This is a genomic window from Streptomyces sp. AF1A (genome assembly GCF_047340315.1).
GTDB lineage: Bacteria > Actinomycetota > Actinomycetes > Streptomycetales > Streptomycetaceae > Streptomyces.
This window is the reverse complement of sequence record NZ_JBLEBI010000007.1, coordinates 1-56,190: the sequence shown is the minus strand read 5'-3', so window position 1 is coordinate 56,190 and position 56,190 is coordinate 1. Positions and strand designations below refer to the sequence as shown.

Here is a 56,190-nt window from a genome sequence, read left to right as displayed (position 1 = left end):
AGCACGAGGACCGGCGACTCCATGCCCCGCGCGCCCCGCAGATAGGACTGCACCACGGCGATGCCGTCGGCGCCGTCGCCGTCCACCAGGTACGCGGTGAAGCGCGGCGTCTCGTCGTACACCTGGATCTCGAAGGCGCCCGGGTCGCGCAGCCGGGACCGCACCCGGCGCATGTGGAGGATGTTCATCTCGACGGAGCGGCTCAGTTCGCCCCGTTTCATCCCGAGTTCGCGCTCGCGGCGCTTGACGGAGCTGGAGGCCGGGTTGAGGAAGAGCAGCCGCACCCGGCAGCCCGACTCGGCGAGCCGCACCAGGCGCCGGCCGGAGAAGTTCTGCACGAGCAGGTTGAGGCCGATGCCGACGGCGTCCAGGCGGCGCGCTCCACCGAAGATGTCCTCCGCCGGGAACTGGCGCAGCAGCCGCACCCGGTCGGGGTGGACGGCGACGACGTCGGCGTACCGGTCGCCGACCAGGCTCTCGACCGCGTCGACCGGCAGCCGGCGGGTGGAGGGCACGTCGCCGCCCGAGCCGAGCATCTCCAGCAGCCGGGCCGAGGCCCGCTCGGCCTGGCCCAGGACCGCCTCGGACAGCGCCCGGTTGCGCGAGACGACGTTGCGGGTCACCTCCAGCTCGTCCAGGGCGAGCTCCAGGTCGCGGCGCTCGTCGAAGTACGGCTCGAAGCACGGCCAGTGCTGCACCATCAGCTCGCGCAGCTGCGGCATGGTCAGGAAGCTGAGCACGTTGTCGTCGGCCGGGTCGAGCAAGTAGCCCTTGCGGCGGCTGACTTCGCGTACCGCCACCGCGCGCTGCACCCACTCCTGCCCGGCCGGGCCGGCCGCGGCGACCACCCAGTCGTCGCCATGGACGGGTTCGTAGACCGGCCGCAGGACCGCGGCCACGACCGCGCGCAGCCGCTGTTCGACGAGGTTCAGCCAGATGTAGGCCCGGCCCGCCCGCTGGGCGCGGGTGCGCACCTCGCGCCAGGCGTCTGCGTCCCAGTCCAGCTCCGGCCCGATGGAACCCGCGTTCATCGGCCGGACCAGGGACACCGCGCCGGGCGGGACGTCTGTGGAGTTCCCCTCATGACCCTCGTCACCAGGGGGCAGCTCCAGCCCTCCCGAGCCCACCCGTGCACCGCCTTCCGCTCCCGGGCCTCTCCCACTCTCAACGATCAAGGAAGGGTACTCCGGGAGCGCTGCGCGGTGCAGCCGGATGGACAGGTCGGTTTCTCAACTGCCTTGCTCAACTGCGCAGCTTCTCAGGGCCGTTCCGCCGCGGCCGGGCACCGGGAGTGAGCGGTTTCATAACCGCGGGCCCCTCGGCCGGAGCCGCCGGCCCCGGCCGAGGGGCCGTGACCTGGCCCTGCCGTTCGCCACCCGCCCGGAGCCCGCCGTCCGGCGCGGTGGGCTCCGGGCGGCAGGAGAGGTTGCCCGACTTTCGGGAAGACTCGACAGGGAACGCGGCCCCGGCCGGGCCGCACACCTGGGAGAGTCGTGTCCATGCAGGTCTGGCCTGGAGAGGCATATCCGCTCGGCGCCACCTACGACGGCGCCGGAACCAACTTCGCGGTCTTCACGGAGGCCGCGGACCGAGTAGAGCTGTGTCTGCTGCACGACGACGGCTCGGAGACGGCGGTGGAACTGCGCGAGACCGACGCGTTCGTGCGGCACGCGTACGTGCCGGGCGTGATGCCGGGGCAGCGGTACGGGTTCCGGGTGCACGGCCCGTACGACCCCGGGCGCGGGCTGCGCTGCAACTCCGCGAAGCTGCTGCTCGACCCGTACGCGAAGGCGGTCAGCGGCTCGGTCCGGTGGGGCGAGGAGGTGTACGGCTACCACTTCGGCGCCCCCGAGCAGCGCAACGACCTGGACTCGGCCCCGCACACCATGACCTCGGTGGTGATCAACCCGTACTTCGACTGGGGCGACGACCGTCCGCCGCGCACCGAGTACCACCACACGGTGATCTACGAGGCCCATGTGAAGGGCCTGACCATGCGCCATCCCGGGCTTCCGGAGGAGCTGCGCGGCACGTACGCCGCGCTCGCCCATCCGGTGATCATCGAACACCTGGCCAAGCTCGGCGTGACGGCCCTCGAACTGATGCCCGTTCACCAGTTCGTGGACGACCACCGGCTGACCGACATGGGCCTGAGCAACTACTGGGGCTACAACACCATCGGCTTCTTCGCCCCGCACAACGCGTACGCCTCCTGGGGCGACCGCGGCCAGCAGGTGCTGGAGTTCAAGTCGGCGGTCCGCGCACTGCACGAGGCCGGGATCGAGGTCATCCTGGACGTCGTCTACAACCACACAGCCGAGGGCAACCACCTCGGCCCGACCCTGTCCTTCAAGGGCATCGACAACCCGTCGTACTACCGGCTCGCCGACGATCCCCGCTACTACATGGACACCACAGGCACCGGCAACTCGCTGCTCATGCGGTCCCCGCACGTGCTGCAGCTGATCATGGACTCGCTGCGGTACTGGGTCACCGACATGCACGTCGACGGGTTCCGCTTCGACCTCGCGGCGACCCTGGCACGGCAGTTCCACGAGGTGGACCGGCTGTCGTCGTTCTTCGACCTGGTGCAGCAGGACCCGGTGGTCTCCCAGGTCAAGCTGATCGCGGAGCCGTGGGACGTGGGCGAGGGCGGCTACCAGGTGGGCAACTTCCCGCCGCTGTGGACCGAGTGGAACGGCAAGTACCGCGACACGGTGCGGGACCTGTGGCGCGGCGAGCCGCGCACCCTCGCGGAGTTCGCGGGCCGGCTGACCGGCTCCTCCGACCTCTACCAGGACGACGGGCGCCGCCCGCTGGCCTCGATCAACTTCGTCACCTGCCACGACGGGTTCACGCTGCACGACCTCGTGTCGTACAACGACAAGCACAACGAGGCCAACGGCGAGGACAACCGGGACGGCGAGGGCCACAACCGGTCCTGGAACTGCGGGGCCGAGGGCGAGACCGACGACCCGGAGGTGCTGCGGCTGCGCGCCCGCCAGATGCGGAACTTCATCGCCACGCTGATGCTGTCCCAGGGCGTGCCGATGATCAGCCACGGCGACGAGTTCGCCCGCACCCAGCGCGGCAACAACAACGCCTACTGCCAGGACAGCGAGCTGTCGTGGGTGCACTGGCCGGAGGACGGCGGCGACCTGCTGGAGTTCACGCGCGCGATGGTGTGGCTGCGCCGCGACCACCCGGTTCTGCGCCGACGCCGCTTCTTCCACGGCCGCCCCGTGGAGGGCACCCACGACGAGCTGTCCGACATCGCCTGGTTCACCCCCGACGGAACGGAGATGACCCAGCGGGACTGGCATTCGGCGCAGGCGTCGGCGCTGACGGTGTTCCTCAACGGCAACGCGATCTCCGAGCCCGGCCCGCGCGGGGAGCGCATCACCGACGACTCGTTCCTGCTGATGTTCAACGCCTCGCCGCAGCCGCTGGACTTCCTCGTGCCGGTCGACCACGGCCGCCAGTGGCAGGTGGTCGTCGACACGGCCCGCCCGGAGGGCGTCCCGCCGGGCACGGGCGCCAAGGTCGGCGCGGGCGACCGCCTCACCCTCCCGGACCGCAGCCTGACGGTGCTGCAGCGACCCGCGTAGGGCGACCGGCGGCCCCGTCCGTGTCTCTCCGCCACGTCCCGGCCGACGCGTAGTCCGGACGGGCGAGGCCGAACGGGCTGGGCCGGGGGCCGGACGGGCCCCGGGGCGGGGCCGGGCCGGGGTCGATGACACGAAAAGGGGCGGGCTGGGTACGTACGTTTCCATGACTCCTGCTCGACCCCGGCCCGAGGCGCCCACGGCCACCTACCGGCTGCAGCTCCAGCCCGCGTTCCCGTTCGCGGCCGCCGCGGCGGCCGTACCGTACCTGGCGTCGCTCGGCGTCTCACACCTGCACCTGTCCCCCGTCCTGGAGGCCGTCCCGGGCTCGCTGCACGGCTACGACGTCGTGGACCACGCGCGCGTGCGCGAAGAACTCGGCGGCGAGGAGGGGCTGCGGGCGCTCGCCCGGACCGCGCGGGAGCACGGCCTGGGCCTGGTGGTGGACATCGTGCCGAACCACATGGCCATGGCGCCCCGGCACAACCGCGCGCTGTGGGAGGTCCTGCGCGAGGGGCCGAAGTCGCCGTACGCGCGCTGGTTCGACATCGACTGGGAGGCGCAGGGTGGCCGAGTGCTGCTGCCGGTGCTGGGCGGCCCGGTCGGCACGCAGCTGGAGCACCTGGTCGTCGACGGGGACGTGCTGCGCTACCACGACCACGCCTTCCCGCTCCGCGCGGGCACGGAGGGCCTGCCGCTGCCGGCCGTGCTGGACGCGCAGTGGTACCGCCCGGTGTGGTGGCGGCTGGCCCGCACCGAGCTGAACTACCGCCGGTTCTTCAGCATCTCGGAGCTGATCGGGGTACGGGTCGAGGACCCCGAGGTGTTCGACGCCACCCACGCCAAGATCCTCCAGCTGCTGGAGGAGGGCGTGGTCGACGGGCTGCGCATCGACCATCCCGACGGGCTCGCCGACCCCGACGGCTACCTCGCGCGGCTGCACGGGGCGACCGGCGGGCGCTGGACGGTCGTGGAGAAGATCCTCGCCGACGGCGAGGCCCTGCCGGACTCCTGGCCGGTCGCGGGCACCACCGGATACGACGCCCTGCGCCACGTCGACGGCCTGTTCACGGACGCCGACGGGGCGGCCGAACTGCTCGCGGAGTACCGGCGGTTCGCGGCCCCGCAGACGGACCGGGGCGGCGTCTGGGACGCCACGGTGCGGCGGGCCGCCTACAAGGTGCTCACGCACGAACTGGCCACCGAGACCGACCGGCTCACCCGGGTCGCCGCCCGGCTGTGCGCGGCCTCCCCGGATCTCGCGCTGCGCGACCGGGCGCCGTGGGCGCTGCGCACGGCCCTGGAGGAGCTGCTGGTGCGGATGCGGGTGTACCGGCCCTACACCTCGTGCGACGCGGCCGCCGTCGTCACCGAGGGGGCCGCCGCGGAGGCCCGGCCGGCCTTCGTGGTGCCCGAGGAGGCCGCGGCGGTGGACGTCGTGCGCCGGCTGCTGGTCGAGGCGCCCGGCGACCCGTCCGCGCCGGACCACGCCGACCGGGTGGAGTTCCGCACCCGGTTCGCGCAGACGGCCTCGGCGCTGCGCGCCAAGTCGGTCGAGGACACGGCGTTCTACCGCTATGTGCCGCTGCTGTCGGCGGCCGAGGTCGGCGGTGATCCGGGCCGGCCCGGGGTGTCCCCGCGGGACTTCCACGCCTACTGCGCGCGCGTGCAGCGCGACTGGCCGCTCACCGGCACGGTCGTCTCCACGCACGACACCAAGCGCAGCGCCGACGTCCGCGCGGCGCTGGCGGTGCTCACCGAGTGCGCCGGCCGGTGGGCGGAGCTGCTGGCCGAGGTGACCCTGCCGGAGGAGGGCGCGCCGGACGGGCAGCTGGCCTGGGCGGCCTGGCAGACGGTGTTCGGGCTGGGGCCGGCCGAGGGGGACCGGATCCGGCAGGCCCTGCTCAAGCACGTGCGCGAGGCGGGCATGTACACCAGCTGGACGGAGCAGGAGCCGCCGTACGAGGAGGCCGTGACGGCCTTCGTCGCCGCCGGGCCGTGCGGGCCGCCCGGCGAGCGCGTGGCCGCCTTCCGCAAGGCCCTGGAGCCGCACATCCGGGCCAACGTCCTCGGCACGGCTCTGGTCCACCTGACGATGCCGGGGGTGCCGGACGTGTACCAGGGCACCGAGGGCGAGTACCGGGCCCTGGTGGACCCGGACAACCGGCGGCCGGTGCCGTTCCCGCCCGCGGCACCGGGCGAGAAGGACGCGCTGACGGCGGCGGCGCTGCGGCTGCGCGCCCGGCGGCCCGGCGCCTTCGGCGCGTCCGCGTCGTACGAGCCACTGGCCGCCGAGGGCCCGGCGGCGGAGCACTGTACGGCGTTCACCCGTTCCGGCGAGGTGGTCACGGCGGTGACCCGGCTGTCGCTGCGCCTCGCGGAGGCGGGCGGCTGGCGGGACACGCGCCTGCCGCTGCCGCCCGGCCGCTGGTCGGACGTGCTCGCACCGGACCGTGAGTTCACCGGCAACGCGCGCGTGGCAGACCTCTTCGCGCGCATGCCGGTGGCACTCCTGGAACGGATCGCGGACGCCTGAGCCACAGCGCGCCGTGCGGAAACGGACCACCGCCCGCCTGCGGCACGCCGCCGGGCTCCCAGGACGGCCGGACGGCCACGAGGCGGGCCACGAGAGCCCGGTGCCCCGCCGGGCACCACGCGCGTGGCAGACCTCTTCGCGCGCATGCCGGTGGCACTCCTTGAGCGGATCGCGGACGCCTGAGCCCCGGCGTGCCGTGGGGACGGGGCGGGCCGGCATCGGGGCATGCTGAGGCAGCGCGGCTCGCCCCGGGAGTCCGCGGGCCGAGCCGTACGAGGAGCAGCGGACGTGGACGCCGTCGCGGCGTCGTCCTGGGCCGCCGCGCCGCCCGGCAGCCGGCGGGACGCTGGGTGATCGCCGCCGAGGCGGCCGCGCCTGTCCGCCCCTGTCGGAGGCGGTGGGCGAGGTGTTCCTGACGCGCGCGGACGCGCCCCGCACCAGCAGTGAGCCCGCGCGGCGCACTGCTCGCGGCGCCGCCGGGAACTGCGTCCGGGCGCCCCCTGGAGGCTCCCTGCCGAATGCTTGACAGTTCACTCGTCCCGTGCGGGACTTGGAGAGCGAAGCCGGGCGGACTAGTCGGGGGTGAGTCTCCTGCCGGAGCTGCGCTACCCCAGCGTTCCCGAACTGGTCGCCTCCGCTCAGGCGTTGGCTGCTCAGGAGCCAGGGCTGTGCACGTTGCGGCAGGTGGGCGCCTCGCGGGCGGGAAGACCCCTGCACCTGCTGTCGGTGGGGCACGCACGGCGGGCGGTGCTGGTGGTCGCGGGGGCCCACGCCAACGAGCCGACGGGTGGCTCCACCCTGCGGGTGCTGGCCCAGCGCGTACTGGCGGAGCGTGAGTTGCGGACGGGCACGTCCTGGCACTTCCTGCTGTGCGCGGACCCCGACGGGGCGAGCCTGCACGTCACCCCGGCGCCGCGCAGCCTGCTCGACTACCACCTGGGCTTCTACCGGCCGACGGGCGCGGAGCAGCCGGAGTGGTCGCCGTCGGTGCTGCCGCCGGACCGGCTGCCGCCCGAGACGCGGGCGCTGACGGGAGTGATCGACGAGCTGCGCCCCTTTCTGCAGGTCACCCTGCACGGCACCGATCTCGGTGGCAGCTGGGTGCAGTTGACCAAGGACGTGCCGGGCCTGGCGGAGCCCTTCGCCAAGTCCGCGGCGGAGCTGCACATCCCGGTGGAGACGGGGGCCTCGGACGCCGCGGGCTGGCCGGCGTCCGGCCCCGGGGTGCATGTGATGCCCGGCCCGGAGTCGGGCGTGGCCTACCCGAGCATGCCGGACGACGCCCGGCACAGCACCTGGTACCACGTGCACCGGTACGGCGGCCTGACCGCCGTGGTGGAGGTGCCGATGTGGGCCAGCGACCTGGTCGACGACCCGGCACAGCACCCGGCGCCGGCGGCGGCCATACGGCGCCTCGCGCGGCGGCTGCAGCGGGACTCGCTGGAGGTCGAGGGGGTGCTCACCGAGGCGCTGCCCCGCCTCGACGGCGTGGACGGGCCGCTGCTGCGGGCCGCGCGCTGGGCGCTGGAGCTGATTCCGGGCCTGGCCGAGGACTGGATCCACACCCCGCCGGCCGCCACGACCATGGCCTACGTGGGCAGTGTGGACGCCTTCGGGCGGCGGCTGCCGCTGCGGGCGGCGGCCATGCTGCTCCGGGTGCTGCGGGAGGCGGACGACCGTGCGGCGCCCCGGCTGGAACAGCTGGTCGCCTCCTGGTGCGACGCCTTCGCGCAACGCTTCCGGGCCCGCTGGGTGCCGTTGGACCACCAGGTGGAGCACCAGTCCCGGACGGTGCTGATGGCCGCGCAGCAGGCCCGTGAGCAGGTGCTGTGAGCCGCGGCCCACGGCGCCTGCGCACGGGCCGGCGGGTCAGTCGTCCAGGGCGAAGACCGAGCCGGTCCGCGCGCGGAGCACGCACGCGCCGGAGTACGTCTTCAGGAAGTCGACCGGGCGTCCGTTCCACCGCCCGCGCGCGTGGGCGGTGACCGGGGCGTAGATCATCGGGCAGAACACGTGCTTGGCCGGGATGCGGTCGATGTCCCCGCCGGCGGCGGCCAGTTCGGCGCAGGCCTCGGCCGCGTGCGGGTGGCCCTGCGGCGGGTCGCACCGCAGCAGCGTGCCGCGCGCGCCGTCCTTCGCGGCCTCTCCCCTGGTGACCGTCAGGTACAGCCAGTCGCCGGGCGCGTGGCCGCGGTAGGCCGCCTGGGCCGGTCCCGCGGCGAGGAGACCGGCGGCCGTCAGCAGGAGGCCGGCCGCCGCTGTCGCTCTGGTGAGGTAGGTCATGCCCGTTGCATCGGCACAGTGACCCGCGTTCCCCAGCCCGGCTCACCCGATCGGGACGGCACGCGCACGCGTTCGGTCCGGACGCGGGAGTGCCGGTCAGCTCACGGCGAGCCGGAAGGCCATCCTGCCGAAGGCGACCTGGTCGCCCTCCCGCACGACGGCCGAGCCGAACACCCGCCGGCCGTTCACCGTGGTGCCGTTGGTGGAGCCGAGGTCCCTGAGGACCCACACGCCACCCTGCCGGCTGAGTTCGGCGTGGACGCGCGAGACCGTGTCGTGGTTCAGCCGCAGCCCGTTCGCCGGGTCGCGGCCGATGCGCAGCGGGTGGGTGTGCGCCGAGTGCGGCAGCAGCAGCTTCGGCAGCCGCTCGGCCTGCCAGGCGCGGCGCAACCGTACGCCGAAGCCGGAGACGGCCTCCACGGTGCCGAGGACCACGCGCGAGAAGCGGCTCTCGCGGGGCAGGTCGGCGACGAGGGCGGCGAGTTCGTCGGCGCGGCGGGCGGCGAGCGCCAGCTCCATGCGGCGCACGAACGTGTCGTGCGACAGCCGGCCCATGGCGACGCCGTCGCGCAGCACCTGCAGCGCCCTGTCACGCTCCGCGTCGGACAGCCGCGCGGGGTACGTGGAGAACTCGAAGGACGACGTCACGCTCGTGATTGTCGGCCAGCGGGACCCGGGTGTCCAGAAGACGGGGAATCGGCGCCCACGCGCGCGTGCTTCCACCCGGCCTGCCCGGGAACGCGGCACGACACCTGCCGGGAAAGGCCGCGTTCGGGAGCGGATTGATCGTCCGGGCGGGCACGATGGAGACGCGGGACATCACGGTGAGCAGACGAAGGGGAACCGTCCGTGCAGTTCGAGGTGTGGGCACCGCAGGCAGAACGAGTGACGCTCCATTGCGAGGGCACCGCGCGCGCGTTGGCGCGCGACCCCGGGCGGCGGGGCTGGTGGACGGGTGAGGCGGAGGCCGGCGACGGCGCCCGGTACGGGTTCGCGCTGGACGACGGTCCCGTGCTGCCCGACCCGCGCTCGCGCCGCCAGCCGGACGGACCCGACGGGCCGAGCGCGGTCGTGGACCACGGGCGGTACGCGTGGCGTGCGCCGTGGCCGGGGCGCGGGCTGCCGGGGGCGGTGCTGTACGAGCTGCACGTGGGCACGTACACCCGTGAGGGCACCCTGGACGCGGCCGCCGCCCGTCTGGACCACCTGGTGGAACTGGGCGTCACCCACGTGGAGTTGATGCCGGTGTGCCCGTTCCCGGGGCGGCACGGCTGGGGGTACGAGGGCGTGTCCCTGTGGGCGGTGCACGAGCCGTACGGCGGCCCGGAGGCGCTGAAGCGGTTCGTGGACCGGGCGCACGAGCTGGGCCTGGGCGTCGTCCTGGACGTCGTGCACAACCACCTGGGGCCGTCCGGCAATCACCTGCCGCGGTTCGGGCCGTACTTCACCGACACGCACACCACGCCGTGGGGGTCGGCCGTGAACCTGGACGCGCCCGGCTCGGACGAGGTGCGCGCCTTCCTCGTCGGCAGCTCGCTGGCCTGGCTGCGGGACTACCGGATCGACGGGCTGCGCCTGGACGCGGTGCACGCGTTGTACGACACGCGCGCGTGCCACTATCTGGAGGAGCTGTCGGCGGCCGTGGACCAGCTCGCTCAGGAGCTGGGCCGGCCGCTGTTCCTGATCGCCGAGTCCGACATGAACAACCCCCGGTTCATCACCCCGCGCGCCGAGCACGGGCTCGGGCTGCACGCGCAGTGGAACGACGACTTCCACCACGCGCTGCACGCCGCGCTGACCGGTGAGTCCCAGGGCTACTACGCGGACTTCGCGGACGATCCCCTCGCCGCGCTCGCCAAGACGCTCTCCGGCGGCTACTTCCACGACGGCACGTACTCCAGCTTCCGGGGCCGGCACCACGGCCGGCCGCTGGACCGCGCGCGCGTGGCCGGGCACCGGCTGCTCGGCTACAGCCAGACCCACGACCAGGTCGGCAACCGCGTCCAGGGCGACCGGCTTGCCGCCCGCCTCTCCCCCGGCCTGCTGGCCTGCGCGGCGACGCTCACACTGACCGCGCCGTTCACGCCGATGCTGTTCATGGGCGAGGAGTGGGCGGCCGGCACGCCGTGGCAGTTTTTCACCGACCACACCGACCCCGAGCTGGCCGAGGCGGTACGGCGGGGCCGACGGCGGGAGTTCGCGGCGCACGGCTGGGCCGAGGAGGACGTGCCCGACCCGCAGGACCCGGCGACCCGGGAGCGGTCCTGCCTGGACTGGTCGGAGCCGGAACGCGAGCCCCACGCGCGCGTGCTGGACTGGTACCGGCAGCTGATCGCGCTCCGGCACGCGCAGCCCGACCTCACCGATCCCGACCTCGCCGACACGAAGGTGGCCTACGACGGGGAGGTCCGCTGGCTGGCGTTCCGGCGCGGGGACGTGCGGGTCGCGGTGAACCTGGGCAAGGAGACGGCGGCGATCCCGCTGGGCACCGGCCGGGTGGAGGTGCTGGCGGCCTGGGACCCGGTCGAGGCGCCGGGGCCGGACGGGCTGCTCCAGCTGCCCGGGGAGTCCTGCGTGGTGCTGACGCAGCCCTGAGGGGGCCGCTGGACGGGGCCTACGGCTCCGTCTCCTCCTCCTTCAGGTCCGTCACCCGCTCCAGCAGGATCGGCTCCCAGGCCCGTCGCATTTGGGTGCGCAGCAGGGTCGGGGAGCCGCCGCGGCGGCCCTCGAGATGGTCGGTCAGGTGGATGACGGTGTCGCAGCGGGCGAGCCACAGGCCGCGCAGGCAGGGGCGGGCGCCGTAGCCGGCGAGGGTGGCGGCGCGGACGGCCGCCGGGGAGCCGACGGCGACGGCGAGTCCGGCGATGTCCTCGGCGGGGTCGCCGAGCGCCGCCTCCGTCCAGTCGAGCACGCCGCGGACCCGCCCGTCGGCGCTGACCACCACGTGCTCGCCCGTCAGGCCGTGGTGGGTGAGCACGGCGGTGCCGGGCTGCGCGGTGAGCTGGGCCGCGCCGGGCGGGGTGAGCTGGTGCAGCCGGGCGGCGTCGAACTCGTCGGCGGCGGCGAGCCGTTCGGCCGCGTGCACGGCCATGCGGCGCAGCGCCTCCAGGGAGCGCGGCGCGGTTCGGGGCACGCCGAGTGTCTCTGCGTGCCGTGCGGGCACCGCGCGCAGGCCGGTGAGCAGTCCGGCGAGGTCGTCCTCGCCGACGGCGGAGACGTCGTGCTCGTCGGCGGTGCCGCCGGGCAGCAGGGTGTCGAGGGTGTAGGCGAGGCCGGGCGCCCAGTCACCGTGCGCGACGCTCGTGGGGACGGCGACGGGGACGTGCCGGCGCAGCAGGTCGCGCAGGCGCAGTTCCCGGCGGCGGCGCAGGGACGACTCCCGGTCGGGGGCGAGGCGCAGCACATGGCGGGCGCCGACCCACCAGGTGTGCTCGTCGCCCTCCCGTACGGGCCGGACGTCGGGTCCTGCGGTGCCTTCGGTGCCCTCCTTGAGCAGCGAACGGACCAGTCGGCGGACGGTGTCCGCGGTGGGTGTCGGTGCCTGGGTCATGGGTCGCGCGATGCCGTTCCGGGTCGTGTCGGAAGTGTCTCCCTGGGCCTCTCAGTCCACTATGACCATCTCACGGGTGGTGTTGTTGAGGCGTCGGACACCGTCCTCGGTGACCGTGACGATGTCCTCGATGCGGACCCCGAAGCGGCCGGGCAGGTAGATGCCGGGCTCCACGGAGAAGCACATGCCGGGCACCAGGGGCTGTTCCTCGCCCTCGATCATGTACGGCGGTTCGTGCGTGGTGACGCCGATGCCGTGCCCGGTGCGGTGGATGAAGTACTCGCCGTACCCGGCTTCGGCGATCACCGCGCGTGCGGCGCGGTCGACCTCCTGGCAGGCCACGCCGGGCCGCACGGCCTGGCAGCCCGCCTCCTGGGCCTCGCGCACGATGTCGTGCACCCGGCGCTCCTCCTCGGTGGGCTCGCCGACGTGGACCGTGCGGGTGGTGTCGGAGCCGTAGCCGTCCTTCAGGCCGCCGAAGTCGAGGACGACCATGTCCCCGCGTCGGATGACGCGGTCGCCGACCTCGTGGTGCGGATTGGCGCCGTTGGGGCCGGAGCCGACGATGGTGAAGTCGACCTGGGAGTGGCCGAAGCGGCGGAGCAGGCCGGCGAGGTCGTGGCCGACGTCGGACTCGCGGCGGCCGGCGAACGGCACCTTCCGGATCTCCTCGAACGCCAGGTCCGCGGCCACGCCGGCGGCCGCCAGCAGCTCCAGCTCGGCGGCGTCCTTGACGGCGCGCAGCATGGGCAGGGCGTCGGTGAGGGAGGCGTAGGAGGTCTCGGGCAGGGCCCGCTGGAGGCCGAGCAGGTGCATCGCCCAGGTGTTGTCGCTGATGCCGAACCGGCCGCGGCCGTCGAGGAGGGAGGCGGTGACGGCGTAGGGGTCCTTGCCGTCGGTCCAGTCGCGCAGCGTCAGCGCCGCGGCCCCGGGCGCCTTCTCGGCGTCCGGCGCCTCCAGCGTGGGCACGACGAGCACGGGGTCGTGGCCCGCGGCGAGCACCAGCAGGGTGAGCCGTTCCGTGACGGCGGTGGGCGCGTACCCGGTCAGCCACACCATGTCCGGCCCCGGCGCCACGAGCAGCCCCGCGAGCCCGGCGTCCGCGGCGGAGCGCGCCGCGCGGTCCATGCGGGCCCGGTAGTCGGCGGTGGAGAAGGGCGCGGGCGTACTACCGGTCATCCGGACCTCCGGGCAGCGGTGGGCGAACAGGTCGACGGCATCCTGAGCAGCATCCTGCCCACCCGTCCGGCCGCTCGCGAGCCCATCGCGCACACTGACGCCCCGCGACACGTGCGAACCGGCTCCGCGGCGGCCGCGACCCACGGCTCGGCAAGTCGCTCGACATGGGGCCATGATGCCGCGCGGGGCGCCTGCCGACCAGCGGTTATCCCTGGCCCGACGGGTGGGCCCGGGTTCGGCGACGCGGCGGCCCGCGCGCCGTACGCCACGACACCCGGGCGGAAGCCGGGAGCCGACCCCGGCAGGCCGGGACCGCGCGGCGGTCCGCCGTCTTCGCGCCGCGCACGGTCGCGGCGGGCGGCATCCCCGGCGGCCCGCTCCGCCCCGGCCCCCGCACCGCAACCCCCGGGGCGCGCGAGCGAGCCACGGACCGAAGCGAGCCGGGACCTGCCGGCGGTCCGCGGACGCACCGGCCCCCGAGTCCGTCTCCGTGGTCGGCGGTCCGCGGCCGTCACGTCACCACCCCCGGTACCACCGTCAGCTGCTGGAGGGCCCCGCCGGCGTGGCGCACGGTGAGCAGGACCGCTGCGCCGGGGCCCGCGTGGGCGACGGCCCGGGCCAGGTCGGCGGCGGTGTCGATGCGGGTGGTGCCGAACCGGAGCAGGACGTCGCCGCGGACCAGGCCGGCCGTGTAGCCGGGGCCGGGCACGTGCACCCCCGTCACCAGTGCACCCGGTTTGTCGTCGTCGACGGCCTCCACGCCCAGGGTCACCCCGGGTGCGGCCGGGGTGGCGGTGGGGCCGGCCGGGGCCGACGGGGCGGCCGGCGGAGCCTGGCGGCGCAGCTCCGCGAGCCTGCTCATACCGATCACCGTGGCGCTGACGGTGCCGATGCCCACGCCGGACAGCACCAGCACCGTGCCGATGAACGCGCCGAACAGCAGGGTCCGCAACCGGCGTCCGCGCCGGCGCGCGGCGTGCGGGCGGTGGGTGGGGCCGGCCGGGTGGCCCGCACGCGGGTCCTGACCGGGCATCGGCTTGGGACGCAACGCAGTCTGTTCCATGGTTCGCTCGCCTCCGGCTGGTGCTCTACCCGCGGTGCCGCACGGCGACGAGACACGAACGAGTGAGACTGGCCGGAGGGTGGCGGAGGGTAGTCATGGACCTGGTGCGAGGCGTGGGCCGTGGAGCGGTGCGGGCCACGGCCCATGCGAATGGTCAGCCCAGGGCCGGCGCCGGCACCTCGGGTGCGCGGCCGGGCAGGAAGCCGTGGGCGCGGCGGGCCAGCCACTTGGCCTTGTAGCGGTCGACCGACCGGTGCCAGTTCAGGATGCCGGCGAGCCAGTTCTGCAGGTCGAGGACGTAGCCGTCCATCGCCGCACGGGCTTCGCCGGTCAACCCGAAGTCGTCGTACAACACGGGCAGTTCGTGTGTGACGACGTGTTCGAACTGCTGCATGCGCTGGGTCGTCAGGTCGTGGACGACGCCGAGCGCGGCCGGATAGTCGACGCCGAAGAAGTTCTGCACGACCAGGACGGAGTTGTGGATCTCACCCTCGTACTCGATCTCCTTCTGGTACGAGAAGACGTCGTTGAGGAGGCAGGCGTAGTCGACGGCGGCGTTCTCCAGCGAGCGCACCGGGCCGCTGCGGTAGACCTCGGGCGGGATCGCGGGGCCGTGGCCCGCCCGGCACAGGCTGAGGGTGAGGTCGGAGCCGAAGGTGGCGCGCCGCATCTCCAGGTAGTCGACGGGGTCCGGGATGCGGTTCTGCAGCTGGTTGGACAGCTCCCACACCCAGCTCTCGGTCATGCTGTCCACGGCGGCCCTGAGGCCGCGCCGCTGGTCGGCGGTCATCCCGGCGGTCGTGCGGACCCACAGGTCGACGAGGCCCCGCTCCATGGCGTTGCCGGGGACGAGGGGCGGTTCGCCCTCGACGGGCATGCAGCGGGAGAGCCGGGCCGTGGCGAGGCGGGCGGCGGCCAGGTCGCGGCGGTGGCCGTACACCAGGGGGTAGTAGTCGTCCCCGTACGTTCCCCAGGCGAGCCACTGGGCGCTGAGGTCGAGCGCCTCGGGCGTGGCGTCGGGGTCCAGGCCGGCCGAGCACAGCGCGAGGTCGTACGCGGCGAGCTTGTCCTCGTCCCAGACGCCCTCCCGGAGGATGCCGGTGCGGTGCGACCAGTCGAGGAGGTTGCGGCGGGCGAGGTCGAGATGGGGGCTCAGCTCCAGCCGGAACGGCATGCGGAAGTCGGGCAGCAGGGACGGGCCGACCTTCTGGTGGGGCAGGTGGGAGTAGGCGCGCAGGCGTTCCCGGGCCGCCGAGGCGAGCAGCGCGCCGATGTCGGCGGCGGACGTGCCCTGTGCGCCCGTGAGCTGCCACGGCGCGTCGGGGCGCGCACCCTTGTTCATGTAGCGGCTGGAGCGCAGGTGCCACTCGTGGCCGCCGGACTGCCAGTCCTGAAGTCCCTTGGTGTAGGCGGCGATCGCGGCGGCCTCGGCCGGCGTGAGGCGCTTCTCCAGGGCGAGAGCGGGGACTTCGGTGAGCGCGGTGTGCTCGAACTGGTGCAGGCGTGAGGTGAGAATGTCGTTGACGGTGTCGGCGGCCTCCTGCGTGGAGCAGCCGAAGAACGTCTCCAGCACGAGCACGCCGTTGCTGTTCTCGCCCTCGTCCTCGACCTCCCGCTGGTAGGAGAACAGGTCGTTGCGCAGGTGGACGGCGTCGGCGAAGGTCTCCATGAGCACGCGCAGCGGGCGGGTGCCGGCGACGGCGGCGGGCACCTCGGCGGTGGCGTACTCGACGAGTCCGGCGGACCACGGCGCCCCGCCCACCTTGCGGCGCATCTCGATGTACTCGACGGGGTTCGCGATCCGCCCCTCGTTGATGTTGGACAGCTCCCACATCGACTCGTTGAGCAGGTGTTCGGTGGCGACGGAGAACCGCCGCCGCCAGTCCACGGACATCGACGGCACGGTGCGCGCCCACAGGTCCTTCAGGCCCGCCTCGACCGGGTTCTCCGGCTCGGGTACGGGCGTTGCGAGGTCCGGCGGCATGAACAGCGGCAGGCGCTCCAGGTGGGCCTTGCCCGCGGCCCGGTCCTGGGTGCGCTTGTACCTGTCCAGGAAGTGGTCGTCGAAGAAGAACACCCACACGTACCAGTCGGTGACCAGCGAGAGCGCGGGTCCGTCGCAGTCGGGGTGGGTGTAGGCGCACAGGAGCCCGTAGTCGTGCGCCTCCAGGTCGGCCCGGTCCCAGATCCCGGAGCCCTCCAGCATGCCCATCTCGCGTGCCCACCGCGTCGAGTGGGCGCGGGCCGCGTCCAGGTGCGGGTTGAGGCGCGCGGGATACGGCATGTAGAAGTGCGGGAGTTCGAACGGCTGCGTCATGGCCGGGCCCTACCCGCGGCCCTGAACGGCCATCCGCCGCACCGTACTTGATCACACCATCGCGTGAACGGCCGCCGGAGCCGGCCTCGTCCGCGCCCTTGCCGTGCCTGTCCGCGCGGGTCACGGTAGGCGCATGGAATCCTTCGTGCTGCCTCATGAGGTGCACGGCGACGGCGCCCACAAGGTGTTCGCCGTGCACGGCTGGTTCGCCGACCGCTCCGCCTACGCAACCGTCCTGCCGGACCTGGACCGCACCGCCTTCACCTACGCGCCGGTCGACCTGCGCGGCTACGGCGAGGCCCGGGACGCCACCGGCTCGTACACGACGGCCGAGGCGGCCGCGGACCTGCTGGAGCTGGCCGACCGGCTCGGCTGGGCGCGGTTCTCGGTGATCGGGCATTCCATGGGCGGCGCGGTCGCCCAGCGGCTGCTGGCGCTCGCCCCGCACCGGCTGCGCCGGATCGTCGGCGTCTCCCCGGTGCCCGCCTCGGGCCTGCCGCTGGCGGGCGAGCAGGGCGCGCTGTTCACGGACGCGGCGCACAGGCCGGAGAACCGGCGCGCGATCATCGACTTCACCACCGGGGGCCGCCGCCCGGCCGCCTGGCTGGACCGGATGGTGGCCCGCTCCCTGGACCGCAGCGACGCGAAGGCGTTCCGCGTCTGGCTGGACTCGTGGGCGGGCGAGGACTTCCACGCCGAGGTGGCGGGCAGCGCGGTCCCCGCGCTGGCCGTGGCGGGCGAACTCGATCCGGCGCTGTCGCCCGCGGTCCTGCGGGAGACCTGGATGTCCTGGTATCCACGCGCGCACCTGGTCTCGCTGCCGGGTGCCGGGCACTACGCGATGGACGAGACCCCGCTGGAGCTGATCCGGGTGGTGGAGGACTTCCTGCGGACGGACGGGGGCGAGCCCGCGTGAGCGTGCCGGAGGCCGGGCCGGTGCCCGAGGTGTTCGACCCGCGCCGGTACGCCGCCGGGGTGCCCTACGACGACTACCGCGTGCTGCGCGACCACCATCCGGTGGCCTGGCAGGAGGAGCCGGAGGTGCTGGGGTGGCCGGCCGGCCCCGGGTTCTGGGCGGTGACGAGGCACGCGGACGTGGTGCGGGTCCTGAAGGACGCCACGACGTACTCCTCGTACCTCGGCGCCACGCAGATCCGGGACCCCGATCCGGAGGATCTGCCGTTCATCCGGCGCATGATGCTGAACCAGGATCCGCCGCAGCACGGACGGCTGCGCCGCCTGGTGAGCCGGGCGTTCACGCCGGGGCGTGTGGACCGGTTCGCCGCGCTCGCCCGCAAGCGGGCGCGCACGCTGCTCGCAAAGGCGCTGGACCAGGCGCGGGCCGGGGACGGCACGGTCGACCTGGTGACCGCCGTCACCGACGAGTACGCGCTGCTGAACCTGGCCGACCTGCTGGGCGTTCCGGAGCGCGACCGGGGGCTGCTGCTGGCCTGGACGCAGCGGGTCATCGGCTACCAGGATCCGGACGAGGCCGGTCCGCCGGTGCTGGACGAGGCGGGCAAGCCGGTCAACCCGCGGTCCCCGGCGATGCTGCGGGACATGTTCGCGTACGCCCGGCAGCTGGCCGGGTTCAAGCGTCGTCATCCCGCCGACGACATCATGACGACCCTCGCCAACGACGCCGAACTCGGCCGAGCCGAGCTGGAGATGTTCTTCTTCCTCCTGACCGTCGCGGGCAACGACACCGTGCGCAGCGCGGCACCCGGCGGACTGCTGGCCCTCGCGGAGCACCCGGAGGCGTACGAGCTGCTGCGCGCCGGAAAGGTGGAACTCGCCTCCGCGGTGGAGGAGTTGTTGCGCTGGCATCCGCCGGTGCTGACCTTCCGCCGTACCGCCGCGCGGGACACCGAGCTGGCGGGCCGGCGGATCCGGGCCGGCGACAAGGTCGTGGTGTTCCACGCCTCGGCCAACCGGGACGAGCGCGCCTTCCCCGATCCGGACCGGCTCGACCTCGGCCGCTCCCCCAACCCGCACGTCTCCTTCGGCGACGGACCGCACGTGTGCCTGGGTGCCCACTTCGCCCGGCTGCAACTGCGGATCCTCCACGAGGAGGTGCTGCGGGTCCTGCCCGGGTGGCAGCTCGCCGGCCCGGCCGGACGGCTGGTGTCCAACTTCATCAACGGCGTCAAGTCACTGCCGGTGCACGCCGTCTGAGGCGGCGGCCTGGATCAGCGCGTGCGTACCGCTGGTGCGCCAGCGCTGGCCCTCCGCCGCCACCAGGGTGGCCTCGGTGGCGGCGGACAGGCCGGTGATCACGTCCGACTTCAGGGTGCGCAGCGCGACGACCGGGCCGGGGAAGTAGGCGGTGGCCTGCTGGAAGGGCGTGGTCGGGGGCCACAGCCGGTCGCCCACCAGGCGGCGGTAGTTGAGGTCGCCCTTGAGGACGGTCACGGTTGCGGCGGCGAACTGCGCGCGCAGGTCGTCCGGCATGCGCTCGTACGGCAGCGGCGCACAGGAGAAGGGGTGGCCGCGCACGGTGAGCCGGCCGTCGGCCATCGCCGACCAGAGCACGCGCGCGTGGCCGGCGGCAGCGCCGGCCGCGGCGCGCAGCCGGTGCAGGGCGTCGACCACGTCGGCGGTCGTGGCGTCGGAGACGTAGTACGGGTACGGCTTGACGTGCAGAACCGCCCGCGCGACCCGGCCCTCGGCGAGGAGGTGGGCGAGCAGCAGCAGGTCGGGGACGAGTTCGCGGCCCGCGTTGTCCGCTACCAGGACGAGCGTGCCGGCGCCCCCGGGCGGCAGCAGCGCCCACAGGGTCTCGCTGTCGTCGGCGACCAGCGCGGGGGCCGGCTCGCCGGCCTCGGCGCCCGCGGCGGAGAGCCGGAAGCCCAGGTCGGCGCGGTTGCCCCACAGCGAGCCGTGCAGCAGGGCGCGCGCCCGCTCCGCCTCCGGCAGGTCCAGCAGGTCGTCCAGGGCGGCGAGCTCCTCACCGGTCTCCGGCGCGTCGAGTTCGGCCCGCTTGAAGGGGCCGAAGGGGTCGATGCCCTGCCAGGCGCCGGGACCGAACCAGCCGACCGCCTCCAGCAGCCGGCGGTAGAAGTAGCTCTCGGACCACAGCCACGGCACGTCGTACCAGGACCGTCCGGCGTGCTCGGCCAGGCCCCATTCCTCCCACCGGTCCCGGTCCGGGGCGCCCGCGGGAAGCGGTTCGATCGTGCCCTGCGTACAGCTCTTGAGGAGCTCGTCCAGCGCCTGGTGCTGCCCGGGCCCGTACGGGAAGGCGTCCCGGACCTGCCGGATGATCGCCGGGTGCCGCTCGGCCAGCACGCCGTGCGGGAAGGAACCGGGTTCGTTGGCGAGGATCACGGGTGCGAACGGGATGTCGGGCATGCCGTCACCGTATCGCGCGGGCCGGGACCGTACGGTGCACGTCAGGTCCCGTATCGGGCGCGTCACGCGACGGGGATCTCCCGTTCCAGATGCGTGGCGAGGCTGACGTAGCGGGGGCGGCGGTGCACCGGGACGAGGCCGCGGATCACGAGGTGCCACATCTCGGCCACCCGGCGCGGAAGCCGTCCGGCCGGTTCGAGTGAGCGGCCGGCGACCCGGGTGCCGACGAAGAAGCACACGAGCGAGTGGGCGGCGGCACCGACGTCCAGGTCGCCGTGCACGTCGGCCTCCCGGACGGCGCCGGTGAACTTGCGGGTGGCGAAGTCCAGCCATTCCGTGAAGGGGTGCCGCAGCGGCGGCCGTACGGCGATGTCCGCGGTGGCGAGGCGCAGTCCGGCACGCGGCACCGGGTCCTCGACCGCGAGCCGTGCGACGCCGAACGTGGTCCGCATCAGGGTTTCCAGCGAGGAGTAGCCCCGGCTCTCGACGTCGGCCACGAGCTGCTCGGCCGCCCGGGCCTGGAGCTCCAGGATGGCGTGGGCCAGGTCCTCCTTGGCGGCGAAGTGGAAGTACAGGGCGCCCTTGGTGACCTTCGCGTGTGCGACGATGTCGCTCAGGCTGGTGGACTCGTAGCCATGCCGGTCGAACAGGTCGGCGGCGGCCGTGATGATCGTCGCCCTGGTCTGTTCGGCCCGTAACTGCCTCGCCATCCCGGGACCCCTCCTCGCACTCGAACGAACGGGACATGCGGTTTGTTTTCGGCCCCTTGCATACGATAACCCACCGAACGGCAACGGGATTCCGCACCCGGCAGCACCGCTCGGCGCGTGTCGTCTCCGCTCCGGCAAGGCTTTCCGGCAGCAACGGGGACGACGGGCGCCACGCCATGATCGCCACCTTACGAGGCGACGGCCGGCTCCTCAACGGGGCCGGCCCTCCGGAATGCACGCGCCAACTTGCCTACAGGGCAGGGATGTTGGGCCGTAACGGACTATGTGCCCATACGACGGGCGGCGCCCCGCGGTGGTCGTGCTCACCGGAGGCGCCGCCTTCGTGCCATGGTTCGTGACGGCTCGGAAGCCGTCGTTCTCGCGGGTCAGTTGACGTAGACCTGTGCTCCCCCGTCGGTCACGGGCGCGTACTTGGCGCTGAAGAAGCCGCTGGCGAAGCACAGCGACGAACCGGAGACCTTGGTGAACTGCTGGTTGGTGAAGGTGATGCTGCCGTCGGCGTTGTCGGCCTTCCCGGTGAGGCCGGGGGCCTGGTAGACGCAGGTGATGCTGCCCAGCAGGGTGCGCAGCTTGACCGTGGTCTGGATGGTGGAGCCGGCGGCGGGCGAGACGGTGAGGGTGCCGTCGGAGGCGACCGTGGCGCTGTACGGCAGGTTGTCCACCGTGATGCTGCTGACGCCGAGCACGCCGATGACGTTGCTGGTGCAGGAGCTGCTGTCGAAGGTGTGCGCGGTGACGGACTCGGTGGCCGTGCCGGGCGCCGCCGGGTTGTCCGTGACGGTGGCGGTGAACTGGGAGGACGTGCACGTCACGCCGCTGGTGCCGGTCGCGCTGGAGTAGAGCGTGGCCGACGTGCCGGTGGCCAGGGGCGCGGTGAGGGTGTCGCCGACCGCGACGGCGGTGCCGCCGGTGCCGCCCGTGGTGAGCACGGCGTCGGCCGCGGTGGCGGGGCCGGCCGCGGCGAGGGCGAGCGCGGTGGCGGTGCCGGCGAGGGCGAGGAGGGATCGCGTACGCATGCGGGATGCCTCTTTCCGGAAGTGGGGGGTGAGTGGGGGTCGGATCGTGCGAGGTGGGGGGTGCGGGTGGTGCCACCGGCGCGGGTCCGTCGCGCCTTCTCCGAACGCGAGGGACCGGCGACGGCGGCGAGACGGGCACCGGCCGAAGGCCTCGGGGGAAGGCCTTCGGCCGGGCCGCAGGGGGCGGCCGGCACGGAACGGGGGCGCGAATCGTGCCCTGGCCGCGCAGAGGGGTGGAGCGGGTGCGCGTGCCGGTCTGGAGCGATGACGCGCACGTGCGTGGGTCGGTCGCCGTGCGCCGAGAGGTGGAGCGCTTGCCGTGAGAGGGCCGGGAACACGGCCGGCACCCCAAGGGGACGCGGCCGCCGCCGCTCGTCGGATCCGGCGCCACGGATCCGGGAAACAGGGGAAGTTGTAGACCCGCTCAACCATCAACGTCAAGCCACAGCAAGGGAGTTGGAGATCCAAGGTGCGAGTGGCGCACATCCGGCACCGTTTTTTCACATCTCCCTTGACCCCCCGAAGTAACCGGCAGTAACTTCGCCGAAGCTACCGCCGCGTAACGCGAAAGCCCTTGCACCCGCCGGGAGTGCGAGGAGGCGTCCGCGGCGGCCGCTGTCCGCGCCAGGACACCGCGCCACGGAAGCCCGACCAGCATTGATCCAGGCCCCTGGGAGCAGACATGGCCTCGTCCCCGGACGTCTCGTCCGCCGACAACATCCCCGAGAACCCGGGAAGCGGTTCACCCTCCGACCCATCGAGCAGCGCCGGTACCGCCGCGAGCGGCGAGAGACGGGGACGCGTCCGGGGCCGCCGGGCCGCGGTGATGGCGATCCCCGCCACCCTCGTGGCCGCCGGCCTCGCGATCCTCACCGCGCAGGGCGCCCTCGGTGTGCAGTTCGCGATCTCCGGCATGCCGTTCACGGTCACGGCGACGGAGCTCAACGGCACCGGCTTCGAGCAGTTCGGGGCCCTGGACAACATGGCGGACGGCAGTCCGAACGCCGGCGACACCGGCGGCCAGGAGCTCGTCGTCACCTCGGCCATCAAGAAGGCCACGCTCACCAAGCTGTGCCAGAGCGTCGACCTCGGCGGCACCAACCTGCTCATCACCGCGGGCGGCGGCGCCGACAAGGTGACCGCCAGCGATCTCACCACCGACTCGACCGTGCTGTCGGGTGACGCGGCGTTCAGGAACATCGAGATCGGCAACGACGCCAGCACGCTGACCAAGGCGGGCGTCAAGGGCCCGATCGGCGTCTTCAGCCAGCAGGCCGACACCGTGCACATCGGCAATCTGCGGCAGACCAACTATGCCACGACGGCTGGTGTGTTCAAGCTGCCCGGCCTCAAGCTCCGCTTCAGCGACTCGGGTTGCTGATCGCCGTGTCCGACCGTCCACGTCGGCAACCGAGGCAGGCCTTCCGCCGGTGGCGTGCCCGCCGGCCGTTCTGGGGCGGGCTGCTGCTCGCCCTGGGCGGCGGCGAGATCCTGCTTACCGAGAAGGCCTCGCTGAAGGTCGTCATGCACATCGGCATGCAGGGCCTGGCCGGCTATCTCCTGCCGGGCCTGATGGTGCTGCTGGGCCTGCTGGTCCTGTTCAACCCCGCCCAGCGGCTCTTCTACTCCCTCACCGGCATCCTGGTCTCCCTGGGCACCTGGCTCACCTCCAACCTGGGCGGCTTCCTCCTCGGCCTCCTCCTCGGCGCCGTCGGCAGCTGCCTCACCTTCGGCTGGCTGCCGGACCAGGAGCCGCGCCTCGGCCGCCGCGAGCGCCGTCGCCGGGCGAGGACGGCGGCGCAGGCCCGGCCCGAGGAGGTGGAGGGCACGGCGGTGTGAAGGGACGCGGGCGGACCCGGACGGAAAGACCGCGCTTCACATCCGTCCCGGCCGTCCGGAACTTTCCGTGCACGCCGTCAGTTTCCACGGTGCTGGAGCAGCAGGCGGTGTGCCGCGCGGGCACCCGGCCGCGGACACGAGGAGTGCGCATGGCCCTGTGGGATCGCTTCAAGGAGTCGGCATCGCAGATGCAGACCCAGTTGGTGGCGAAGAAGAACGACCTGAAGAGCGGCGCGTTCCGGGACGCGAGCATGGCGATGTGCGCGCTCGTGGCCGCGGCCGACGGCACCGTGGACCCGGCGGAGCGGCAGCGCGTGGCCCAGCTGATCGCCTCGAACGAGGTGCTGCAGAACTTCCCGGCGGACGACCTGCGCCGGCGCTTCGAGGAGAACCTGGGCAAGCTGACGGCCGACTTCGCCTTCGGCAAGGTGAGCGTGCTGCAGGAGATCGCCAAGGCGAAGAAGAAGCCGGCCGAGGCGCGGGCCGTCGTCCAGATCGGCATCGTGATCGGCGGCGCCGACGGCGACTTCGACAAGACCGAGCAGGCCGTGGTGCGCGAGGCCTGCTACACACTGGACCTGCCGCCGCACGAGTTCGACCTCTGACGACCCCCACTATGGGCGCGTACGGGAGCACGCTCGACGACCTCGACCGTGCCCTCGTCCATGCCCTGCACCTGGACGGCCGGGCGCCGTTCAGCCGGATCGCCGAGGTGCCCGGCGACTCTGCCCAGAAGGTGGCCCGCCGCTACCGACGGCTGCGGGCGGAGGCCGGGTTGCGCGACGCGGGCGTCCCCCGTCTCCGGGGGCGCCCGCGTCGTCGCGTCCGCGGTCGGGCCTGCGGGGCGGGCGTCAGCCGAGGCCGGCGGACTTCAGCCGAGGCCGGCGGACTTCAGCCAGGCCCTGGCGACGTCCAGCGGGTCCTTCTTCTCCGTCTGCACCTGCGTGTCCATGTCCAGCAGCGCCGCGGTGTCGAGCTTGGCGGAGACCGCGTTGAGGGCGTCCACGCCCTTCTGGGACACCGCGCTCTTGACGACGAGCGGCTGGACGTTCTCGAAGCCGAAGAGGTTCTTCGGGTCCTGCAGGACGACGAACTTCTCCTTGGAGATGGTCGGGTCCGTGGTGAAGATGTCCGCGACCTGCACGGCGTTCTTCTGCAGCGCCGCCTCGGTGAGCGGGCCGCCCGCGTCCAGCGCCTTGAAGGACTTGAACTGCAGGCCGTAGACGGACTTCAGGCCCACCAGGCCCTGCTGCCGCGTCTGGAACTCCGGCGAGGCCCCGATGACCAGGTCCTTCGCGATGTCCTTCAGGTCGGCGACGGAGGACGTGTCGGTGAGGTGGTACTTGCCCGCGGTGGCCGCGTTGACGGTCACCGAGTCCTTGTCCTGCGCCGCCGAGGGGTCGAGCAGGGTCAGCTTGGAGTCCAGCTTGGCCTCGATGGCGGACGTGGTCGCCTCGGTGGTCTTCGGCGTCGCCTTCGGGTCGAGGTAGGCCAGCAGCGCGCCGTTGTACTCGGGCAGGACGGAGATGGTGCCGTTCTTGAGCAGGCCGTAGGTGGTCTCACGGCTGCCGATGTTCGGCTTGTAGGTGACCTTGATGCCCTTGGCCTTGAGGGCCTCGCCGTAGATGTCGGCGAGCAGGGTGCTCTCGGGGAAGTTGTTGGAACCGACGACCACGCTGTCGCCGCTCGCCGAACCGCCCGACAGGGGGTCGGACTTGTCGTGGGAGGAGGAACAGCCCGCCAGCAGGGCCGTCGCCGCCGCGAGGGCGACTGCCGCCGCGCCTCGATTCCTCCGGGTGGACCTGCTGATGTGGGTCGTATGAGTCACCCACTGATCCAATCCAGCCACTTCTCGTTGCGTCAAGTGCGCACCCGTAACGGATTCTTGACAAGCTCGTGATGGCTGATCGTTCTGGGGCCGGGCCGGTTGGCGCCCGGCGGGTCAACTCGCGTCCCTCAGCCGCTCCTTCGGACGCCGGGTGAGACGGCGAGGCGGGACACCGCCCAGAACACCGCGAGAGTGACGAGCGCGAGACCCGCGACCAGGGTGGCGCCGCCCACGACCTTCTCGTAGTTGCGCTGGTAGAGGCCGTCCATGATGTAGCGGCCGAGGCCGCCGAGGCTGACGTACGCGGCGATGGTGGCGGTGGAGACGATCTGAATGGCGGCCGTGCGCAGCCCGCTCAGGATCAGCGGGAGCGCGACCGGCACCTCCACCTGGAACAGCACCCGCGCCTCGGACATCCCCATGCCCCGCGCCGCGTCCACCGGGGACGGGTCGACGGAGCGGATCGCCTCGTAGGTGGTGACCAGGATCGGCGGTACGGCGAGCAGGACCAGCGGGATCATCACCGGCAGCAGGCCGAGGCCGATCCAGATGAACATCAGCACCAGCAGGCCGAAGCTGGGCAGGGCCCGCCCGGCGGTGGCGATCAGCGCCAGCGCGTTGCCGCCCCGGCCGAAGTGCCCGGTGAGCAGGCCCACGGGCAGCGCGATGACGGCGGCGAACACGAGCGCCTCCAGCGAGTACCCGACGTGCTCGGCGAACCGGGTGGGGATGCCGTCGTAGCCGTGCCAGTGGGCGCCGTCGCTGAAGAAGGCCTGCACGAAGTTCAGTACGTTCACCGGGTGGCACCCTTCCTCGGCATCCAGGGGGTGAGGAGGAGGCGGACGAGGACCAGCACGGCGTCGGCGAGGATGCCGAGCACCGCCGTGGTCAGGACCGAGTTCACGGCGAGGACCGGCCGGTGGTAGGTGTTCGCGTCGTAGAGCATGTTGCCGAGCGCGCCCTGGTTGCCGATGAGCATGCCGACGCTGACCAGGGAGATGCTGGACACGGTCGCCACCCTCAGGCCCGCGATGATCGCGGGGACGGCGATGGGGAGTTGCACCTGGACATAGCGCCGCACCGGCCCGAAGCCCATGGCCTGGGCGGCGGCGAGGGTCTCCTGCGGGACCGAGCGGACCCCGTCCACGATGGCCGGGACCAGCACCACCAGGCTGTACACGGCGAGCGGGATCATCACCGTGGTCTCGCTCTGGCCGGTGTAGTCGATGAGCACGACGAAGAAGGCCAGCGACGGGATGGCGTACAGCACGGTGGTGACGCCGAGGACGGGCGGGTAGATCCAGCGGAAGCGCACGCACAGCTGGGCGACGGGCAGCGAGACGATCAGACCGGCCAGCACCGGCAGCAGGGCCTCGCGCAGGTGCAGGCCGATGAGCCCGAGGTAGCTGTGTTGGAGATCGCTCGGCAGGTCGAAGAAGCCGTTCATCGCGCGGCCTTCACGCCGGTGTCCTCGGCCACCCGGCTGTGGGCGGCCCGGATGGCCTCGCCGATGACCTGCTGGGAGACGACGCCGACAGTGCGGCCCGTGGCGTCGACGGCGACGGCCCAGCCGGTCGGCGAGAGCACGGCGCCGTCGAGCGCGGTGCGCAGCGAGTCGGTGCCTGGCACGAACGGCCGTCCGCAGGGCAGGAGTTGCTCCGGGTCGATGGCCCCGGCGGTGAGCCGGTCGGGCTCCGCCCAGCCGAGCGGTCTGCCGTCGGCGTCGGTGACGAGCAGATAGGGCGCGTCCGCCCGGGGGCCGGGCCGCTCGGCGCCCGCGTCGATCGCGACCACCGGCGTGGTCTGCAACTGCAGCCCCTCGGACGGGAAGAAGGACAGCCGGCGGATGCCCCGGTCGGCACCGAGGAAGTCCTCCACGAAGGCGTCGGCGGGCGCGCTGAGCAGCTCGGCGGGCGGGGCGAACTGGGCGAGCCGGCCGCCGGTGCGCAGCACCGCCACCATCGTGCCCAGCTTGATCGCCTCGTCGATGTCGTGCGTGACGAAGACGATGGTCTTGCCCAGCTCGTCCTGGATGCGCAGGAGTTCGTCCTGCAGTCCCTTGCGCACCACGGGGTCGACGGCGGAGAACGGCTCGTCCATCAACAGCACGGGCGGGTCGGCGGCGAGCGCGCGGGCCACGCCGACGCGCTGCTGCTGGCCGCCGGAGAGCTGGTAGGGGTAGCGCCTGGCCAGCGCGGCGTCGAGCCCGACCCGCTCCATCAGTTCCGCGGCCCGGCCGCGCGCCTTCTGCTTGCTCCAGCCGAGCAGGCGGGGCACGGTGGCGATGTTGTCGAGGATGGTGCGGTGCTGGAAGAGCCCGGCGTTCTGGATGACGTAACCCATCGACCGGCGCAGGGTGTTGACCGGTTGCTGCCGGATGTCGGTGCCGTCCAGCAGGATGCTGCCCTCGGTGGGCTCCACCATCCGGTTGACCATCCGCAGGGTCGTCGTCTTGCCGCAGCCGGAGGGCCCGACGAGGACGGTGATGGCGCGGTCCGGTATGTCCAGCGACAGCCGGTCGACCGCCACCGTGCCGTCCGGGTATCGCTTCGTGACTGTGTCTATCCGTATCAAAACGCCGAACGCCCTTCGGGTTTGGCGGAGGTCCGCCCGCTCCAGGCCACGCGCCGGGCTGCGCAGGCCGTTGCGGGGAGAGTCTAGACCGCGCGTGTTCCGGCGCCTGGGCGCCGGAGCGTGGCTTGGGTGCGGCGGGTATGCGGCGGGAGGGACGGCTGCGGCAACTCCCTGGCGCGCGGCGGGGGTCGGCGGCTTCGGCAAGGGCCCGGCGCAGGGCGGGGGTCGGTGGCTCGGGCAGCGGCCCCGTGCGCGGCAGCCGTCGACGGCTCCGATAGCGGCCCGGCGCGCGGCGGCCGTCGGCGGATGCGGCAACGGCCCGGCACGGCGGCCGTCGACGGCTCCGGCAACTGCCCCGTACGCGGCGGGGCCGCAGGCGGCGTCGTCGGGGCCGGCACCGGTGGTCGCGTGGGGCGCCGCCGGGCGGGTGAGGGAGCAGTCGATGTCCTCGGCCCGGTGCTCCCGAGCCCGTCCGTGAACAGCACGGGGTGTGGCCCGCTCCCGGAGTGCGGCCCGAGTCGTACCTGCCGAGGCCGATGGCCCCCGGGCGGTCCGACGGGACGGGCGGGACCCTGGATCGCGCCGTCCCGGGGTGATGAGCCTGGGACGGCGCTCCGAGCGCCCGGAGCGGGCCCGGCACCGGTGCCGCCGGGTCCGGCGGCCCCGCCGGACGGATGCCTCAGTCCTCGTCGGGTGCGAGGCGCAGGGAGATGGAGTTGATGCAGTACCGCTGGTCGGTGGGGGTGGGATACCCCTCACCCTCGAACACATGCCCGAGGTGGGAGCCGCAGCGTGCGCACCGCACCTCGGTCCGCACCATCCCGTGCGAGCGGTCCTCCACCAGCTCGACGGCGTCCGTGTCCTTCGGGTCGTAGAAGGACGGCCAGCCGCAGTGCGACGCGAACTTGGTGTCCGACCTGAACAGCTCGGCGCCACAGGCGCGGCACGAGTACACGCCCTTGGTCTCGGTGTCCGTGTACTCGCCGGTGAAGGCCGGCTCGGTCGCGGCCTGGCGCAGCACGGCGTACTCGGCCGGGGTCAGCTCCGCCCGCCACTGCTCGTCCGGCTTCTCGACGTCGTACGACATGAGCCTCAGCCCCTTCTCACTGCTGTGACAGGCGTTCCAGAATCAGCGGGCCCAGGTCGGTCACGTCGCCCGCGCCCATGGTGAGAACGAGATCACCGGGCTTCCCCATTCCCGCGATCACGGCCGGGATCTCCGCCTTGTCGTGCACGGCGGTGACGTCGGCGCCGGCGGCGCGCGCGGCCTCGATGATCAGCTCGCTGGTGACGCCCGGGATCGGGTCCTCGCGGGCCGGGTAGATGTCCAGGACCACCGAGGCGTCGGCGAGGGCCAGCGACTGGCCCATCTCCTTGCCCAGCTCCTGGGTGCGGGAGAACAGGTGCGGCTGGAAGACGACGAGGATGCGGGCGTCGCCGGCGGCGGCGCGCATGGCCTCCAGGTCGGCGGTCATCTCCGTGGGGTGGTGGGCGTAGGAGTCGATCACCTGCACCCCGGCGGCCTCGCCCTTGAGCTGCAGGCGCCGCTTGACGCCGGTGTAGGCGGCGAGCGCGGGAGCCAGCTCGGCGGCCGGGACGCCGAGCGCGGCCCCGGCGGCGAGCGCGGCGACGGCGTTGAGGGCGTAGTGCCGGCCGGGCACGGAGACCGTGAAGGTCAGCTCCCGCCCGTCCAGCAGCACGGTGACGCGGCTCTTCAGCCCCTGCGGTACGACGGCGAGCACCCGCACGTCGGCGTCCTCGGCCTCGCCGTACGTCACGGTCCGCACCGACCCGGCGAGCCTCCGGGTCAGCTCCCGCGCCCCCTCGTGGTCGGCGGAGATCACCAGGGTGCCGCCGGGCACGATCCTTGCGGCGAAGATCTCGAAGGACTCGTGGATCTCGTCGATCGAGGCGTAGTTGGCGTGGTGGTCCAGCTCGACGTTGAGGACGATCGCGACCTCGGGCGCGTACTTGTGGAAGCTGCGGTCCGACTCGTCGGCCTCGGCGACGAAGATGTCGCCCTCGCCGTGCAGCGCGTTGGATCCGGGCGCGTCCAGGTCGCCGCCGATGGCGTACGACGGCTTCAGACCCAGCTCGGTGAGGGAGACGGCCAGCATCGACGTGGTCGTCGTCTTGCCGTGGGTGCCGGCCACGGCGATCGGGCGCAGCCCCGCCATCAGCGCGGCGAGCGCGTCGGACCGGTGCACGACGGGAATCCCCAGCTCGGCGGCGCGGGCCAGCTCCGGGTTGTCCTCACGGATCGCCGAGGACACCACGACGCAGCTCGCGTCGTCGGCGAGGTGCTCCGCGGCGTGCCCGATGTGCACGGTGACCCCGAGCGCGCGCAGCGCCTGCGCGGTCGCCGACTCCTTGGCGTCGCTCCCGGCCACCTTCGCCCCGCGCTGGGCGAGGATCTTCGCGATCCCCGACATCCCGGCGCCGCCGATGCCGATGAAGTGCGGTCGGTCCATGGCGGTAGGAAGGCCGGGTGCCATGTGGTTCTCCCAGAGTCACGGGTACGAGCTGAAGCAGGCCTAGCCTATGCGCTCGGCCGCCGGTCGCTCGGCAAGGGGCGAGGGGAGACCCGGCCCGGCGGGACCCGGGCGGAGCGCTACGCCTTGCTGTGGGAGAACAGCTTGAGCACCGGCACCCCCACCCTGTGCCGGGCCCGGGACGCCCAGTCGCGGTGGAAGAACTCCTCCACGTAGTGCGGATCGGTCAGCACGATCACCTCGTCGGCGGACACCTCGGCGACGAGCCCCTTCAGCGCGTCCAGCGGATGGTCCTCGACCAGCCGCCCCTCCGCCTCGCTCCCGGCGGCCCGCAGGGCCCGCACGGACACGTCCAGCGCCTGCTGCCCGACGCTCCTGGCGTCGTCGCCCTCGGGGGTCTCGCGCTCGCGGACGGCCTCGTCGAGTTCGCCAAGCGCGATGTCGTCGATGGCCCGCAGCAGGCGGTCCGCCTGGTCGCCGCGCGGCTGGAGCAGCACATGGAAGGCGACCGGCTCGTCGCCGTGCAAGGTGGTGACGAACTCCACGTCGGCGGACGTCAGGGCCTTCTCGATCATCAGAACGCTTGTGAACACCAAACGCCTCTTCTCCTCCGTGGGCCCGGGCAAGGCCCCTGCGGGAACCATCCTTCCCCGTGATCGCTCGGGTACTGCCGGACTGGGTCCGTCGGACGTAAACCGGACTGGGTCCGTCGGACGTAAACCGGACCGGGTCCGTCGGACGTAAACCGGAACGACAGATTCCGCCGATGTCGGCGACCGCGGTACGCCCGCCTCAGGAGCGACGGTAACGACCGAACAGGAATCCGTCCTCCTCCAGCAGCGACACGAGCTCGAACCGGTGCGGAACCGCAACCGGCGGCCCCCCGGCGATGCGCTGGGCGCTCCCGGCGGTGAGCGTCGGCGAGAGGGTCAGGCACAGCTCGTCCAGCACGTCGGCGGCGATCAGCTGGCCCAGCAGCCGGGGCCCGCCCTCGGTGAGCAGCCGGGTGTGGCCGAGGCCGGCGAGGGCGCGCACCGCGCGGACGGGGTCGACGCCCGCTCCCTCACCCGCCACGACCACCCGGGCGCCGGCCTTCTCGGCGGCCGCGACGCGGTCGGGCGCGGCGGCGGCCCCGGTCAGCAGCAGGGTGGGCACCAGGGGCGAGGTGAACAGCGGGAGCGAGAAGTCCAGCTCCAGGCTCGCGGTGACGACCGCGACCGCCGGCGCGGGCCCCTGCCCGGCGGCCGCCCTGGCCTGCGCGAACTCCGCACGGGCGCGGGCGGGCCGGTACCCCTCCTGCCGTACCGTTTCGGCGCCCACGACGACGACGTCCGCGAGCGCCCGCAGCGTGCCGAAGATCCGCATGTCGGCGGCGCTGGAGATGGGCTGCGAGTGCCCCTCGTGCTGGGCTGCGCCGTCGAGCGAGGAGACCATGTTGGCCCGCAGCCAGGGCCGGGGGGCGCCCGGCGCCGGCTCCGGGTAGGCGTAGGCGGCGGCCAGTTCGGCGAGGCTCCACTCGCGGTCGACGAGCGCACCGGCGACGCCGTGCCCAGGCGTCCCCTCCGCACCGGGGGCACCATGGGCCACGTCGGCACCACCGGCGGCCCGGGCTGCTGTTTCGTCGGTCACAGGGAACAGGCGTCGCATGCCGTGCAGTCTGACACGGCGCTTAGCATGGATAACCGTGTCCTCCTCCACCACCGCCCCCGGATCCAGCCCCCTGACCGAAGCGGGCCCGCTCTCCCTGTGCGCCCGTGAGCCGCACGTGCCCGCGGACCGGCTGGTCGCCGAGATGGTGCCGCCGCCACGCTTCGACTCGGTCCGCTTCTCCACGTACATCCCGGACCCGAACCAGCCCAGCCAGACCGAGGCGGTGGGGGGTGCTGGAGGGCTTCGCGGCCGGACTCGGCGGGACGCAGGGCTCCGGCGCCGGCCGGCGGGGGCTCTTCGGCTTCGGGAGGGCGAAGGCGCCCAGGACCCCGGCGGGCCCGCGCGGCGTCTACCTGGACGGCGGCTACGGCGTCGGCAAGACCCACCTGCTCGCCTCCCTGTGGCACGCCACCCCCGCCGAGCCCTCCCGCAAGGCGTTCGGCACCTTCGTGGAGCTGACCAACCTGGTCGGCGCCCTCGGCTTCCAGCAGACCGTGCGGACGCTGAGCGATCACCGCCTGCTGTGCATCGACGAGTTCGAGCTGGACGACCCGGGCGACACGGTGCTCGTCTCGACGCTGCTGGGCAAGCTGGTCGAGGCGGGCGTGGCGCTCGCCGCCACCTCCAACACGCTGCCCGGCAAGCTGGGCGAGGGCCGGTTCGCCGCGGCCGACTTCCTGCGCGAGATCCAGGGCCTGTCCGCCCACTTCCGCACCCTGCGCATCGACGGCGAGGACTACCGCCACCGCGGGCTGCCCGAGGCGCCGGCGCCGTTCAGCGACGAAGAGGTGACGAAGGCGGCGTACGCCACCGAGGGCGCCTCGCTGGACGACTTCCCCGAGCTGCTGGCGCACCTGGCCAAGGTGCACCCGAGCCGCTACGGCGCGCTGACCGAGGGGCTGAGGGCGGTGTGCCTCACCGACGTGCGGCCGGTTCCGGACCAGTCGACGGCGCTGCGCCTGGTGGTGCTCGCGGACCGGCTCTACGACCGCGAGGTCCCGGTACTGGCCTCGGGGCTGCCCTTCGACCGGCTGTTCAGCGAGGAGATGCTGAACGGCGGCTACCGCAAGAAGTACTTCCGCGCGATATCCCGGCTCACCGCGCTGGCGCGGGACGCGAAGGGGCTCGTCAGAAGCGAATAGCGCGGCGCGCGTCGCGTCGTAGGCCTTGCGCGGGACTTCTCCGGCTAACCTCGCTCTTGACCAACCATTGACCAGTGCTTGGTGCGGACGAGAGGTCCGAGGAGGACCCCATCCATGCAGCCCCTCATCGACAACGCCCGTAGCTTCGGACAGCGCCCTGAGGAGTTCGCCGGGCTCGCCGAAGGCCAGTCCCCGCAGGTGCTCTTCATCACCTGCTCCGACTCCCGGGTCGTCCCGGCCCTGATCACGGGCGCCCGCCCCGGCCAGCTGTTCGAGCTGCGCACTGCGGGCAACATCGTCCCGCCGTACGCCTCCGCGCACCCCACCGGGGAGGCGGCCACCATCGAGTACGCCGTGGAGGTGCTCGGCGTCCGCGACGTCGTCGTCTGCGGCCACTCGCACTGCGGTGCCGTCGGCGCGCTGGTGCGCGGCGACGACCTGGACGCCGTACCCGCCGTACGCGACTGGCTGGCGCACGCCACCCCGCGGCCGGCCGGCGCGGCCGAGGACCCGGAGGTCGCCGAGGGCGTGCAGAGCCATGTGCTGACCCAGCTGCTGCGGCTGCGGTCGTACCCCTGCGTCGCACGCGGGCTGGCGGCGGGGCGACTGACCCTGCACGCCTGGTACTACGAGGTGCACACCGGCGCCGTACGGGCGCACCGGGCGGGGACCGACACCTTCGAGTCCCTGTGAGCGCCTCCCGCCCGGCTCGATCGGGCGGGAAGTGGCATATCGTTGTATCAACAGACGAACAGACCTCTGTGCGAGGAGGTCATCATGGTCCAGGAGCTGGTAGGGGCCATCGCCGCGGCGGGCGGCGTCGGCCTGGTGTACCTGGCGATGGCGGCCCGGGTGGTCAAGCAGTACGAGCGGGGTGTGCTGTTCCGGCTCGGACGGCTCGCGGGTGACGTGCGGATGCCGGGCTTCACGATGATCATTCCCTTCGTGGACCGGCTGCAGAAGGTCAACATGCAGATCGTCACGATGCCGGTCCCCGCTCAGGAGGGCATCACCCGCGACAACGTCACCGTCCGGGTGGACGCGGTCGTCTACTTCCGGGTGATCGACGCGGCGAGCGCGCTGGTGAAGGTCGAGGACTACAAGTTCGCCGTCTCGCAGATGGCGCAGACGTCCCTGCGCTCGATCATCGGCAAGAGCGACCTGGACGACCTGCTCTCCAACCGCGAGAAGCTGAACCAGGGCCTGGAGCTGATGATCGACAGCCCGGCCGTGGGCTGGGGCGTCCAGGTCGACCGGGTCGAGATCAAGGACGTGTCGCTGCCCGACACGATGAAGCGGTCCATGGCCCGCCAGGCGGAGGCGGACCGGGAGCGCCGGGCCCGGATCATCAACGCGGACGCGGAGTTGCAGGCGTCCAAGAAGCTGGCCGAGGCCGCCCAGCAGATGTCCGACCAGCCGGCCGCGCTGCAGTTGCGGCTGCTGCAGACGGTGATGGCGGTGGCGGCCGAGAAGAACTCCACGCTGGTCCTGCCGATCCCGGTGGAGCTGCTGCACTTCCTGGAGCGGGGCGGGCAGAACGGCGACGCGGCCGCCGCGCTGCCGGCGACGGCCGTACAGCCCGCGCCGGACGGCGACCGAGGGCCCCGCGCCGGCTAGGGCCGTCCCGGTGCGTGCCGGAACCGTGCCTGACGGCAGGACGCGGAGCGGAAGCGCTAGCGTGCCGGACATGCGCAAGAGCTTGGCGGCCCTGGCGGCCGCGCTGGCCGCGGTCGCGGGGTGCGCCGGCGGACAGGGCGCGCAGCAGGTCGCCGCGCCCTCCCCCACGCCCGCCGGCCGCCTCACGGTGACGAGCACCGCCTATCCCGACGGCGGCACGGTCCCGCGCCGCTTCACCTGCGACGGCGCCGACGTCTCGCCTCCGCTGACCCTCCGCGGCGTCCCCACGGGCACGGTGTCCCTGGCCCTGCTCCTGCAGGACCTCGACGCCCCGCACGGCACGTTCACGCACTGGCTGATGTGGAACCTCGGCCCGCACACCACCCGGCTCTCCGCCGACGAGCGCCCGCGGGGAGTGGCCGAGGGCCGCAACAGCTTCGGCAGGACCGGCTACAACGGGCCCTGCCCACCCCACGGCGACCGCCCCCACCGCTACGTCCTCACCGTCTACGCCACCGACCGCCGCCCGTCCCTCGCCCCCGGCGCCACCCCCACCGACCTCCTGCGCACCCTGTCCGCCCACACCCTCGCCGAAGGAACGCTGACCGGCCGCTACGGCCGCTGAGAGCGCCGGCCGGCGCGCGGGCGGCCCGGGCCGCACCATCCACGGGACATCGACCGAGCCGGGCGGGTCGTCCGCCGCGCGGGTGACCGTACCGACGCGCCGCGGACATATCACCATACAAATGGGCCATCAGCCTTACGTTCGTACGGTGATCCCACTTGCACGCCGTATCACCGCCGTCTGCGCCCTGGGCGCGGCCCTCGCCGCCTGCGGGACCGCGGGCCCCGCCCGTCCGGCCCCTGCCAAGAGCTCCGTCTCCGCCTCCCCGTCCGCCTCGCGTCCGCCCGTGCTCGCCCCGGGCCCGGGCGGCCTGACCCCGGTCTTCGAGCACGGCCCGCGCACGCTCGGCAAGACCGTGGCACTGACCTTCGACGCCGACATGACCGCCGACGAGGGGCCCCGCGCCGCCGCCGGCGAGCGCTTCGACAACCCCGGGCTCATCGGCACCCTGCGCGCGCTGAAGGTGCCGGCCACGATCTTCATGACCGGCCGGTGGGCCGAGCAGTACCCGGACGAGGCGCGCAGCCTCGGCGCCGACCCGCAGTTCGAGGTCGCCAACCACTCCTACAGCCACTACGCGTTCACCTCCGACTGCTACGGCCTGCCGACCGTCGCCCCCGACAAGATGCGCTCGGACGTCGAGCGGGCGTACACCGCCTTCCGCAAGGCGGGTCTGCGCAAGGTGCTGCCGTACTTCCGCTTCCCGGGCGGCTGTTACGACCGGCAGGCGCTGCGCGCGCTCAGCGGGCTCGGCGTGACCGCGATCCAGTGGGACGTGGTGAGCGGCGACGCGTTCGCCACGGACGCCGGCGCGGTGGCCCGGCAGACGCTGGACGGGGTGAAACCCGGGTCGGTGGTGATCATGCACTGCACCCGCAGCGCCGCCCCGACCACCGAGCAGGTCGTCCGCACGGTCGTGCCGGAGCTGCGCAGGCAGGGCTACCGGTTCGTCAAGGTCTCCCAGCTGATCGGCGAGACCGGCGGACACCGCTGAGCCCCACGCGAGTCCTACGCTGGGGGCATGAGCGACCAGGACGACACGACGTACTGCACGATCGCCGACGCCCCCCGCCCGACGAAGGCCGACGGGCCGCCGTACGCGGAGTGCGTCCTGTGCCGGGAGCCGACAGAGTACCCGGAGTCGTACAAGGGCATCACGCTGTGCCCGCGGTGCGAGTGGCAGGAGGCGCAGCGCACCGCCTGCTCGGGGTGATCCGCGGGCGGGGCGCGTTCCGGCGCCCTCCGTCCGCCCGGGGCGACCGCGCGTTGATGGGCGCGCCGGCGGCTTCGTAGGGTGGGCTGTCGTGAGCCATGTTCCAGCCCCCGATCACAGTCCCTTCCGGGTCGAGCGCACCCCGCGCGACGAGGCCCCCCAGTACGTGCTGCCCCTCGTCGTGCGGATCGAGCGCAGCGCCCCGCCCGCCCGCACCGACGCCCTGGAGACCGCCGCCCGGGCCGTGCTCCTGCTGCTCGCCGACGACCGGGCGCACGGCGACGGCGAGTGGGCCGAGGCCGTGCCCAACTGGGAGGACGCGCGGATCCGCAAGGTCGTGCGGCGTGCCCGGGGCGCCGAGTGGCGCCGCGCGGAGGCCCTGCCCGGGATCACCGTGACCGGCAAGTCCGCGGAGGTACGGGTCTTCCCGCCGGTCCCGCTGGACGGCTGGCCCAAGGACCTGGCGAAGCTCCAGGTGTCCGGCACCGAGCTGGACGACCCGGAGCCGCCCGTCGACGCCGACCGCACCGAGCCGGTCCTGTGGCTCAACCCGGAGCTGCAGATGTCGGCCGGCAAGGCCATGGCCCAGGCCGGGCACGCCGCCCAGCTGGCCTGGTGGGCACTGTCCGGCGAGGCGCGCACCGCATGGCGGGAAGCGGACTTCCCCCTCGCCGTCCGCACCGCCGAACCCGGCGACTGGGCTCGGCTGACCGGCAGCGGGCTGCCGCTGGTCCGGGACGCCGGCTTCACCGAGATCGCACCGGGTTCCTGCACGGTCGTCGCCGACCATCCCGCCCTGCGTTAGGGGTTGCGGGCGAAGGCTTCCCGGACGCGAGTCGCACACGCTTCGGCAACGCAGGAGCCCCTGCTCACCGGGCAGGGGCCCCCTTTGTACGGACGCAGTCAGGCTATGAGCTCGCCGCCTCCGTGCCTTCGTTGGGCGCGGACTCGGTCCCCTGGTTCGCCCCAGTCTGCGTACCCTCCTTGGGCGCGGTCTGCGTGCCCTGGTTCGGCGCGGTCTCCGTGCCCTCCTTGGGCGCGGTCTGCGTCCCCTGGTTCGGCGCGGTCTCCGTACCCTCCTTGGGCGCGGTCTGCGTCCCCTGGTTCGGCGCGGTCTCCGTACCCTCCTTGGGCGCGGTCTGCGTCCCCTGGTTCGGCGCGGTCTGCGTGCCCTGGTTCGGCGCGGTCTGCGTCCCCTCCTTGGGGGCCGTCTGCGTGCCCTGGTTCGGCGTCCCCTGGTTCGGCGTCCCCTGGTTCGGCGTCCCCTGGTTCGGCGAACCAGTAGTGCCTTGGTTGAATGACCCGCTGATGTTTGTGTTTGTGTTTGTGTTTGAATTAATTATCTGGTTCACGTTGTTGGTCGTCTGGTTGACGATTTGATTCACCACCGACGACGGCAGGCCGAGACTTTGCGCCTTGGCTTGCGCGGCCTGCACGGCCTGTGCTTTCGCCTGTTGCGGGGAGGCTCCCCGGCTTATAGCCGCTTTCGCCGCGCTCGCTCCGGCCGCCACGGCGGCGGACGCCTGCCCTGCTCCGCCTGCGGAGGACCCGCCGGCGCCTCCCGTGCATGCCACGGAGCCCACGGAGAAAGGCCCTGTTCCCGAGACGGACATCGGCCCGATACTGCCGCCGGAAGAAGAGTTCGCGGTCGCCCCACCAGGCGAGACGGTGAATGTTCCGTTGGGGTCGAAGCCCTGGCCCGTCAGGGTGCCCCCTGCGACCTGGCAGGTCTGGTTCGGGACAGCGGAGGCCGTCTCCACCGCGCCGACGGTCATTCCTCCGACCAGCGCAGCCGTCGCGGCGGCGCTCAGTACTGATTTCCCTCGCATGAAGCTCTCCTTCGCTGGCTCTACAATTCAGCGACCGGAGACGTTTCCGTCCGGATAACAGCACGCTAACTCCGCTACTCCAGTGATGCACCTAGAGTTGCAGACACAAGAGGCTGACATTATCCTGTTTTCATTCGATTTCCGTTGTCGCCGAACATCTGCGACACATTATTCGCGGCAGCACAAGCAGGCATCATTTTCTGTTTAGCCGCGATTTTCCAGCCAAGCAGCGTTGGCACCCCGGCGAGGCCTCACCACCTCGTCGGGGTCTGACGCTTTGACCGTAGAAGCACCGAGTGCACAGCAGGGGCACAGTTTGTGCCCCCGTCGTCACGCGGCGAGAATGCCGATCTTCACCACCAGTTCCGAGGCGCGGCGCCGACGCGCCGGCACCTTCGACTCGGCTTCCTCGAGCGTGATGCGCTTCGCGAAGCCGTTGTAACGGATCAGTGAGCGGGAAGACGTCGAACGCGGCCTTCACCGCGGCGAGCCGAGGATGCCCGGGACCGGTGAACAGCTCGACGTGGACGGACTGGTCACCGGTCAGGTCCGACAGGTCGCGCACGCGCAGCAGCTCGGCAATGCGCAGGATCGTCTCCAGCTTCGGCGTCTTCAGCCGTCCCGTCTCGATCCCCTTGACCCACGACCCCGACCTGCCCGTGGCCCCGACTCAGGTCGGCTACTGCCCGCGCTGCCCAGGGCTCACGCACCGCTACGGGCCCGGCGCCGAGGTCGTGTGCCGCGCCTGCCGGGCCGTCGAAGCGCTGCCGGACTGGGCCATCTGACCGAGTCAGCCGTCCGCCTGTCACTGCGCCCTTGTTTGCCTGGCGCAGGACGCGAGGTGTGGACACGTGGCCATCTCGAAGAGCCGAGGCGCACCCCGCAGCCAGAGCCGGGAATCAAGGTTTCGCTGCACACCAGGCCTCAGGCTGCCACCATGGCGCCCATGAGAGCGGGGGCGGACCGTACAACCAGGTTCAGGAACAATCACCTGGCGAGATACACCATTGAACGTCTTGATAGTTCCCTCCAGCAACTCGGACTGCCGCGCCCGCGTCTGAAAGTCCGCCTAGCCCTTCGGGCTGCCTGCACAACCGGCTCGACCATTCTCTGGACGACAGGCGCCTGTGCACTGGCCATGCTCTGGATCAACGAAGTCAGTGCCCATCTCTTCTTCGACGGCGTACCTGATTTTGCCTATTACGCTTTCCGCGCAGTGCTCGACTACTGGGAACTGGTACACTCCGGACGGAAAGCCTTTTGGGGGCTAATGATCGTAAGCTCGATATGCGTGACCGCATTCCTCCTGCTTCTCGTATTTCTCGCCGCAATTCCCCTGGTCCTGGCTTTCGGCGTCACTGCAGGACGACCGTGGTCAATAGCGCCTTACGGTCACCTACAGCGCAGATTCAAGCCCACGCTGACCATCGCCTCGTCGATAGAAGCATGCGCATCCCTGTACGCATCCACATGGCGCACCCAGCCGCACCGGTCCCGCCGACTCGCCCGGCGACTCAGGTCCGTTGAGAGCCAACTGCTCTCTCTGCATCGAACCTGCGGACGCCTTCCGCTGCGAACTCACCGCCGAAGAGAGATCAAACACCACACAGGTCTCGTCGTCGCCTCACTGCGTCAGGCCGAGGCTCGTATCGACCGCGACGGCAACGCTGCGACAGTTCCACTCGCGGCGATGCTGCTGACTGTGGCAGAGCGAATAGCCGACGGACGCATTGGCGCGCTCCTTGACGAGCCCGAACTGGATGCCACACTCCAGCCGGCTCGTGACTGGGAACCTTTCAAACTAGCCACCGCCGCCGTACTGATCGCGGCATGCGCCACTGGCGTGAGCGTCCTGAAACTTCCCGATGACGCAACAACCTACGCCATCGGCGCCTGCGGCATTGTCGTCCTCGCTATGCTCTACGGCCGCCGCGTTCAGCAATTCCTTGATCTTCTTGGCGTGCTCGGGGGCGGCAAATAAGAGCTCGTTTTTTCAACAGTCCCGATTCTGCGTACGTAGAGATAGTCGGACCCGGGATGGTCGGACCCGGGCGGGCGATCACAGCGTCTTGACCTGGCCGCCGTCGATCGTGAACTCGGCGCCCGTGATGTTCCCGGCGAGCGGGGAGGCGAGGAAGAGGGCCAGGTCGGCGACTTCGTGGGGTTCGGTGACCCGACCGGTGGAGATGCCCATGCTCTGCGGCACGACCACGTCCATGGCCTCCTGCGCGGTGATGCCGGCCTCGGCCGCCGCGGCCTCGGCGAAGCCACCCGGCGCCGTCCAGAAGGGCGTGCGGACCGGCCCCGGCGCGATCGCGTTGACCCGGATCCCTCGCGGTGCGAACTCCTCGGACAGCGACTTGGTCACGCTGTTCAGTGCGGCCTTGGCCGCGGAGTAGTCCACGACCCTGGGGTGGGGCAGGCGCGCGTTGATGGAGCCGATGTTGACGATGACGCCCCGGCCCGCGCCCAGCAGGTGCGGAAGCGCCGCGCGGCTGGCCCGCACCGCGCTGAACAGGGTCAGGTCGAAGATCCGCTGCCACTCGGCGTCGTCGACGTCCAGGAACCCCGGGCGTGGGGTCGCGGCGCCCAGGGAGTTGATCAGGACGTTGAGCCTGCCGTACCGCTCCACCGCGTGCCGCACGAGCCTGTTCGGCCCCTCCGCGGTGGACAGGTCCACCGTGACCGCGGTGACGCCGTACGCGTCGGTCAGCCCTTCGAGCTCGGCAGTGGTGCTCCGGCTGCCGGCGACGACATGGGCTCCCTCACGGGCGAAGGCGTCGACGACGGCCAGTCCGATGCCCTTGCTCGCTCCGGTGACGAGGACGACATCGTCCTTGAGCCGGAGGTCCATGGCGGTCCTCCCTTTCCTGGTCGGCCCCCCACGTGTCCACGGTAGGCGGATCCGGCGCCTCCGGCCCGCGCGTCCGGACCCCCTGCACCCGGACTGGGAGTTTCCGCCTCTCAGCTGGGAGCATGCCGGTCGTGGCGCCGGGGCCGGTGCCAGGAGCACGGTGGACGCCGGGAGGTCTCGTGAGCGGGCTCCGGCGGGGAGCCCCACCGCACATCAGGAGGCGTTGGCCATGGCCCTGGGGCATCCGGTGAACCGCGCTGGAATGGGCACGCGCACCGTGACCGTGTTCGTGTTCCCGGGGGTACGGCTGCTCGATGTCACCGGTCCCATCGAAGTGTTCGCTTCCGCGAATGAATTCGGTGGGCGGTACCGGGTGCAGACCGTGTCCGAGGACGGTGCCGACGTGATCACCTCCGCCGGCACCCGCATCAGTGCCGACCTCGCCGTCGCCGACGTGCGGGAGCCGAGCGACGTCGTGGTGATCCCGGGCGGCCCGGAGTGGGAGACGCTGATCAAGGACGACGCGCTGCTGGATGTCGTCCGGCGGCTGCATGACCACGCCCGCTGCACGGCATCGGTGTGCACGGGAGCGTTCCTGCTGGCGGCGGCCGGGCTGCTGGACGGGCGGCGGGCCGCGACACACTGGCGGCAGGCGCGGCAACTGGCCCTGCGTTTCCCGTCCGTGCGGGTCGAACCGGACGCGATCTTCGTGCGGGACGGGCGCATGATGACCTCGGCGGGCGTCAGCGCGGGCATCGACCTGTCCCTGGCGCTCGTCGAGGAGCACTACGGTGCTCAGGTCGCCCGCTCGGTCGCCAAGGACATGGTCGTCTTCATGCAACGACCGGGCGGCCAGTCCCAGTTCAGCGTCCGCTCCCAGGTCCCGCACTCCCGACGGGAGATACTCCGCCGCGTGCTGGACGAGGTCGCCGAGAACCCCGGGGCCAACCACACGCTGCCGGCCATGGCCCGCAGGGCGGGCGTCAGCGTCCGGCACGTGACCCGGCTCTTCGACGAAGAGGTGGGAACCACTCCGGCCCGCTATGTGGAGCAGGTCCGGCTGGAGGCCGCCCGGGTGCTGCTGGAGACGGGTGACGACGCCATGGCGGTGGTGGCGCGTCGTACGGGGTTCGGCTCGCCGGAGTCGATGCGCCGGGCCTTCGTACGACATCTGGGTGTGACGCCCGGTGCGTACCGGACCGGCTTCCGCACCACCGGTGTGGGCGCCGGGAATCCGGCGTCCGACGCCGTCTCCCGGTAGCCGGGGCGCCACGGGCCTGCCTGTTCTTCCTCCTCGCTTTCCCCCGCGCGGGGACCGGAGTTGCGGCCCCCCTGCCCGAGGACGCCCCCTGCCCGAGGACGCCCCCTGCCCGAGGACCGGATGTGCGCCCCCGCTGTCCTTGTCTGCGGCCAGGCACGCACGGCCCCTGTGAGTTGAACGCCTCGGAAATGCCGGTACGACCCGACAGAAGGCGTTCAGCAATGGCTTCGAGCTCAGCAACGGCTCCGATCAGTCCCACTCTCGCGCCCGATCCCCGCAGATGGCGTGCGCTGGGGATCATCTGCCTGGTGCAGGTGATGCTGCTCCTCGACGTGACCGTGGTCAACGTCGCGCTTCCGCCCATCCAGCATGACCTCGGCCTCACCACCACCGGTCTGGCCTGGGTCGTCAACGGCTACACCGTCACCTACGGCGGGCTGCTCATGCTCGGCGGGCGCCTGGGTGACCTGCTGGGCCGCAGGCGCCTCTTCCTGACCGGATTGGCGATCTTCGCGCTGTCGTCGGCGAGCGCCGGAGCGGCGCAGCAGGCCGGTGTGCTGATCGCCGGCCGCTTCGTCCAGGGCGTCGGCGCCGCACTCGTCAGCCCGGCGGCCCTGTCGCTGGTGACGCTGCTGTTCACGCAACCGCGGGAAAGGGCACGGGCGATGGCCATCTGGAGCGGCCTGGCCGGAGTCGGCGTGGCCCTCGGCGTCGTGCTGTCGGGCGTCCTGACCACCGTCACGTCCTGGCGCTGGATATTCTTCGTCAACCTGCCCATCGCCGCATTCGCGTTCGTCGCCACCTTCAGGCTCGTCTCCGAGAGCCGGGCCACCAGGCGCGGCCGGCCCGACGTCCTCGGCGCCGTCCTGGTCACGCTCGGTCTGCTCCTGGTCGTGTTCGGCCTGCTGGAGAAGGCCGGACAGGCATGGCTCTCGTTCCTCGTCCTGGGCTGCGTGGGGATCGGTGTGCTCTGCCTTGCGGGTTTCGTGCTGGTCGAGGCCCGGGTGGCCCAGCCCCTGATGCCCCTCGCGTTCCTGCGCTCGCGCAACCGGAGCATCGCCAACGCCGTTCGCATCTGCTACTACGTGGGATTCGCCACCCTGTTCTTCTCGCTCAGCCTCTACGTGCAGCACGTGCTGCGCTTCTCCGCGCTCGCGACCGGATTCGCCTTCGTGCCCTTCGGGCTGGTCATCCTGTTCAGCGCCACCGTACTGGCACCGCGCCTGCTCCCCCGGTTCGGGCTGCGGGTGCTGAACGGCGGGGGGCTCGCGATCACCGCGGTCGGCTACGTCCTCCTGGCCGGGCTGAGCGCCCACGGCACCTATGCGGCCGACGTGCTGCCCGGACTGGTTCTCGTGCCGCTGGGCGGCGGCCTCGTCCTCGTCGGGTCCACCGTCGCCGGAGTGGACGGCGCGACGGGCGAGGACGCGGGCATCGCCACCAGCATGAACAACGCGTCCATGCAGATCGGCAGCGCCCTCGGGCTGGCCGCCCTGGTCTCCCTGGGCACCAGCCACGCCACCGCCCTGGAGCACGCGGGCGCCGACCCGCTGTCCGCCACCGCGCACGGCTACGCCTTCAGCTTCGCCGTCGCCGCCGGTGTGACGGCCTTCGGCGCGTTGCTCGGCTTCGTCGGGATCCACCGGGCGCCGGCCGAAGCCCGGTCGGTACCGGCCCCGGCCGGACAGCGCGCCGCCTGACTCCCGGCCCCTCGATCCGAGCCCCGCGCTCCCCGTCACCGTGCCGTGCGCCTCCGGCGGGGAGCGCGAGGACCCTATGGCCGTACCCCGCGCCCCCGTGCCCGCCACCGCCGGCAAGGTCTGCACCCCGCTCCCCGCCCCCGCCACCGCACCGTGCGCCGACCGCGAACACCGCGAGGACGGATCGCGCCGATGTGCCGGGCGGCAGCCGGCCCCTTTGCCGGGCGGGCCGCGGCGCGCATGAGCGGACCCCCCTCGACGGTGGTCGAGGGGGGTCCGCAACGGCGGGTCGTACGCTGTGGCGCCGGAGCCCGCCTCTCGCGCCGCGGTGCCGCGGCAGGCGGCGTGGTCAGCGGAAGGCGGATGCCACCAGGTCCTGCTGCTCGCCGGCGTGCCGCCGCGCGGAGCCCACGGCCGGGGCGGGCGCCTCCGGCCGGCAGACGCAGGCGACGGGACGGTTCGCCGCGCGCTGCAGCCGCGGCGCCGCGAAGGACCAGGCTCCCTGGTTCTCCGGCTCCTCCTGCACCCAGCGCACCTCGGCGCCGGCGGGGAAACGGGCCAGCTCCGCGCCCAGTTCCCGCTTTGGGAACGGGTAGAGGCGCTCGACGCGGACGATCGCGGTGTCCGACAGGTTCGAGTCGCGCCGGTGGGCGTCCAGGTCGTAGAAGACCTTGCCCGAGCACACCAGTACGCGCCCGACGCGGGCGGCATCCACCGTCTCGTCCCCGATGACCGCGCGGAACTCTCCCGTGGTCAGCTCCGCCAGGGTGGAGGTGGCCGCCTTCGACCGCAGCATCGACTTCGGGGTGAAGACGACCAGCGGCCGCCGCAGGCCGCGCTCGCCGAGCGCCTGCTGCCTGAGCAGGTGGAAGTAGTTGCCGGGCAGGGAGGGCATGGCGACGGTCATGTTCTGCTGCGCGCACAGCTGGAGGAAGCGCTCGATCCTGCCGGAGGAGTGGTCCGGGCCCTGCCCCTCCAGGCCGTGCGGCAGCAGCAGCGTCACCCCGGAGCGCTGCCCCCACTTCTGTTCGGCGGAGGCGATGTACTCGTCCACGACCGTCTGGGCGCCGTTGGCGAAGTCGCCGAACTGGGCCTCCCACAGCACCAGAGCGTCGGGCCGGGCCAGGGAGTAGCCGTACTCGAAGGCCAGCGCCGCCAGTTCGGAGAGCATCGAGTCGTAGGGCGCGAAGTGCGCGGCCGGGGCGCCCAGCGAGCCGAGCGGCGTGTGCTCGGCGCCGGTGCGCCGGTCGGTGAGCACCGCGTGCCGCTGGCCGAACGTGCCGCGGCGGGAGTCCTGCCCGGCCAGCCGCACCGGTACTCCGTCCAGCAGCAGGGAGCCGAAGGCGAGGGTCTCCGCGGTGGCCCAGTCGATCGTTCCGGCGTCCAGCATCCCGGCGCGTCTGCGCAGCTGCGGCAGCACGCGCGGATGCACGGTGAAGTCGGGCGGCAGGCTGGACTGGGACGCGATGACGCGCCGGGCGGTTTCCTCGGTGATCGCGGTGGCCGGGTGGGCGGGCGCGCCCTCGGCCGCCGCGGGAGCGCCGCCCTCCGGGGAGCGGCCGGACGCCTGCGGCGCGTGGGTCTCGGCGAAGGCGTGCTCGAGGCGTTCGCGGTAGTCCCGCAGAGCGCCTTCCGCCTGCTGTTCGCCGATGTCCCCGCGACGGATCAGCGCCTCGGCGTACAGCTTGCGCACCGAAGGCCTGGCGTCGATGCGGTCGTACATCGCCGGCTGTGTGATGGAGGGATCGTCGACCTCGCTGTGGCCGTGGCGGCGGTAGCAGATCAGATCGACGACGACGTCCTTGTGGAACGCCTGACGGTAGTCGAAGGCCCACTGCGCGACGCGGGCGACGGCCTCGGGGTCGTCCCCGTTGACGTGGAAGATCGGGGCCTCGACGGTCCGCGCCACATCGGTCGCGTAGGTGCTGGAACGGCCCTGCGCGGGTGAGGTCGTGAAGCCGAGCTGGTTGTTGACGACGATGTGCACCGTCCCGCCGGTGCGGTAACCGGGCAGCTGCGACATGTTGAGCGTCTCGCCGACGACGCCCTGACCGGCGAACGCGGCGTCCCCGTGGACGACGACGGGCAGGACGGGGAAGGCGTCGCCGCCGTCCGCGGCCATCTCCTGCCTGGCGCGGACGACCCCCTGGGCCACCGGCCCCACGATCTCCAGATGCGAGGGGTTCGCCACGACGGAGACCGCCATGGAGCCCCCCTCCAGGGCGCGATAGGTGCCCTCCGCACCGAGGTGGTACTTCACATCTCCGGATCCCTGCACCGACCGGATGTCCGCCGCGTCCTCGAACTCGTGGAAGATCTCCGCGTAGGACTTGCCGACGATGTTGGCGAGAACGTTGAGCCGGCCGCGGTGCGCCATACCGATGACGGCTTCTTTCAGCCCGCTTCTGATCGAGCGGTGCAGCAGGGCGTCCAGCAGTACGATCGCGGACTCGCCGCCTTCGAGCGAATACCGCTTCTGGCCCACGTATTTCGTGTTCAGAAACGTCTCGAAGGCCTCTGCCGCACCCAGCCGGTAGAGGATCTGCAATTGTGCGGCGCGGTCCGGCCGGGAGTGCGGGGATTCGATCTGCTGCTGGACCCAGCGGCGTTCCTCGGAACTCTGGATGTGCATGTACTGGGTGCCGACGGACCCGCAGTAGGACTGCCGCAGGATCTGCAGGACGTCGCGCAGCGTCATGGTGGCCCGCCCGGCGAAGCCGTCGACGACGAAGGTCCTCGCCAGGTCCGCGTCGCCGAGCCCGAACGCGGCGACGTCCAGCTCCGGGTGCGCGCCCCCCGACTGCGCCGAGAGCGGATCGGTCTCGGCCATCAGATGCCCGCGCACGCGGTACGCGTGGATGAGCGCCGCGACGCGGACCGCCTTGACCGCCGCGTCGTCCGCGGGGTCACTCGCGGGAGCCGTGCCGCCCCGCGGCCGGGCGGCCGTCACCTGCGCGGGAGAGGCGAAGAGGTCCCGCCAGGCCTGGTCGACCGATCCGGGGTCGTGCAGATACCGCTCGTACTGTTCGTCCACGAGCCATTCGTTGAGGCCGAATTCCAGCCCGTGAAGCACCGGCTGTCCGGCGCGGGATTGCGACGCCACGATGTGGATCGCCTTCTTTCGTCATTGCGTATGGCCAAGGTGGACGCGTCCGGCCGCGTCACGCCATCGACGGTATGCCGACGAAGGGGATGAGGAATCACACGAATGTGCCATAACAGCGGCAGATAAAGACATGGCGGCAAGGCGGCGATCCTTGCGTGGAATGCTTGCCGCTCACGTCACCGGAAGGCAGGACGGCACGCATGACCGCGCACGACCATCTCGACTGCTTCGCACCCGAACTCGTCGTCATCCCGTGCGGCAGCCGCAAACTGGGCCGGCCCGCACGGGCGGCGGACCTGTACATCGGCTCCTACCACCGGGCCTGCCGCAGCGCGGCCGAGGCGCTGCGGCCCGACCGGCTGCTCATACTCTCCGCGCGCCACGGGCTGCTCGACCTCGACGACGTCGTCGAGCCGTACGACACGCCCCACGGCGCGGCCGAGGCGGTCACCGCGCCGGTGCTTGTGGAGCAGGCGACGGCGCGGGGCATCGTGTTCCTCGACCCCGTGGTGGCCCTCGGCGGTGCGCGGCACGCCGCTCTCGTCCGCGCCGTCTGGCCGCACGCCCGCACGCCGCTGGCCGGGGCGGGCGGCATGGGCCGGCAGATGGCCCGGCTCGCGGCGCTGCGCGAGGGCCGTGAGATCGACCCGGCCTGACCGCCGCCCGCGGCCGCCGCGCGGCCCTCGGCCGGCGGCGGCCGCCGGTCAGCCCTCCTCGTGCGCCAGCGTCAGATCGACGGCGTGGTGGCCGCTGCCGTCGAGGGAGAGGGGGGTGGCCTGGGCCCAGTACGCCGCGGCGACGACCGTGTACCGGTCGCGTTCGAGATCCGTGAAGGCGTAGGAGCCGTCCTCGGCGGTGACGGTGTTGCCCACGACGTCGCCCGCCGGGCCGAGGAGGGTGACGCGCGCCTGGGAGACCGGGCGGCCCTCGGCGGTGGCGCGGACGGTCCCCTTGAGCACGGCCGGGTTGCCGAGCCGGGCCTCCCGTTCGCCGGTGCGCCGGTGCGCGGGCCCGCCGGCGGGCCCGCGCCGGATGTGCCCGGCGGCATGGCGCAGGGAGTGGCCCGCCACCACCAGCCAGGCGAGGACGAGCAGACCGTAGAACACCACGGCCGTCCACACGAACGCCCCGGAACCGGTGCGCTCCGCGAGGGAGCCGGTGGCCGTCACGCAGGCGCCGACCGGGAAGATGAAGGACCACCAGGTGGGCGCGAAGGGCAGCCCGGCCCGGATCGTGCGCGCGGTCAGCGCCGTGGCGAGCGCCACCCACAGCATGGTGAAGCCCCACACCACGATCCCGGCCAGCAGCGCGAACACCGCGGTGCCCCGGGCGTAGGGCGCGGGCAGCGCGCTCGGCGCCACCGCGGCCAGCGTGCCGAGCGCCGTCACCGACTGGCCCAGCGCTCCCGCCCCGATCCACACCGTGGGCACGACGGTTCCGGTGGGCGCCTCGTGGTGCACCAGGCGGCCGTAGATCATGGCCAGCACCAGCAGCACGGCGACGAGGCCGAGCCCGAGCATCGCGTAGCAGCCCAGGAGCAGGGCGAGCCGCGGCTGCCCGGCCGGTGCGTGGGGCACGAGCAGGGCGCCCGTCGCGGCCGAGACGACCGGCGGCACCACCGGCATCAGCCAGCCCCCGAACGCCGCGTCCGGCGTGAAGCGGTGCCGGGTGACCATCAGATAGGGCACCGTGCAGGCCGTGACCAGGCCGAGCACGGTGCCGAGCCCCCACAGCGCCCAGTCCGCGTCCAGCGCCGCCTGCGCCCCGATCAGCCGCTTGCCGAGCAGCAGCGTCCCGGCACCCACCGTGAGCAGCGCCATCGGCGGTGCGCCGAAGAACTGGGCCGCCACCGGATCACCGGCGTGCAGGCGCAGCGCCCGCTGCCGGAGGTAGCCGACGGCCAGCAGGAGGAGCAGCAGCGCCGCGCCCACCCAGACCACCGTGGCTGCGGTGCGCAGTCCGGGGAAGCTCCGTGGCAGGGTGACCGCCGCATTGGCGACGATGCCGGTGCCCATCACGGCCGCGAACCAACTGGGGCCGAGGACCGGACGTTTCTTCCTGGCGGTGGGCGCCGTGGACCCGGCGGACGGGGAATGATTCATTCCCCAGACCCTATGGCCGGGTTGGGGCAGTACTGTCGATCATGTCCTGATGTAAGCGCCGTATGGCACACATCGAGGACCGCCCGGCACGGAGCCGCTGTGCGCGCAGGGGCAGGCCCCCGACGGGGCGGCGCTCCCGAGGCCGGCACCCGGGCCGGTGCCTGAGACGGTCACGCGGCTCGCACGCCCGACGGCCGGGCCCGAACCTCAAATGTTGCTCTGAACGCGGCGAGGAGACGGTTCGGGCCGGCGGGCCGGGGCCATACCCCCGTCATTCGGAGGGGGTGCGGACATGCTGCGACTGGGGACGGGCATCGGCTGGCGGCCGGAGATCGCGGACGCCGTGAAGCGCATGCCGGGCATCGACTGGGTGGAGGTCGTGGCGGAGAACGTGTGCCCCGGGCACCTCCCCGAGCCGCTGCTGCGGCTGCGCGAGCGCGGGGTGACCGTGATCCCGCACGGCGTCTCCCTCGGCCTGGGCGGCGCGGACCGGCCGGACGAGGGGCGCCTGACGGCCCTCGCCGAGCGTGCGGCGGTGCTCGGCGCGCCCCTCGTCACCGAGCACATCGCGTTCGTCCGGGCGGGCGGCGCGCTCACCGCGTCCCCGCCGCTGGAGGCGGGCCATCTGCTGCCGGTGCCGCGCACCCGGGACGCCCTGGACGTGCTGTGCGAGAACGTGCGGATCGCGCAGGACGCGCTGCCGGTGCCGCTCGCCCTGGAGAACATCGCCGCGCTGTTCTCCTGGCCCGGCGAGGAGCTGACCGAGGGGCAGTTCCTCGCCGAACTGGTCGAACGCACGGGCGTACGGCTCCTCGTCGACGTCGCCAACCTGCACACCAACCGCGTCAATTGCGGCGAGGACCCTGCCGAGGCGCTGGCCGCGCTGCCGCTGGAGGCCATCGCGTACGTCCATGTCGCGGGCGGCTTCGAGCGCGACGGCGTGTGGCACGACAGCCACGCGCACCCGGTGCCGCGGCCCGTGCTCGACCTGCTGACCGACCTCGCCTCCCGGGTGGCTCCGCCGGGTGTGCTGCTGGAACGGGACGACAACTTCCCCGAACCGGCGGAGCTCGAGCGGGAGTTGGACGCGATCCGGGAGGCCGTTCGGTCGGGCGTCGCGGGCGGCGCCGGCGAGAGGCGGCGGGCCGGTGAGGCGGCCGGAGGTGTCTCCGTGCCGGCGCGCGTCGGGGTCCGCACCCGCGAGGGCGCCCGGCAGCGGCTCGGTGTCGCGCAGGCCGCGGTCCTGTCCTCGCTGGTGGCGGGGACACCGGTGCCCGAGGGGTTCGACCGGGTGCGCATGGGAGCGCAGGCGCGGGCCCTCGCGGCGAAGCGGGCGGACGTCGTGGCGAAGGTGGCGCCCGAGCTGCCGGTGATCCTCGGGTCCGGGTACCGGGAGGCGTTCCTGGAGTACGCCCGGGAGCGGCCGATGACCGGCGGGTACCGGCGGGACGCGCTGGACTTCGCCGGGCACCTGCTGCGGGCCGGACGACCGGGCGACGGGGGCGCGCACCGGGCGCTGCGCACGTGGTGGCTGGACCGCGCGGGCCCGGCGCCCCGCCCCCGGCGCCCGGCGACCGGAGTGGCCCGGGCGGCACGCGTCCTGCTGCGCAGGGGCTGACCGGCCTGCGGGGTACGACGCCGGGGTACGACGGCTCGCCGCCCGCGATGCGGCTCCGCCGGGCCGACCCCTGCCGCGCCGGCGGCACGCACCGCCGGGGTGCGGCCCGCAGGCACGGCTCAGCGGGGAGTCGTACGTCCGCCGAGGGCCACAGCGGCAACGCCGGGGTTCCGGCAGCTCGCCCCCGCTTCGCCGAGATGTCGCCGGACCCACCTCCGCACGGGCGCCGCGTGCCTGCGGATCCTCCGGACGCCGCGGGTAATATGCCAAGCCCGGCACCCAGCCCCTCGTATCCGGCCTGCGGTGCCGTATCAGGAGGCACGATGCGACCGCGACCCCCGATCAAGGGCCGAGGCATATTCAGCGGTACCGGGCTCGTCATCGCGGCCCTGGCGGCGACGGCGGTGGCGTTGCTGTATCCGCTGTGGTCGTACGCCGGCCGGCCGCGGCCGGCCGAGGCGAACCTGCTCAGCGCGCAGACCGTGACCACCCCGTACGGCCCGCTGTCGGCGCAGGACCGGGACTTCGTCACCAAGGTCCGGCTCGCGGGGCTGTGGGAGCTGCCCGCCGGCGAGCTGGCGGAGCACAAGGGCACCACGGCGGCCGTGCGCACGGCGGGCCGGCACCTCGTCGACGGGCACGCCTCCCTGGACGCGCACGTGCGCACCGTCGCCACCCAGCTCGGCGTCCCGCTGCCGAACCAGCCGAACGCGCAGCAGGAGCAGTGGCTCGCCACGCTCAAGGCGGCGCAGGGGCAGGACTTCGACCGGCAGTTCGCGCAGCTCCTGCGGCTCGCCCACGGGCGGGTCTTCGCCCTGGTCGGCCAGGTCCGGGCCGGCACCCAGAACTCCCTGGTCCGCGATCTCGCCGACGACGCCAACGCCACCGTCCTCGACCACATCAAGGTCCTGGAGGCCACGGGGTACGTCGACTTCGCCGCGCTGGCCCGGGACCTCGCCGTCTCCGCGTCGCCGGTGCCGACCCCGCAGGAGACCGACCCCAGTGCCGTCACACCGCTCGTGCCGTCGCCGGGCGAGACGTACTCCCTGCCGCCCGCGACCGCCACCCCGCCGGAGACGGACAGCCCCTGACCGGTCCGGCCGGTCTGACCTGGGGAACAAACGGAACGTCACATACCGGCAACACTGCGTCCGGATGCTGAACAGGGCATGGCGCCCGCCCAGACCTCTGGCATAGAAACACGTCATGTTCTGGGTCCTTCTCCTCCTTCTGGCCTGGGCGTTCGCCGGCACCGCGTGCACCCGGCTGTGCCTGGCGGCCGTCCGCGCGGCGGCCGCGGACACCGACGTCACCGCGGCGGACCGGGAGCACGCTCTGACGCTGTACGAGGCGGCCTTCCTCTCCGGCGGCCCCGCCCGGGTCGCCGACGTGACCATGGTCTCGATGGCCCGGCAGCGGCGGCTGCTGCTCGCGCACACCGGCTGGGCCACGGTGGTGGACCCGCGGGGGCGGGACGAGATCGAGCAGTCCGTCATAGGGGCGATCGGGCCCGAGGGGCAGTCGCGGATCGCTCCGGTGCGGGCGCGCGCGGCCGGGGCCGAGGCCGTGCGCCGGCTGGCCGACCACCTGGTGCGGGCGGGCCTCGCGGTGCCCGACGGCTCGGGTACGAGCGTGGGGGCGGCCGTCCGCCGGGTGCGCGCCGCCGTCCTGGCCGTGGCGGCGCTCGGAACGGCCGCGCTGCTGCTGCCGGTCCAGACCGGCACGCCGCGCCTCATGGTCGCGCTGTGGTTCGCGCTGCCGCTCACGTTGTCGCTGAGCTGCCTGGCCGTGGCCCGGTTCGAGGTGCACCCGTACTCGCGCTGGGCCTCCCCGGCCGGGCAGCGGCTGCTGGGTGCGCTGGTGCGCCGGCCGGACGGTGACGAGCGGTCGTTCCTGACCTCGGTCGCGCTCCGGGGCATCCGCGCGATCGGCGAGCCGGAGCTGCGGGCGGCCTTCACCCACCGCGACCAGCCGTGGCGGGACTGAGAGCGCCGTAGGGGGTGCATCGGGGGCAATGGCGCCGACACCGGCCGGGCGGTGCTTGCCTTCCCCGTGATCCGAACGAAATATCCCTTTTGTTGTCGCCGGGCCGTGGCTGCCGTGCCATCGCCGCCGTGACCGAAGGGATACGCGATGAAAGCTGCCACCCTGTACTCGGCTGCCGGCTCCCTGCTGCTGACCGCCCTGGCCGGCGCCCCCGCGGACGGCACCCCCGGCGGGGGCGGTGTCACCGCCGTGCCCGGCAGCGCCGAGCAGCGCGGCACCGCGGTGGCCGCCGCGCGCGCCCGGGCGGCCGGACTCCGCACCGGCAGGTGCTCCGCCGCCGACGTGCCGGACGCACCGTACGGCATGCAGTGCGGCACCCTGACCGTCCCGCTCGACTACGCGCACCCCGACGGCAAGCAGATCAAGCTCACCGTCAGCCGGATCCGGGCCACGCAGAAGGATCCGCACAACAGCAAGCGGAGGGTGCCCCGGCAGGGGGCCCTGGTCTACAACCCGGGCGGCCCGGGCGCCTCGGGCGTGTACTTCCCGGTGCTCGGCACGTCCCCGGCGTGGCAGCGGATCGCCGCGGCCTACGACCTGGTCGGCTACGCCCCGCGCGGGGTGGGCGGTTCGACGCCGCTGTCCTGCGAGGACCCCGGACGCTTCGGCCGGATGCCCACCCAGTCGCCGGCGCACCCCTCGGAGGCGTACAAGCGGCAGCGCGTCGCCCAGGCCAAGGCCTACGCGCGCGGCTGCGCCCAGCGCTCGGGCAGCGGGCTGCGCTTCTACAACTCCCTCAACAACGCCCGCGACCTGGACGTCCTGCGAGCCGCGCTGGGCGAGGACCGGCTGACGTTCATGGGCGCGTCGTACGGCACCTACTTCGGCGCGCTGTACGCGGCGATGTTCCCCTCGCACGTGCGGCGGATGGTGCTGGACTCGGCGGTCGACCCGGACCCGGCGAAGGTGTGGTACCGCGGCAACCTCGACCAGTCGGCCGCGTTCGAGGAGCGCTGGACGGACTTCCGGAACTGGATCGCCCGGCACGACGACGTCTACCGGCTCGGGAACACCCCGGAGGAGGTGCAGCGCAACTACGACACGGCCCGGGAGCGGCTGGCGTCGAAGGCCGCGGGCGGGAAGGCCGGGTCGGGCCAGCTGCAGAGCGCGTTCTTGATGGCCGGGTACTACGACGACTTCTGGCCGAGCCGGGCCGCCGCCCTCTCGGCCTATCTGCACGGCGACCCCGAGCCGCTGGTCCGGCTGGCCGAGCCGGGCTCCGGCTCGGCCGCGGGGGAGAACGCCGCCGCGGTGTACACGGCCGTCGAGTGCAACGACGCGGCATGGCCGACGGACTGGACGGTGTGGGACCGGGACAACACCCGGCTGGCCCGGACGGCGCCCTTCGAGACCTGGGACAACACCTGGACGAACCTGCCGTGCGCCTACTGGCCGGCGCCCCGGCAGCGGCCGCTGGACGTGCGGACCGGGCCGGGCGAGCTGCCGCCTGTGCTGATCCTGGCGGCCGAGCGGGACGCGGCGGCGCCGTACGCGGGCGCGCTGGAGATGAACCGTCGACTGGCCGGATCGGTGCTGGTGACCGAGCGGGACGCGGGCACGCACGGCATCGGGGGCGGCCCCAACGCGTGCGTCAACGCGTACCTCGACAGCTATCTGCTGGAGGGCCGGCTCCCGGCGCGGCACGCGTCCTGCGCGCCGCGCCCCGAGCCCAAGCCGGACACCCCGGCGGCCGGTGTCACGGGGCAGTCCGCGCGGGACGCCCTCAAGGGCAGGGCCGACCGCTGACGGCGATCAGGCCAGCCCGGCCACCAGCTCCGCGATGTCCTTGCGGCGCCCGGTGTAGAACGGCACCTCCTCGCGGACGTGCATCCGGGCCTCCGCGCCGCGCAGGTGACGCATGAGGTCGACGATGCGGTGCAGCTCGTCGGCCTCGAAGGCCAGCACCCACTCGTAGTCGCCGAGGGAGAACGAGGCGACCGTGTTGGCGCGCACGTCCGGGAAGCCGCGGGCCATCTTGCCGTGCTCGGCGAGCATGCGGCGGCGGTCCTCGTCGGGCAGCAGGTACCACTCGTAGGAGCGCACGAAGGGGTAGACGCTCACGTAGGTGCGGGGCGTCTCGTCGGCGAGGAACGCCGGGATGTGCGAGCGGTTGAACTCGGCGGGGCGGTGCAGCGCCATGTTCGACCACACCGGATCCAGCGCGCGGCCCAGCCGGGTGCGGCGGAAGAGGTTGTACGCCTCCTGGAGCTGGTCGCTGGTCTCGGCGTGCCACCAGATCATGAGGTCGGCGTCGGCGCGCAGACCGGACACGTCGTAGGTGCCGCGGATCGTCACGTCCTTGGCGGCGAGCTGGTCGAACAGCTCCTGGACCTCGTCGGCGTAGCCCGCGCGGTCGTCCGGCAGCACGTCCTTGAGCTTGAAGACCGACCAGAGGGTGTAGCGGATGACCTCGTTGAGGTCCTTGGCCAGCTTGCCCTTGTTCGGGATCCTGCCGGCCTCGGTGGTGGGGGCGTCGTCACTCATGGTCCCTATTCTCCCGCTCCGCCGTGGAGGCTCTGCACCGGGTTGGCCGTAAGCTCCCGGATTCCGCTCAGGTCGCCGTCGAGCTGGTCGACGGCCGCGTACGCGCTCGCGATGCACGCCGGGATGCCGACGCCGTCGTACTGCGCGCCGCACACCGCGAGGCCCGGCAGCTTGGCGACGTGCTCGCGGATGCGGGCCACCCGCGCGTGGTGCCCGACCGGGTACTGCGGCAGGCCGTCGGTCCAGCGGGTCACCCGGGTCTCCAGGGGCACGGCGTCCAGTCCGGTGGCCGCCCGCAGATCGCGCCGGGAGACCTCGACGAGGTCGGCGTCGTCCCGCTGGAGGACCTCCGTCTCGCCGTACCGCCCGACGGAGGTGCGCAGGACGACCACGCCGGGATCCTCCTCGGCGATCCAGCCCCACTTCTGGGAGGCGAAGGTCGAGGCCTTGATGGTGCGCCCGTCGACGGGCGGCACGAGGAAGCCGCTGCCCTCGGGGAGTTTCAGGTCCGCACGCCGGTAGGCGAGGGTGACCAGGGCCATCGAGGCGTACTCGACGGCGGCGAGTTCACCCGCCGCG

The 56,190-nt window shown here is 72.8% G+C and carries 48 protein-coding genes and 2 pseudogenes (1 of these 50 only partly in view); 26 read left to right on the top strand and 24 right to left on the bottom strand.

The annotated features are described in order from the left end of the window. Positions 1-1,127: the 5' portion of an SAV2148 family HEPN domain-containing protein gene (locus ACLU3S_RS04025; RefSeq protein WP_413950315.1), read on the bottom strand. 112 nt of this gene lie to the left of the window's left edge; the window shows 1,127 of its 1,239 coding nt (coding positions 1-1,127); the start codon lies at positions 1,125-1,127; its stop codon lies off the left edge, out of view. 372 nt (positions 1,128-1,499) lie between these two features. Between ACLU3S_RS04025 and glgX the strand changes: the two genes are divergently transcribed. The 3 genes from glgX (at position 1,500) to ACLU3S_RS04010 (ending at position 7,974) form a co-directional block, all read left to right on the top strand. Beyond that, on the top strand, positions 1,500-3,608 hold the full coding sequence (gene glgX / locus ACLU3S_RS04020; protein WP_413950314.1) for a glycogen debranching protein GlgX: 2,109 nt from the start codon (positions 1,500-1,502) through the stop codon (positions 3,606-3,608). Positions 3,609-3,771: 163 nt separating this feature from the next. After that, positions 3,772-6,141 (top strand): malto-oligosyltrehalose synthase, encoded by a 2,370-nt coding sequence (treY, locus tag ACLU3S_RS04015; RefSeq protein ID WP_413950313.1) that lies wholly within the window; start codon positions 3,772-3,774, stop codon positions 6,139-6,141. Positions 6,142-6,723: 582 nt separating this feature from the next. Beyond that, a complete protein-coding gene (locus tag ACLU3S_RS04010; RefSeq protein WP_413950312.1) occupies positions 6,724-7,974 on the top strand; it encodes a M14 family zinc carboxypeptidase in 1,251 nt (416 codons plus the stop codon). A gap of 36 nt (positions 7,975-8,010) precedes the next feature. Here ACLU3S_RS04010 and ACLU3S_RS04005 read toward each other — a convergent pair whose 3' ends face one another. Together ACLU3S_RS04005 and ACLU3S_RS04000 are read right to left on the bottom strand one after the other, a co-directional pair. Further along, the gene (locus ACLU3S_RS04005; protein ID WP_413950311.1) at positions 8,011-8,424 is read right to left on the bottom strand and encodes an SSI family serine proteinase inhibitor; all 414 of its coding nucleotides are present in this window, start codon (positions 8,422-8,424) and stop codon (positions 8,011-8,013) included. A 96-nt stretch (positions 8,425-8,520) separates the two neighbouring features. Then, positions 8,521-9,072, bottom strand: a complete 552-nt coding sequence (locus tag ACLU3S_RS04000; protein ID WP_413950310.1) for an FHA domain-containing protein — start codon at positions 9,070-9,072, stop codon at positions 8,521-8,523. A 201-nt stretch (positions 9,073-9,273) separates the two neighbouring features. Between ACLU3S_RS04000 and treZ the strand changes: the two genes are divergently transcribed. Next, positions 9,274-11,019, top strand: a complete 1,746-nt coding sequence (gene treZ, locus ACLU3S_RS03995; RefSeq protein WP_413950309.1) for a malto-oligosyltrehalose trehalohydrolase — start codon at positions 9,274-9,276, stop codon at positions 11,017-11,019. A gap of 19 nt (positions 11,020-11,038) precedes the next feature. Here the strand turns inward: treZ and ACLU3S_RS03990 are convergent, their stop codons facing one another. From ACLU3S_RS03990 to cyc2, 4 genes are all read right to left on the bottom strand, one after another. Further along, positions 11,039-11,974 (bottom strand): phosphotransferase family protein, encoded by a 936-nt coding sequence (locus tag ACLU3S_RS03990; protein WP_413950308.1) that lies wholly within the window; start codon positions 11,972-11,974, stop codon positions 11,039-11,041. Between the two features lie 51 nt (positions 11,975-12,025). Then, positions 12,026-13,153: an aminopeptidase P family protein gene (locus tag ACLU3S_RS03985; protein WP_413950307.1), complete on the bottom strand. Its 1,128-nt coding sequence runs from the start codon at positions 13,151-13,153 to the stop codon at positions 12,026-12,028. A 511-nt stretch (positions 13,154-13,664) separates the two neighbouring features. Continuing rightward, on the bottom strand, positions 13,665-14,216 hold the full coding sequence (locus ACLU3S_RS03980) for a PDZ domain-containing protein (RefSeq protein ID WP_413950306.1): 552 nt from the start codon (positions 14,214-14,216) through the stop codon (positions 13,665-13,667). A gap of 154 nt (positions 14,217-14,370) precedes the next feature. Then, positions 14,371-16,533: a germacradienol/geosmin synthase Cyc2 gene (gene cyc2 / locus ACLU3S_RS03975; protein ID WP_413950305.1), complete on the bottom strand. Its 2,163-nt coding sequence runs from the start codon at positions 16,531-16,533 to the stop codon at positions 14,371-14,373. 133 nt (positions 16,534-16,666) lie between these two features. Between cyc2 and ACLU3S_RS03970 the strand changes: the two genes are divergently transcribed. Next, positions 16,667-17,449: an alpha/beta fold hydrolase gene (locus ACLU3S_RS03970; protein WP_413950304.1), complete on the top strand. Its 783-nt coding sequence runs from the start codon at positions 16,667-16,669 to the stop codon at positions 17,447-17,449. Further along, a complete protein-coding gene (locus tag ACLU3S_RS03965; RefSeq protein WP_413950303.1) occupies positions 17,446-18,708 on the top strand; it encodes a cytochrome P450 in 1,263 nt (420 codons plus the stop codon). The genes ACLU3S_RS03970 and ACLU3S_RS03965 overlap by 4 nt, the downstream gene beginning before the upstream one ends. Here the strand turns inward: ACLU3S_RS03965 and ACLU3S_RS03960 are convergent. The 3 genes from ACLU3S_RS03960 to ACLU3S_RS03950 all read right to left on the bottom strand — a co-directional run bounded on the left by ACLU3S_RS03960 (position 18,685) and on the right by ACLU3S_RS03950 (position 21,631). Beyond that, positions 18,685-19,884, bottom strand: a complete 1,200-nt coding sequence (locus ACLU3S_RS03960) for a damage-control phosphatase ARMT1 family protein (RefSeq protein ID WP_413950302.1) — start codon at positions 19,882-19,884, stop codon at positions 18,685-18,687. The two genes, ACLU3S_RS03965 and ACLU3S_RS03960, sit on opposite strands and share 24 nt — an antisense overlap. Before the next feature lie 62 nt (positions 19,885-19,946). Beyond that, on the bottom strand, positions 19,947-20,594 hold the full coding sequence (locus tag ACLU3S_RS03955) for a ScbR family autoregulator-binding transcription factor (protein WP_413950301.1): 648 nt from the start codon (positions 20,592-20,594) through the stop codon (positions 19,947-19,949). Positions 20,595-20,980: 386 nt separating this feature from the next. Then, on the bottom strand, positions 20,981-21,631 hold the full coding sequence (locus ACLU3S_RS03950) for a Tat pathway signal sequence domain protein (protein ID WP_413950300.1): 651 nt from the start codon (positions 21,629-21,631) through the stop codon (positions 20,981-20,983). Positions 21,632-22,313: 682 nt separating this feature from the next. Between ACLU3S_RS03950 and ACLU3S_RS03945 the strand changes: the two genes are divergently transcribed. The 4 genes and pseudogenes from ACLU3S_RS03945 to ACLU3S_RS03930 form a co-directional block, all read left to right on the top strand. Further along, positions 22,314-23,012, top strand: a complete 699-nt coding sequence (locus ACLU3S_RS03945; RefSeq protein WP_413950299.1) for a DUF6230 family protein — start codon at positions 22,314-22,316, stop codon at positions 23,010-23,012. Positions 23,013-23,017: 5 nt separating this feature from the next. Then, positions 23,018-23,470 (top strand): DUF6114 domain-containing protein, encoded by a 453-nt coding sequence (locus tag ACLU3S_RS03940; RefSeq protein ID WP_413950298.1) that lies wholly within the window; start codon positions 23,018-23,020, stop codon positions 23,468-23,470. Positions 23,471-23,619: 149 nt separating this feature from the next. Beyond that, a complete protein-coding gene (locus ACLU3S_RS03935; RefSeq protein WP_413950297.1) occupies positions 23,620-24,075 on the top strand; it encodes a tellurite resistance TerB family protein in 456 nt (151 codons plus the stop codon). Between the two features lie 11 nt (positions 24,076-24,086). Beyond that, positions 24,087-24,221 (top strand): annotated as a pseudogene (locus tag ACLU3S_RS03930) (AsnC family protein); the annotation flags it as partial. 120 nt (positions 24,222-24,341) lie between these two features. On the opposite strand, the gene ACLU3S_RS03925 reads toward ACLU3S_RS03930, so the two are convergent. The 8 genes from ACLU3S_RS03925 to ACLU3S_RS03890 all read right to left on the bottom strand — a co-directional run bounded on the left by ACLU3S_RS03925 (position 24,342) and on the right by ACLU3S_RS03890 (position 32,011). After that, the gene (locus tag ACLU3S_RS03925; RefSeq protein WP_413950296.1) at positions 24,342-25,298 is read right to left on the bottom strand and encodes an ABC transporter substrate-binding protein; all 957 of its coding nucleotides are present in this window, start codon (positions 25,296-25,298) and stop codon (positions 24,342-24,344) included. Positions 25,299-25,426: 128 nt separating this feature from the next. Beyond that, positions 25,427-26,095 (bottom strand): ABC transporter permease, encoded by a 669-nt coding sequence (locus tag ACLU3S_RS03920; RefSeq protein WP_413950295.1) that lies wholly within the window; start codon positions 26,093-26,095, stop codon positions 25,427-25,429. Then, entirely contained in the window at positions 26,092-26,745 is a 654-nt protein-coding gene (locus ACLU3S_RS03915; protein WP_413950294.1) for an ABC transporter permease, read from the bottom strand. Before ACLU3S_RS03915 ends, ACLU3S_RS03920 begins: the two co-directional genes overlap by 4 nt. After that, the gene (locus ACLU3S_RS03910) at positions 26,742-27,872 is read right to left on the bottom strand and encodes an ABC transporter ATP-binding protein (protein ID WP_413950293.1); all 1,131 of its coding nucleotides are present in this window, start codon (positions 27,870-27,872) and stop codon (positions 26,742-26,744) included. Before ACLU3S_RS03910 ends, ACLU3S_RS03915 begins: the two co-directional genes overlap by 4 nt. A gap of 679 nt (positions 27,873-28,551) precedes the next feature. Beyond that, positions 28,552-28,959, bottom strand: coding sequence for a peptide-methionine (R)-S-oxide reductase MsrB (msrB, locus tag ACLU3S_RS03905; RefSeq protein WP_413950292.1), 408 nt, complete (start codon positions 28,957-28,959; stop codon positions 28,552-28,554). 16 nt (positions 28,960-28,975) lie between these two features. Further along, positions 28,976-30,367, bottom strand: a complete 1,392-nt coding sequence (murC, locus tag ACLU3S_RS03900) for a UDP-N-acetylmuramate--L-alanine ligase (protein ID WP_413950291.1) — start codon at positions 30,365-30,367, stop codon at positions 28,976-28,978. 116 nt (positions 30,368-30,483) lie between these two features. Beyond that, positions 30,484-30,957 carry an indole-3-glycerol phosphate synthase gene (locus ACLU3S_RS03895; protein WP_413950290.1) on the bottom strand — a complete coding sequence of 158 codons (474 nt, stop codon included), beginning with the start codon at positions 30,955-30,957 and terminating at the stop codon, positions 30,484-30,486. Between the two features lie 199 nt (positions 30,958-31,156). Next, positions 31,157-32,011: a pyrimidine reductase family protein gene (locus ACLU3S_RS03890; RefSeq protein WP_413950289.1), complete on the bottom strand. Its 855-nt coding sequence runs from the start codon at positions 32,009-32,011 to the stop codon at positions 31,157-31,159. A gap of 37 nt (positions 32,012-32,048) precedes the next feature. On the opposite strand from ACLU3S_RS03890, the pseudogene zapE reads away from it, so the two are divergent. The 7 genes and pseudogenes from zapE to ACLU3S_RS03855 all read left to right on the top strand — a co-directional run bounded on the left by zapE (position 32,049) and on the right by ACLU3S_RS03855 (position 37,416). Continuing rightward, positions 32,049-33,156, top strand: a pseudogene (zapE, locus tag ACLU3S_RS03885) (cell division protein ZapE). Positions 33,157-33,270: 114 nt separating this feature from the next. Continuing rightward, on the top strand, positions 33,271-33,849 hold the full coding sequence (locus ACLU3S_RS03880) for a carbonic anhydrase (RefSeq protein ID WP_413950288.1): 579 nt from the start codon (positions 33,271-33,273) through the stop codon (positions 33,847-33,849). A gap of 84 nt (positions 33,850-33,933) precedes the next feature. Beyond that, positions 33,934-34,773, top strand: coding sequence for a slipin family protein (locus ACLU3S_RS03875; protein WP_413950287.1), 840 nt, complete (start codon positions 33,934-33,936; stop codon positions 34,771-34,773). 70 nt (positions 34,774-34,843) lie between these two features. Further along, on the top strand, positions 34,844-35,398 hold the full coding sequence (locus ACLU3S_RS03870) for a YbhB/YbcL family Raf kinase inhibitor-like protein (protein ID WP_413950286.1): 555 nt from the start codon (positions 34,844-34,846) through the stop codon (positions 35,396-35,398). A 148-nt stretch (positions 35,399-35,546) separates the two neighbouring features. Continuing rightward, positions 35,547-36,392, top strand: a complete 846-nt coding sequence (locus ACLU3S_RS03865; RefSeq protein ID WP_413950285.1) for a polysaccharide deacetylase family protein — start codon at positions 35,547-35,549, stop codon at positions 36,390-36,392. A gap of 27 nt (positions 36,393-36,419) precedes the next feature. Then, a complete protein-coding gene (locus tag ACLU3S_RS03860; protein WP_413950284.1) occupies positions 36,420-36,611 on the top strand; it encodes a hypothetical protein in 192 nt (63 codons plus the stop codon). A gap of 91 nt (positions 36,612-36,702) precedes the next feature. Continuing rightward, a complete protein-coding gene (locus tag ACLU3S_RS03855; RefSeq protein WP_413950283.1) occupies positions 36,703-37,416 on the top strand; it encodes a peptidyl-tRNA hydrolase in 714 nt (237 codons plus the stop codon). 103 nt (positions 37,417-37,519) lie between these two features. Here the strand turns inward: ACLU3S_RS03855 and ACLU3S_RS03850 are convergent, their stop codons facing one another. Next, entirely contained in the window at positions 37,520-38,440 is a 921-nt protein-coding gene (locus ACLU3S_RS03850; protein ID WP_413950282.1) for a hypothetical protein, read from the bottom strand. Positions 38,441-39,021: 581 nt separating this feature from the next. Here ACLU3S_RS03850 and ACLU3S_RS03845 point away from each other — a divergent pair. Then, a complete protein-coding gene (locus ACLU3S_RS03845; protein ID WP_413950281.1) occupies positions 39,022-39,225 on the top strand; it encodes a hypothetical protein in 204 nt (67 codons plus the stop codon). Between the two features lie 353 nt (positions 39,226-39,578). Beyond that, complete coding sequence (locus ACLU3S_RS03840) at positions 39,579-40,421, top strand: hypothetical protein (protein WP_413950280.1); 843 nt, start codon at positions 39,579-39,581, stop codon at positions 40,419-40,421. A gap of 78 nt (positions 40,422-40,499) precedes the next feature. Here ACLU3S_RS03840 and ACLU3S_RS03835 read toward each other — a convergent pair whose 3' ends face one another. After that, positions 40,500-41,294 carry an SDR family NAD(P)-dependent oxidoreductase gene (locus tag ACLU3S_RS03835; protein WP_413950279.1) on the bottom strand — a complete coding sequence of 265 codons (795 nt, stop codon included), beginning with the start codon at positions 41,292-41,294 and terminating at the stop codon, positions 40,500-40,502. Positions 41,295-41,556: 262 nt separating this feature from the next. Here ACLU3S_RS03835 and ACLU3S_RS03830 point away from each other — a divergent pair, with 262 nt between their 5' ends. Then, on the top strand, positions 41,557-42,555 hold the full coding sequence (locus ACLU3S_RS03830) for a GlxA family transcriptional regulator (RefSeq protein ID WP_413950278.1): 999 nt from the start codon (positions 41,557-41,559) through the stop codon (positions 42,553-42,555). Between the two features lie 308 nt (positions 42,556-42,863). After that, positions 42,864-44,255 (top strand): MFS transporter, encoded by a 1,392-nt coding sequence (locus tag ACLU3S_RS03825; protein WP_413950277.1) that lies wholly within the window; start codon positions 42,864-42,866, stop codon positions 44,253-44,255. A gap of 349 nt (positions 44,256-44,604) precedes the next feature. Here the strand turns inward: ACLU3S_RS03825 and ACLU3S_RS03820 are convergent, their stop codons facing one another. After that, positions 44,605-47,328 (bottom strand): multifunctional oxoglutarate decarboxylase/oxoglutarate dehydrogenase thiamine pyrophosphate-binding subunit/dihydrolipoyllysine-residue succinyltransferase subunit, encoded by a 2,724-nt coding sequence (locus tag ACLU3S_RS03820; RefSeq protein WP_413950358.1) that lies wholly within the window; start codon positions 47,326-47,328, stop codon positions 44,605-44,607. A 233-nt stretch (positions 47,329-47,561) separates the two neighbouring features. Between ACLU3S_RS03820 and ACLU3S_RS03815 the strand changes: the two genes are divergently transcribed. Further along, positions 47,562-48,017 carry a DUF6884 domain-containing protein gene (locus ACLU3S_RS03815; RefSeq protein ID WP_413950276.1) on the top strand — a complete coding sequence of 152 codons (456 nt, stop codon included), beginning with the start codon at positions 47,562-47,564 and terminating at the stop codon, positions 48,015-48,017. A 48-nt stretch (positions 48,018-48,065) separates the two neighbouring features. Here the strand turns inward: ACLU3S_RS03815 and ACLU3S_RS03810 are convergent, their stop codons facing one another. Then, entirely contained in the window at positions 48,066-49,463 is a 1,398-nt protein-coding gene (locus ACLU3S_RS03810; RefSeq protein ID WP_413950275.1) for a carboxypeptidase regulatory-like domain-containing protein, read from the bottom strand. Between the two features lie 292 nt (positions 49,464-49,755). Here ACLU3S_RS03810 and ACLU3S_RS03805 point away from each other — a divergent pair, with 292 nt between their 5' ends. From ACLU3S_RS03805 to ACLU3S_RS03790, 4 genes are all read left to right on the top strand, one after another. Next, the gene (locus tag ACLU3S_RS03805) at positions 49,756-51,081 is read left to right on the top strand and encodes a DUF692 family multinuclear iron-containing protein (RefSeq protein WP_413950274.1); all 1,326 of its coding nucleotides are present in this window, start codon (positions 49,756-49,758) and stop codon (positions 51,079-51,081) included. Positions 51,082-51,404: 323 nt separating this feature from the next. Further along, on the top strand, positions 51,405-52,172 hold the full coding sequence (locus ACLU3S_RS03800; protein ID WP_413950273.1) for a DUF4142 domain-containing protein: 768 nt from the start codon (positions 51,405-51,407) through the stop codon (positions 52,170-52,172). A 115-nt stretch (positions 52,173-52,287) separates the two neighbouring features. After that, a complete protein-coding gene (locus ACLU3S_RS03795) occupies positions 52,288-53,067 on the top strand; it encodes a TIGR04222 domain-containing membrane protein (RefSeq protein ID WP_413950272.1) in 780 nt (259 codons plus the stop codon). A 147-nt stretch (positions 53,068-53,214) separates the two neighbouring features. Beyond that, positions 53,215-54,873: an alpha/beta hydrolase gene (locus ACLU3S_RS03790; protein WP_413950271.1), complete on the top strand. Its 1,659-nt coding sequence runs from the start codon at positions 53,215-53,217 to the stop codon at positions 54,871-54,873. A gap of 6 nt (positions 54,874-54,879) precedes the next feature. Here the strand turns inward: ACLU3S_RS03790 and hemQ are convergent, their stop codons facing one another. Beyond that, positions 54,880-55,611, bottom strand: coding sequence for a hydrogen peroxide-dependent heme synthase (gene hemQ, locus ACLU3S_RS03785; protein WP_413950270.1), 732 nt, complete (start codon positions 55,609-55,611; stop codon positions 54,880-54,882). A gap of 5 nt (positions 55,612-55,616) precedes the next feature. Beyond that, on the bottom strand, positions 55,617-56,190 hold a 574-nt coding region (locus tag ACLU3S_RS03780), incomplete at its 5' end, for a protoporphyrinogen/coproporphyrinogen oxidase (RefSeq protein ID WP_413950269.1).

What these genes read in the sequence shown, in the direction of transcription:
- glgX (WP_413950314.1), top strand. Translation starts at nt 1,500, where the DNA reads ATGCAGGTCTGGCCTGGAGAGGCATATCCGCTCGGCGCCACCTACGAC.
- treY (WP_413950313.1), top strand. Translation starts at nt 3,772, where the DNA reads ATGACTCCTGCTCGACCCCGGCCCGAGGCGCCCACGGCCACCTACCGG.
- ACLU3S_RS04005 (WP_413950311.1), bottom strand. Translation starts at nt 8,424, where the DNA reads ATGACCTACCTCACCAGAGCGACAGCGGCGGCCGGCCTCCTGCTGACG.
- ACLU3S_RS03990 (WP_413950308.1), bottom strand. Translation starts at nt 11,974, where the DNA reads ATGACCCAGGCACCGACACCCACCGCGGACACCGTCCGCCGACTGGTC.
- ACLU3S_RS03985 (WP_413950307.1), bottom strand. Translation starts at nt 13,153, where the DNA reads ATGACCGGTAGTACGCCCGCGCCCTTCTCCACCGCCGACTACCGGGCC.
- ACLU3S_RS03980 (WP_413950306.1), bottom strand. Translation starts at nt 14,216, where the DNA reads ATGGAACAGACTGCGTTGCGTCCCAAGCCGATGCCCGGTCAGGACCCG.
- cyc2 (WP_413950305.1), bottom strand. Translation starts at nt 16,533, where the DNA reads ATGACGCAGCCGTTCGAACTCCCGCACTTCTACATGCCGTATCCCGCG.
- ACLU3S_RS03970 (WP_413950304.1), top strand. Translation starts at nt 16,667, where the DNA reads ATGGAATCCTTCGTGCTGCCTCATGAGGTGCACGGCGACGGCGCCCAC.
- ACLU3S_RS03960 (WP_413950302.1), bottom strand. Translation starts at nt 19,884, where the DNA reads ATGCCCGACATCCCGTTCGCACCCGTGATCCTCGCCAACGAACCCGGT.
- ACLU3S_RS03955 (WP_413950301.1), bottom strand. Translation starts at nt 20,594, where the DNA reads ATGGCGAGGCAGTTACGGGCCGAACAGACCAGGGCGACGATCATCACG.
- ACLU3S_RS03950 (WP_413950300.1), bottom strand. Translation starts at nt 21,631, where the DNA reads ATGCGTACGCGATCCCTCCTCGCCCTCGCCGGCACCGCCACCGCGCTC.
- ACLU3S_RS03945 (WP_413950299.1), top strand. Translation starts at nt 22,314, where the DNA reads ATGGCCTCGTCCCCGGACGTCTCGTCCGCCGACAACATCCCCGAGAAC.
- ACLU3S_RS03935 (WP_413950297.1), top strand. Translation starts at nt 23,620, where the DNA reads ATGGCCCTGTGGGATCGCTTCAAGGAGTCGGCATCGCAGATGCAGACC.
- ACLU3S_RS03915 (WP_413950294.1), bottom strand. Translation starts at nt 26,745, where the DNA reads ATGAACGGCTTCTTCGACCTGCCGAGCGATCTCCAACACAGCTACCTC.
- msrB (WP_413950292.1), bottom strand. Translation starts at nt 28,959, where the DNA reads ATGTCGTACGACGTCGAGAAGCCGGACGAGCAGTGGCGGGCGGAGCTG.
- murC (WP_413950291.1), bottom strand. Translation starts at nt 30,367, where the DNA reads ATGGCACCCGGCCTTCCTACCGCCATGGACCGACCGCACTTCATCGGC.
- ACLU3S_RS03890 (WP_413950289.1), bottom strand. Translation starts at nt 32,011, where the DNA reads ATGCGACGCCTGTTCCCTGTGACCGACGAAACAGCAGCCCGGGCCGCC.
- ACLU3S_RS03880 (WP_413950288.1), top strand. Translation starts at nt 33,271, where the DNA reads ATGCAGCCCCTCATCGACAACGCCCGTAGCTTCGGACAGCGCCCTGAG.
- ACLU3S_RS03875 (WP_413950287.1), top strand. Translation starts at nt 33,934, where the DNA reads ATGGTCCAGGAGCTGGTAGGGGCCATCGCCGCGGCGGGCGGCGTCGGC.
- ACLU3S_RS03870 (WP_413950286.1), top strand. Translation starts at nt 34,844, where the DNA reads ATGCGCAAGAGCTTGGCGGCCCTGGCGGCCGCGCTGGCCGCGGTCGCG.
- ACLU3S_RS03860 (WP_413950284.1), top strand. Translation starts at nt 36,420, where the DNA reads ATGAGCGACCAGGACGACACGACGTACTGCACGATCGCCGACGCCCCC.
- ACLU3S_RS03850 (WP_413950282.1), bottom strand. Translation starts at nt 38,440, where the DNA reads ATGCGAGGGAAATCAGTACTGAGCGCCGCCGCGACGGCTGCGCTGGTC.
- ACLU3S_RS03845 (WP_413950281.1), top strand. Translation starts at nt 39,022, where the DNA reads ATGCGCAGGATCGTCTCCAGCTTCGGCGTCTTCAGCCGTCCCGTCTCG.
- ACLU3S_RS03840 (WP_413950280.1), top strand. Translation starts at nt 39,579, where the DNA reads ATGCTCTGGATCAACGAAGTCAGTGCCCATCTCTTCTTCGACGGCGTA.
- ACLU3S_RS03835 (WP_413950279.1), bottom strand. Translation starts at nt 41,294, where the DNA reads ATGGACCTCCGGCTCAAGGACGATGTCGTCCTCGTCACCGGAGCGAGC.
- ACLU3S_RS03830 (WP_413950278.1), top strand. Translation starts at nt 41,557, where the DNA reads ATGGGCACGCGCACCGTGACCGTGTTCGTGTTCCCGGGGGTACGGCTG.
- ACLU3S_RS03815 (WP_413950276.1), top strand. Translation starts at nt 47,562, where the DNA reads ATGACCGCGCACGACCATCTCGACTGCTTCGCACCCGAACTCGTCGTC.
- ACLU3S_RS03810 (WP_413950275.1), bottom strand. Translation starts at nt 49,463, where the DNA reads ATGAATCATTCCCCGTCCGCCGGGTCCACGGCGCCCACCGCCAGGAAG.
- ACLU3S_RS03805 (WP_413950274.1), top strand. Translation starts at nt 49,756, where the DNA reads ATGCTGCGACTGGGGACGGGCATCGGCTGGCGGCCGGAGATCGCGGAC.
- ACLU3S_RS03800 (WP_413950273.1), top strand. Translation starts at nt 51,405, where the DNA reads ATGCGACCGCGACCCCCGATCAAGGGCCGAGGCATATTCAGCGGTACC.
- ACLU3S_RS03795 (WP_413950272.1), top strand. Translation starts at nt 52,288, where the DNA reads ATGTTCTGGGTCCTTCTCCTCCTTCTGGCCTGGGCGTTCGCCGGCACC.
- ACLU3S_RS03790 (WP_413950271.1), top strand. Translation starts at nt 53,215, where the DNA reads ATGAAAGCTGCCACCCTGTACTCGGCTGCCGGCTCCCTGCTGCTGACC.
- hemQ (WP_413950270.1), bottom strand. Translation starts at nt 55,611, where the DNA reads ATGAGTGACGACGCCCCCACCACCGAGGCCGGCAGGATCCCGAACAAG.